The 56,871-nt window shown below is 64.4% G+C and carries 51 protein-coding genes (2 of these 51 only partly in view); 31 read left to right on the forward strand and 20 right to left on the reverse strand.

Going from position 1 to position 56,871, the window contains the following annotated elements; translation table 11 throughout:
• Positions 1-774: the 5' portion of an ABC transporter permease gene (locus NLM15_RS35665; RefSeq protein WP_254122594.1), read on the reverse strand. Its footprint begins 177 nt before the window's first position; the window shows 774 of its 951 coding nt (coding positions 1-774); it begins with the start codon at positions 772-774; its stop codon lies off the left edge, out of view.
• Positions 775-801: 27 nt separating this feature from the next.
• Complete coding sequence (locus NLM15_RS35670; protein ID WP_254122595.1) at positions 802-2,493, reverse strand: peptide ABC transporter substrate-binding protein; 1,692 nt, start codon at positions 2,491-2,493, stop codon at positions 802-804.
• 218 nt (positions 2,494-2,711) lie between these two features.
• On the opposite strand from NLM15_RS35670, the gene NLM15_RS35675 reads away from it, so the two are divergent.
• Both NLM15_RS35675 and NLM15_RS35680 read left to right on the forward strand, forming a co-directional pair.
• A complete protein-coding gene (locus NLM15_RS35675; protein WP_254122596.1) occupies positions 2,712-3,344 on the forward strand; it encodes a cupin domain-containing protein in 633 nt (210 codons plus the stop codon).
• A gap of 131 nt (positions 3,345-3,475) precedes the next feature.
• The gene (locus NLM15_RS35680; protein WP_254122597.1) at positions 3,476-5,329 is read left to right on the forward strand and encodes an ATP-binding protein; all 1,854 of its coding nucleotides are present in this window, start codon (positions 3,476-3,478) and stop codon (positions 5,327-5,329) included.
• Between the two features lie 11 nt (positions 5,330-5,340).
• Here the strand turns inward: NLM15_RS35680 and NLM15_RS35685 are convergent, their stop codons facing one another.
• Complete coding sequence (locus tag NLM15_RS35685; protein WP_254122598.1) at positions 5,341-6,363, reverse strand: AraC family transcriptional regulator; 1,023 nt, start codon at positions 6,361-6,363, stop codon at positions 5,341-5,343.
• A gap of 188 nt (positions 6,364-6,551) precedes the next feature.
• On the opposite strand from NLM15_RS35685, the gene NLM15_RS35690 reads away from it, so the two are divergent.
• Positions 6,552-7,016 (forward strand): cupin domain-containing protein, encoded by a 465-nt coding sequence (locus tag NLM15_RS35690; RefSeq protein ID WP_254122599.1) that lies wholly within the window; start codon positions 6,552-6,554, stop codon positions 7,014-7,016.
• A gap of 96 nt (positions 7,017-7,112) precedes the next feature.
• Complete coding sequence (locus NLM15_RS35695; protein ID WP_254122600.1) at positions 7,113-8,606, forward strand: NAD(P)/FAD-dependent oxidoreductase; 1,494 nt, start codon at positions 7,113-7,115, stop codon at positions 8,604-8,606.
• 13 nt (positions 8,607-8,619) lie between these two features.
• Here NLM15_RS35695 and NLM15_RS35700 read toward each other — a convergent pair whose 3' ends face one another.
• Positions 8,620-8,868: a GCG_CRPN prefix-to-repeats domain-containing protein gene (locus NLM15_RS35700; protein ID WP_254122601.1), complete on the reverse strand. Its 249-nt coding sequence runs from the start codon at positions 8,866-8,868 to the stop codon at positions 8,620-8,622.
• 99 nt (positions 8,869-8,967) lie between these two features.
• Positions 8,968-9,666, reverse strand: coding sequence for a GntR family transcriptional regulator (locus NLM15_RS35705; RefSeq protein WP_254122602.1), 699 nt, complete (start codon positions 9,664-9,666; stop codon positions 8,968-8,970).
• 175 nt (positions 9,667-9,841) lie between these two features.
• Between NLM15_RS35705 and NLM15_RS35710 the strand changes: the two genes are divergently transcribed.
• The 5 genes from NLM15_RS35710 to NLM15_RS35730 all read left to right on the forward strand — a co-directional run bounded on the left by NLM15_RS35710 (position 9,842) and on the right by NLM15_RS35730 (position 15,816).
• Positions 9,842-10,744 carry a VOC family protein gene (locus NLM15_RS35710; RefSeq protein ID WP_254122603.1) on the forward strand — a complete coding sequence of 301 codons (903 nt, stop codon included), beginning with the start codon at positions 9,842-9,844 and terminating at the stop codon, positions 10,742-10,744.
• The gene (locus NLM15_RS35715) at positions 10,741-12,345 is read left to right on the forward strand and encodes a bifunctional 3-(3-hydroxy-phenyl)propionate/3-hydroxycinnamic acid hydroxylase (RefSeq protein WP_254122604.1); all 1,605 of its coding nucleotides are present in this window, start codon (positions 10,741-10,743) and stop codon (positions 12,343-12,345) included. The genes NLM15_RS35710 and NLM15_RS35715 overlap by 4 nt, the downstream gene beginning before the upstream one ends.
• Positions 12,342-13,190, forward strand: coding sequence for a fumarylacetoacetate hydrolase family protein (locus tag NLM15_RS35720; protein WP_254122605.1), 849 nt, complete (start codon positions 12,342-12,344; stop codon positions 13,188-13,190). Before NLM15_RS35715 ends, NLM15_RS35720 begins: the two co-directional genes overlap by 4 nt.
• A 113-nt stretch (positions 13,191-13,303) precedes the next feature.
• Positions 13,304-14,629, forward strand: a complete 1,326-nt coding sequence (locus NLM15_RS35725; RefSeq protein WP_254122606.1) for an MFS transporter — start codon at positions 13,304-13,306, stop codon at positions 14,627-14,629.
• A gap of 113 nt (positions 14,630-14,742) precedes the next feature.
• The gene (locus NLM15_RS35730) at positions 14,743-15,816 is read left to right on the forward strand and encodes a hypothetical protein (RefSeq protein ID WP_254122607.1); all 1,074 of its coding nucleotides are present in this window, start codon (positions 14,743-14,745) and stop codon (positions 15,814-15,816) included.
• 38 nt (positions 15,817-15,854) lie between these two features.
• Here NLM15_RS35730 and NLM15_RS35735 read toward each other — a convergent pair whose 3' ends face one another.
• The 3 genes from NLM15_RS35735 to NLM15_RS35745 form a co-directional block, all read right to left on the reverse strand.
• On the reverse strand, positions 15,855-17,198 hold the full coding sequence (locus NLM15_RS35735; RefSeq protein ID WP_254122608.1) for a cytochrome-c peroxidase: 1,344 nt from the start codon (positions 17,196-17,198) through the stop codon (positions 15,855-15,857).
• Positions 17,199-17,215: 17 nt separating this feature from the next.
• Positions 17,216-18,934 carry a phospholipase C gene (locus NLM15_RS35740; protein ID WP_254122609.1) on the reverse strand — a complete coding sequence of 573 codons (1,719 nt, stop codon included), beginning with the start codon at positions 18,932-18,934 and terminating at the stop codon, positions 17,216-17,218.
• 188 nt (positions 18,935-19,122) lie between these two features.
• Positions 19,123-19,914, reverse strand: a complete 792-nt coding sequence (locus NLM15_RS35745) for an ABC transporter substrate-binding protein (RefSeq protein ID WP_254122610.1) — start codon at positions 19,912-19,914, stop codon at positions 19,123-19,125.
• 233 nt (positions 19,915-20,147) lie between these two features.
• Between NLM15_RS35745 and NLM15_RS35750 the strand changes: the two genes are divergently transcribed.
• On the forward strand, positions 20,148-21,341 hold the full coding sequence (locus NLM15_RS35750; protein WP_254122611.1) for an efflux RND transporter periplasmic adaptor subunit: 1,194 nt from the start codon (positions 20,148-20,150) through the stop codon (positions 21,339-21,341).
• Between the two features lie 13 nt (positions 21,342-21,354).
• Positions 21,355-24,507 (forward strand): efflux RND transporter permease subunit, encoded by a 3,153-nt coding sequence (locus NLM15_RS35755; protein ID WP_254122612.1) that lies wholly within the window; start codon positions 21,355-21,357, stop codon positions 24,505-24,507.
• On the opposite strand, the gene NLM15_RS35760 is transcribed toward NLM15_RS35755, so the two are convergent.
• On the reverse strand, positions 24,504-26,771 hold the full coding sequence (locus NLM15_RS35760; RefSeq protein ID WP_254122613.1) for a cation:proton antiporter: 2,268 nt from the start codon (positions 26,769-26,771) through the stop codon (positions 24,504-24,506). The genes NLM15_RS35755 and NLM15_RS35760 overlap by 4 nt on opposite strands.
• 367 nt (positions 26,772-27,138) lie before the next feature.
• Positions 27,139-28,311, reverse strand: a complete 1,173-nt coding sequence (locus tag NLM15_RS35765; RefSeq protein ID WP_254122614.1) for an MFS transporter — start codon at positions 28,309-28,311, stop codon at positions 27,139-27,141.
• A 60-nt stretch (positions 28,312-28,371) separates the two neighbouring features.
• Here NLM15_RS35765 and NLM15_RS35770 point away from each other — a divergent pair, with 60 nt between their 5' ends.
• The 4 genes from NLM15_RS35770 (at position 28,372) to NLM15_RS43830 (ending at position 33,766) form a co-directional block, all read left to right on the forward strand.
• Entirely contained in the window at positions 28,372-29,172 is an 801-nt protein-coding gene (locus tag NLM15_RS35770) for a helix-turn-helix transcriptional regulator (protein ID WP_254122615.1), read from the forward strand.
• A gap of 315 nt (positions 29,173-29,487) precedes the next feature.
• Positions 29,488-30,840 (forward strand): malonyl-CoA decarboxylase, encoded by a 1,353-nt coding sequence (locus tag NLM15_RS35775; protein ID WP_254122616.1) that lies wholly within the window; start codon positions 29,488-29,490, stop codon positions 30,838-30,840.
• 278 nt (positions 30,841-31,118) lie between these two features.
• A complete protein-coding gene (locus tag NLM15_RS35780; protein ID WP_254122617.1) occupies positions 31,119-32,567 on the forward strand; it encodes an MmgE/PrpD family protein in 1,449 nt (482 codons plus the stop codon).
• Positions 32,568-32,575: 8 nt separating this feature from the next.
• A complete protein-coding gene (locus NLM15_RS43830; RefSeq protein WP_254122618.1) occupies positions 32,576-33,766 on the forward strand; it encodes a DUF418 domain-containing protein in 1,191 nt (396 codons plus the stop codon).
• Between the two features lie 134 nt (positions 33,767-33,900).
• Here the strand turns inward: NLM15_RS43830 and tarD are convergent, their stop codons facing one another.
• The 5 genes from tarD to NLM15_RS35810 form a co-directional block, all read right to left on the reverse strand.
• Positions 33,901-35,070, reverse strand: coding sequence for a D(-)-tartrate dehydratase (gene tarD, locus NLM15_RS35790; RefSeq protein WP_254122619.1), 1,170 nt, complete (start codon positions 35,068-35,070; stop codon positions 33,901-33,903).
• A gap of 115 nt (positions 35,071-35,185) precedes the next feature.
• On the reverse strand, positions 35,186-35,443 hold the full coding sequence (locus tag NLM15_RS35795; protein ID WP_100231941.1) for a DUF3297 family protein: 258 nt from the start codon (positions 35,441-35,443) through the stop codon (positions 35,186-35,188).
• Entirely contained in the window at positions 35,440-35,916 is a 477-nt protein-coding gene (locus NLM15_RS35800) for a glutathione peroxidase (protein ID WP_254122620.1), read from the reverse strand. Before NLM15_RS35800 ends, NLM15_RS35795 begins: the two co-directional genes overlap by 4 nt.
• Before the next feature lie 2 nt (positions 35,917-35,918).
• The gene (locus NLM15_RS35805; protein WP_254122621.1) at positions 35,919-37,319 is read right to left on the reverse strand and encodes an amidase family protein; all 1,401 of its coding nucleotides are present in this window, start codon (positions 37,317-37,319) and stop codon (positions 35,919-35,921) included.
• 80 nt (positions 37,320-37,399) lie between these two features.
• Positions 37,400-37,657, reverse strand: a complete 258-nt coding sequence (locus NLM15_RS35810; RefSeq protein WP_254122622.1) for a DUF6894 family protein — start codon at positions 37,655-37,657, stop codon at positions 37,400-37,402.
• Between the two features lie 243 nt (positions 37,658-37,900).
• On the opposite strand from NLM15_RS35810, the gene pqqA reads away from it, so the two are divergent.
• The 10 genes from pqqA (at position 37,901) to NLM15_RS35860 (ending at position 48,052) form a co-directional block, all read left to right on the forward strand.
• Positions 37,901-37,981 carry a pyrroloquinoline quinone precursor peptide PqqA gene (gene pqqA / locus NLM15_RS35815; protein WP_007595659.1) on the forward strand — a complete coding sequence of 27 codons (81 nt, stop codon included), beginning with the start codon at positions 37,901-37,903 and terminating at the stop codon, positions 37,979-37,981.
• Between the two features lie 130 nt (positions 37,982-38,111).
• On the forward strand, positions 38,112-39,041 hold the full coding sequence (gene pqqB / locus NLM15_RS35820) for a pyrroloquinoline quinone biosynthesis protein PqqB (protein WP_254122623.1): 930 nt from the start codon (positions 38,112-38,114) through the stop codon (positions 39,039-39,041).
• Positions 39,038-39,817, forward strand: coding sequence for a pyrroloquinoline-quinone synthase PqqC (pqqC, locus tag NLM15_RS35825; RefSeq protein ID WP_254122624.1), 780 nt, complete (start codon positions 39,038-39,040; stop codon positions 39,815-39,817). The genes pqqB and pqqC overlap by 4 nt, the downstream gene beginning before the upstream one ends.
• 11 nt (positions 39,818-39,828) lie before the next feature.
• Positions 39,829-40,140 (forward strand): pyrroloquinoline quinone biosynthesis peptide chaperone PqqD, encoded by a 312-nt coding sequence (gene pqqD / locus NLM15_RS35830; protein ID WP_143841421.1) that lies wholly within the window; start codon positions 39,829-39,831, stop codon positions 40,138-40,140.
• Positions 40,137-41,336 carry a pyrroloquinoline quinone biosynthesis protein PqqE gene (gene pqqE, locus NLM15_RS35835; protein ID WP_254122625.1) on the forward strand — a complete coding sequence of 400 codons (1,200 nt, stop codon included), beginning with the start codon at positions 40,137-40,139 and terminating at the stop codon, positions 41,334-41,336. Before pqqD ends, pqqE begins: the two co-directional genes overlap by 4 nt.
• Entirely contained in the window at positions 41,326-42,312 is a 987-nt protein-coding gene (pip, locus tag NLM15_RS35840; protein ID WP_254122626.1) for a prolyl aminopeptidase, read from the forward strand. Before pqqE ends, pip begins: the two co-directional genes overlap by 11 nt.
• Before the next feature lie 157 nt (positions 42,313-42,469).
• Entirely contained in the window at positions 42,470-43,147 is a 678-nt protein-coding gene (locus NLM15_RS35845; protein ID WP_254122627.1) for a DUF4286 family protein, read from the forward strand.
• Positions 43,148-43,383: 236 nt separating this feature from the next.
• Positions 43,384-45,183: an FAD-dependent oxidoreductase gene (locus NLM15_RS35850; RefSeq protein WP_254122628.1), complete on the forward strand. Its 1,800-nt coding sequence runs from the start codon at positions 43,384-43,386 to the stop codon at positions 45,181-45,183.
• Complete coding sequence (locus NLM15_RS35855; RefSeq protein ID WP_254122629.1) at positions 45,153-47,000, forward strand: 2-oxoacid:acceptor oxidoreductase subunit alpha; 1,848 nt, start codon at positions 45,153-45,155, stop codon at positions 46,998-47,000. Before NLM15_RS35850 ends, NLM15_RS35855 begins: the two co-directional genes overlap by 31 nt.
• Positions 46,997-48,052 carry a 2-oxoacid:ferredoxin oxidoreductase subunit beta gene (locus NLM15_RS35860; protein WP_254122630.1) on the forward strand — a complete coding sequence of 352 codons (1,056 nt, stop codon included), beginning with the start codon at positions 46,997-46,999 and terminating at the stop codon, positions 48,050-48,052. The genes NLM15_RS35855 and NLM15_RS35860 overlap by 4 nt, the downstream gene beginning before the upstream one ends.
• Before the next feature lie 129 nt (positions 48,053-48,181).
• Here NLM15_RS35860 and NLM15_RS35865 read toward each other — a convergent pair whose 3' ends face one another.
• Positions 48,182-48,766, reverse strand: coding sequence for an STM3941 family protein (locus tag NLM15_RS35865; protein ID WP_254122631.1), 585 nt, complete (start codon positions 48,764-48,766; stop codon positions 48,182-48,184).
• A gap of 200 nt (positions 48,767-48,966) precedes the next feature.
• Between NLM15_RS35865 and NLM15_RS35870 the strand changes: the two genes are divergently transcribed.
• The 6 genes from NLM15_RS35870 (at position 48,967) to NLM15_RS35895 (ending at position 51,683) form a co-directional block, all read left to right on the forward strand.
• The gene (locus tag NLM15_RS35870) at positions 48,967-49,584 is read left to right on the forward strand and encodes a hypothetical protein (protein ID WP_254122632.1); all 618 of its coding nucleotides are present in this window, start codon (positions 48,967-48,969) and stop codon (positions 49,582-49,584) included.
• An 87-nt stretch (positions 49,585-49,671) separates the two neighbouring features.
• A complete protein-coding gene (locus NLM15_RS35875; protein ID WP_254122633.1) occupies positions 49,672-50,136 on the forward strand; it encodes a DsrE family protein in 465 nt (154 codons plus the stop codon).
• Between the two features lie 86 nt (positions 50,137-50,222).
• Positions 50,223-50,546, forward strand: coding sequence for a helix-turn-helix transcriptional regulator (locus tag NLM15_RS35880; RefSeq protein WP_254122634.1), 324 nt, complete (start codon positions 50,223-50,225; stop codon positions 50,544-50,546).
• Positions 50,543-50,974 (forward strand): SRPBCC domain-containing protein, encoded by a 432-nt coding sequence (locus tag NLM15_RS35885; protein WP_254122635.1) that lies wholly within the window; start codon positions 50,543-50,545, stop codon positions 50,972-50,974. The genes NLM15_RS35880 and NLM15_RS35885 overlap by 4 nt, the downstream gene beginning before the upstream one ends.
• A gap of 44 nt (positions 50,975-51,018) precedes the next feature.
• Positions 51,019-51,237 (forward strand): hypothetical protein, encoded by a 219-nt coding sequence (locus tag NLM15_RS35890; RefSeq protein WP_071910157.1) that lies wholly within the window; start codon positions 51,019-51,021, stop codon positions 51,235-51,237.
• A 2-nt stretch (positions 51,238-51,239) separates the two neighbouring features.
• Positions 51,240-51,683 (forward strand): DUF1801 domain-containing protein, encoded by a 444-nt coding sequence (locus tag NLM15_RS35895; RefSeq protein WP_254122636.1) that lies wholly within the window; start codon positions 51,240-51,242, stop codon positions 51,681-51,683.
• Between the two features lie 9 nt (positions 51,684-51,692).
• On the opposite strand, the gene NLM15_RS35900 is transcribed toward NLM15_RS35895, so the two are convergent.
• The 4 genes from NLM15_RS35900 to NLM15_RS35915 form a co-directional block, all read right to left on the reverse strand.
• Positions 51,693-53,228, reverse strand: a complete 1,536-nt coding sequence (locus NLM15_RS35900; protein ID WP_254122637.1) for a SpoVR family protein — start codon at positions 53,226-53,228, stop codon at positions 51,693-51,695.
• On the reverse strand, positions 53,225-54,502 hold the full coding sequence (locus tag NLM15_RS35905) for a YeaH/YhbH family protein (RefSeq protein ID WP_254124590.1): 1,278 nt from the start codon (positions 54,500-54,502) through the stop codon (positions 53,225-53,227). Before NLM15_RS35905 ends, NLM15_RS35900 begins: the two co-directional genes overlap by 4 nt.
• A 19-nt stretch (positions 54,503-54,521) precedes the next feature.
• Entirely contained in the window at positions 54,522-56,465 is a 1,944-nt protein-coding gene (locus NLM15_RS35910) for a PrkA family serine protein kinase (protein ID WP_254122638.1), read from the reverse strand.
• Between the two features lie 299 nt (positions 56,466-56,764).
• On the reverse strand, positions 56,765-56,871 hold the end of the coding sequence (locus NLM15_RS35915; RefSeq protein WP_254122639.1) for an STM3941 family protein. 556 nt of this gene lie beyond the right edge of the window; the window shows 107 of its 663 coding nt (coding positions 557-663); its start codon lies beyond the right edge, outside the window; its stop codon occupies positions 56,765-56,767.

A 56,871-nucleotide genomic window follows, 5' to 3' on the forward strand; every position in this document is an offset into this window, starting at 1 on the left:
GACCAGCGCACCGCCGAGCAGCGTCGGAAACTGAAGGCCCGCGACCGTGATCATCGGCAGCAGCGCGTTGCGAAGAGCGTGCACCGTGAGGATGCGCCACTCCGGCATGCCCTTGGCCCGCGCGGTACGGATGTAGTCCTGGTTGATCACTTCGAGCATGGAGGAGCGCATGAAGCGGCCCCACATCGCGGTCTCGACCAGCGCCAGCACCAGCGCCGGCGCGATCAGATGATGCAAGAGGTCGAGGAAGGAGCCGTCGCCGACGGTCTGGCGGTTGCCGGCCGGCAGCCAGCCGAGTTTTACGGAGAACACGTAGATCGTGACGAGACCGAACCAGAAGGTCGGGATCGACAGCGCGATCATGGCGCCGACGGTGGCGAGCGTGTCGAACAGCGAATAGCGGCGCAGCGCGCCGAGCACGCCGATCCAGCAGCCGAGCAGGACCGCGATGATGGTCGCCGTCGCCATCAGCTCCAGCGTTGCGCCGAGATGCGAGGAGATCACCGACAGCACCGCCTCGCCGTCGCGATAGGACTTGCCCCAGTCACCTTTCAACATGCGACCGAACCAGTCGAGATACTGGATCGGCAACGGACGATCGAGGCCGAGCTGTTTGGTGACGCGGTCGAGATCCTCCTGCGTCATCTGCGCGGACGCCGCGAATTGCGAGAGCGGACCGCCGGGTGCCAGATGCAGGATGGCAAACCCGATCGCGGAAACGATCACCAGCAGCATGATCGCCTGAGCCAGGCGGTTGACGACGTAACGGGCCATCTCAGGCGATCCAGCGAGCCTGAGGCATCAGGCCCAATACCATTCGCGAATGTTCCAGCAGTTGATGGAGGTGTTGATGTTGGGGCGGAAGCCCTGCAGCCCTTCCTTCACGCCCTCGGCGATGAACCCCTGGAACAGCGGCAGGATGGCGAGATCGTTGCGGATCAGCTTTTGCAGATCGCCATAGGTGGTCTTGCGCTGGGCGAGATCGAATTGCTTCGCACCTTCGGCAAGCAGGCGATCGGCCTCGGGGCTCTTGTACTGATAGGTGTTGTAGCCGCGGCCGCCCTTGGCGGGAATCGCGCCGGAGCCGAAGCGCGGGGTGACGTCGGGATCGCTGCCGAGCATGAAGTTCACGGACACCAGCACCGAGTTGAATTTCGATTGCTGCCAGAAGTCGCCCCAGATCACCGCGGCCGGCATGTTGTTCACGCGCATGGCGGCACCGATCGCGCGCCAGTCCTGGATCAGGAGCTGCTGGGTCTGTTCGCGCACGGCGTTGCCCGACGTGGTCGAGTTGGTGAATTCGAGCTTCACGCCGCCCTTCTCGCGGATGCCGCCGGAGCCGCGAACCCAGCCTGCGGCATCAAGCAGCGCGTTGGCCTTGGCCGGATCGTATTTATGCTGCGGCAGGCCCTGCTGGAACGACCATGCCTGCTGCGGCACGAAGCTCTCGGTCTGCGTGGGCAGGCCGTAGTTCAGCGCATCGATGATCGCCTGCTTGTTGATGGCGAGATAAAGCGCCTCGCGCACCGCGCGGTCCGCGAAGGGACCGAATTCGAGATTGGGCGCAACGTGCTCCACCGAGGACGTCGCCGAGACGAAGATCTTGCGGCCCTTCAGCGTCTTCGCCTCCTGCACGAAGTTCGGCAAGATGCCCTGCAGGCCGGTGTAGTCGACCTGCCCCGTGCGGAACTGGGTGTAGAGCACGGTGAGATCGGGAATGTATTTGAAGACCACGCGTTCGACGTAAGGTCCTTTGCCGTGGTAGCCGGTGTGGGCATTTAATTGAATGTGGTCGCCGGGCACGCGCTCGCCCCAGCGGAACGGCCCGGTGCCGACCGGCGCATTGTGGAACGGCGAGGCGTTCGGATCCGTCAGCTTCTCCAGGATGTGCTTGGGCACGATGAAGGTGAGCGACAGGATCGACATGTAAGGCGAATAGGGAGCCTCCATCCGCCAGTGGATCTCGTCGGGCGCGACGACCTTGATGTCCTTGACCAGGTTGTGACCGACGCGGTTGCGGACGCGGAAATCGGGGTTGTTGATCAGCTCCAGCGAGAACTTCACGTCCTCGGCCGTGAACGGCGTGCCGTCGTGCCACTTCACGTCGCTGCGCAGCTTGATCTTCCAGGTCAGGCCGTCGGCCGACAGACCGCCATTCTCGACGGTCGGCACTTCGCGCGCGAGGTCGGGGACGAATTTGCCGTCGGGCTCGATGAACCAGAGCGGCGAGAACACCTGCCACCAGATGCCCTGATCGACCTCGATGCCCGGCATCAGGGGATGGAAGACGGTCGGCTCCTGCGACAGCGCGGCGATCACCTGCCCGCGCGGCTTGTCCGGCGGATTGCCCGGGCGCTCGGTCTGCGCGAAGGCGTTGCCTGAAAGTGTCCATCCCGCCGCTGCGCCCGCGCCGAGCTGGAAGAACTGTCGGCGATTTGGAATGCCGAGATGACGCAGTCCGCCAACGCCGAACTTGCCGGTGCTGTCTGCCATAACCAGTCTCCGTTCCCGCACGCGGCACCGTCTCCCGCGCCCCCGAGACCCCGGCAAAGGGACAGGAGTGGGCTTTAGTGCTTCTAAATTTTTCAGCCAAAATTTCATCATGACTAAATACAGCTGTCAATCACATTGCTAGGATGCGCGACCTTTTCACTCCGACTGAAGCCTCGAACCACGTGGTCCGGGGCTGAGATGATGCATGGGAGAGCGACATGGATGGTCGCGGCGAGACGAACGGTCCGAAGGACGCCCCGGCGATCGAGGCCGACGATGCGGTCGACCAGCGGCTCGGCGAAACCGTGCGGCTGCTGCGTCAGCGCGCCGGGCTGTCGATCCAGGACGTCGCCAACAAGACCGGCCTCTCCAACGGCATGATCAGCCAGCTTGAGCGCGCGCGCGCCATGCCGTCGATCCGCACGCTACGCCTGCTCAGCATCGCGCTCGACGTTCCCATCTCCTACTTCTTCGAGACCAGCGATCCCGCCGATGTGCAGCGCTATATCGTGCGCAAAAACAACCGGCGCCTGCTGCGGCTCACCGCCAGCGGCGTCGTCAAGGAAGCGCTGACGCCGGCCGACCAGGGCCAGCTTGAACTCTATGAGCTCACGCTCAATCCCGGCGCCTCGTCCGGCACCGATTTTTTGCAGCACACCGGCGAGAAGGCCGGCTACATCCTGTCCGGCAGCCTGCGGCTGTGGCTCGACAACCAGGCTCACCTGCTGGAAGCCGGCGACAGTTTTCGTTTTCCGAGCGTCGTGCCGCACATGTTCGACAACCCGACCCAGCAGGCCGCGCGCGTGATCTGGGTCACGACGTTGCGGCAGACCGAATCGCCGGCAGGTTGAACGCCCGCCGCACGGATGCCACCGGAAATTGCCTCTCGACGGCGGCGCACGGAGTCTGTAGCTCACGTGGAGCCGGACTCATTGACAGGGCGGGCGCGAGGGGCCGCGACTGACGTCGTCGGTGTGAGACCATGAAACTCAGGCCGCTTCTGACATTCGCGATGACCGCGCAGGTCGTCGTGACCGCCGCGGCCCTCCTCGCCTCCTATGCCGTGACCGGAACCGGGTTCGGCCTTGCCCAGATCGTCGCCCTCGCCGCTAGCGCCGCCGTTGCGGTGCTGCTTGCGCGGCACTGCACACGCGCAATCGAGGCGTCACAGGACAAGCGCATCGCTGCGCAACTCGCAGAGCAGGCGCAGGCGAGCGCACAAGTCACGCAAGCGGTCATCAAGACCGCGCTCGACGCCTTCGTTCAGACGGACGAAAGAGGTGTCGTCCTGGAGTGGAGTGTTCAGGCCGAGGCCCTGACCGGATGGACGCGCAAGGAGGCGCTCGGCACCGACGTCGTCGACCTTCTCATCGCCGAGCCGCTCCGCGACGGCTTCAGGCAACGCATGATGCGGCTCTTGCCGGAACTGTCGAATACGCCGATCGGCATCCGGTTCGAAGCGACCCTGCTGCACCGGAACGGCGAGGAGATCCTGATCGAGGCATCGAGCTCCACGCTGCGGCTCGGCGGACGCACCGTCATCAATAATTTCGTCAAGGACGTCACCCAGAAGCGCGCCGCCGAGGAGCAGTTGATCCAGGCTCAGAAGATGGAAGCGGTCGGCCAACTCACCGGCGGCATCGCGCACGAATTCAACAACATGCTCACCGTGATCACGGGCACGATCGAGATCCTCGCCGACGCCGTCAAGGACAACCCGCCGCTTGCGACCATCACCAAGCTGATCAGCGAAGCGGCCGATCGCGGCGCCGCGCTGACATCGAGCCTGTTGTCCTTTGCCCGCAAGCAGGCGCTCCAGCCGGCCGAGATCGACGTCAACGAACTGCTCGAAGAGCTGACAAAGCTGCTGCTGGCGACCTTCGACAAGAAGATCGAGATCGTGACCAGGCTCGACCGCAACGTCTGGCTGGCTTTCGCCGACCGCGGCCAGCTGAGCTCGGCGCTGCTCAACCTCGCGATCAACGCCCGCGACGCGATGCTGGATGGCGGCAAGCTGACGCTGACGACACGCAACGTGGTGTTCGGCGTGCGCGAGGCCGTCGCCGTCGGCGCCGGCTATGCCGGCCACTATGTCGAGATCGAGATCGCCGACAGCGGCACCGGCATTCCGCAGGCGTTTCTGGAGCGGATCTTCGATCCCTTCTTCTCGACCAAGGAGGTCGGCAAGGGCACCGGGCTCGGACTCAGCATGGTGTTCGGTTTCGTCAAGCAGTCCGGCGGCGGCATCAAGGTCGATTCCGCCGAAGGCGGCGGCACGACTTTCACGATCTATTTGCCGAAGGCCGAGACCAGCACGCTTCGCCCGGCCGGCTACGACGAACGCAAGATCGTGGGCGGAACGGAGACCATCCTTTGCGTGGAGGACGACCGCGACGTCCGTCAGTTCGTCACCGTCCAGCTCGAAAGTCTCGGCTACAAGGTCATCCCGGCCGCCAACGCGGCCGACGCGCTCGCCATCGCGGCCCGGGGCACGCCGTTCGATCTGCTGTTCACCGACATCGTGATGGCCGGCGCCTTGAATGGACGGGAGCTCGCCGACGAGATGGTGGCCGCCCGGCCTTCGCTGCGGGTGCTGTTCACGTCGGGCTATGCCCACGACGCGCCGCATGGGCCGGGACACGCCACCATGGGCGCGCCGCTTCTGACAAAACCCTACCGCAAGGCCGAGCTCGCGCGCATGCTGCGCCGCTCCCTCGACACGGCCGTCGACGACGCCGGCGATCCGATCCCGACGCCCTACTCGGTGCAGGCCGAAGTCGAGGGCTTCTTGCGCAAGCAGGCATCCGACGACGCCACAACGCGATCGCGGAAATAGATGCCTTCCGCCTAGCTCATCCGTCGCCGCAGCGTTGCCGACGGCGTCTCGCCGAACTTCTGGCGGTAGGCGCCGGCCATGCGGCCGAGATGGGTGAAGCCGAGATCGAACGCGATCCCGGTGATGGAGGCATCGGGCGCGGCCTGCGCAAGGCGGGCATGCAGACCGGCGAGGCGGATGTCGAGCAGCATCTCCGAGATCGACAGGCCGAAGTGACGGCGGAAGCCGAGCTGGAGCGCGCGGACGCCGATGCCGGAGGCGCAGGCGAGCTGCGCGAGGTCGAGCGGCTCGCCGGCATTGTCCGCAAGATGGTCCCGCGCGGCGCGGAGCGCACGCGGCAGCCGCTCGGCTTGCCCTGAGAACGTCCTGATGGCATCCGACAGGCCATGCCGCTGGCCATTGAGGAGATGATCGAGCAGCACCTCGCGCCAATCGGCCATCGCAACCGGTGAAAGCCTGCCGGACCGGCCGAGACGTTCGGCGAGCCGCATCAGCTCGGCAAGGCTGGTCCGCAACGCCTGCCCTGCCGGTGCATCCAGGTCGATCGCGGCATCAAACTCGACCGGGCCGGCCGCCCTGCCCGACAGTGCCGCAGCGCGTTGCTCGACCATGCGACGGTCGAGCAGCAGGATCGCTTGTGCGCAGTCGCTCCACGTCATCCGGGTCGGGATGGTCGGCGACAGCAGCGACGCCGTCCGGCCCGGCGCGGCATCGACATCGCTGACACCGGCACGAATGCGGGCGGTACCGGTGAGCGGGACCTGCACCAGGAAGAAGCGCTCGAGGCAGCCGGGATCGATGCTCACCGACCCGCCATAGGCGACATAGCTGATGGAGAAGCCGTCGAAAGCCGCGCAATTGTGTCGGGCGGAGAAGCCGGGCGCACGCGGCCGAACCGGCTTGAGATCATGCGGACAGAAGATGCGTCCGATCTGCTCGGCCGCTTCGTCGACATCGTCCGTGGTGACGCGGGCGAAGTCCGCAAGCCTTTCGGCTTCGGACCGCGTGCTCATTTCCAGCTCGGCTGCGGACATCGTCGACCACGCTTCGCGTCACGGAGTTGCTTTAAGCCTATAATAGTTCGCCGGACGCGAAAAGAGCCGCGCCGCAAAAACGTCGTGTTGCACGGCAACAGCCGCATCCGGATTCGTTTAGCGGATAGACAAGCCGCCCATAGCAGGCCGAAGCTCCATCCCTGCCGGTATCCATGAGGAGGCGAGCCATGACAGCACTCGAAAAGACTGCACTCGAAAAGGGCATTACCGCAAACGGCACGGGCTACGGCGGCAAGAGCTGGAACATCCTTGGCCAGGTCTATTTCCCGAAAGCCGTCACCGACTCCACCTTCGCGTTCGAGACCAACAGCGAGCCCGGCCAGTTCGTGCCGGTGCACATCCATCCGACCCAGGACGAATTCATCCTGGTCCAGGAAGGCACGCTCGACCTCAAGCTCGACGGCCAATGGGTCAAGGCTCATGCCGGTGATCTCGTGCGCATGCCGCGCGGCATCCCGCATGGCTATTTCAACAAATCCGACAAGCCCTGCCGCGCACTGTTCTGGGTCTCGCCGATGCAGAAGCTGGAGGCATTGTTCAACCAGCTCCACAATCTGACCGACCCTGCGGAGGTCGTGCGCATCTCGGCGCAGCACGAGGTCGACTTCCTGCCGCCCGAGGCCAACGAATAGGCGTAGCTTCACGTCCATTTTCATCTGCTTGCAGGTCCGCCGGCCGTGCATCGCGGCCGAACGTGGCCGCTTGCGCCCAAACATTGCGAGCACTCCATGGTCAGCCCCAAGCATGTCTGCGTGATCGGCGCCGGCGTCTCCGGCCTCGCCGCCGCAAAGGCGTTCACCAGCCGCGGCCACCGCGTCACCATCGTCGAGCGCAGTGCCGATCTCGGCGGCGTCTGGGAGCCGGCGCGCTCCTATCCCGAGGTGCAGACGCAAAGCCCGAAGGAGCTCTACCGCTACACCGACCGCGCCATGCCGGAGGCCTATCCGGAATGGCCGACCGGGCCGCAGGTCCATGCCTATCTCGCCGACTACGCGAAGAGTTTTGGCCTCGACCGCATGCTGCGCCTCGACACCGCCGTCGCGGGCATGGAACGGCGCGCCGACGGCAAACCAGGCTGGACGCTCGCCTTGTCGAACAAGGCCGGCGCGACCACGAACGAGGATTTCGATTTCGTCGCGGTCTGCACCGGGCAGTTCAACGAGCCGCGCGAGCTGCATTGCCCGGGCGAAGACGGCTACCTGGCGCAGGGCGGGCAAATCCTGCATTCGTCGAAATATTGCGATCCGGCGCTGGCGAAAGGGCGCCGCGTCGTCGTGCTCGGCGGATCGAAGTCCGCGACCGACATCGCGGTGAACGCGGTGAAATCAGGCGCGCGCGAGGTCACCATCGTGATGCGGGAGCCGGTCTGGCGCATTCCCTACTTCATCGGCGGGCTCGTGAACTTCAAGCGCATCCTCTACATCCGCGCGCAGGAGGAGATGTTTCCGGGCTGGGGCACGAGCTCCATGGCGCGGCTCGCGCTACGTCTCACCGCGCCTCTCATCTGGGCGAACTGGCGCGGACTGGAGAGCCTGTTGAAGGCGCAGCTCAAGCTCAACCGGTGCAAGATGGTGCCGAAGGAGCGGATCGAGGACGGCGTCAACTGCTCGGTGCCGATCGCGACGCCGGGCTTCTATCCGATGGTCGCCGACGGCCGCATCAAGGCGGTGTTCGGCAGCTTCGATCACTATGAAGGCGACAGCATCGTGATGAGCGGCGGCGAGCGCGTTGGTGCCGACGTCGCGGTGCTCGCGATCGGCTACAAGCTCGGCGTGCCGTTCCTGCCGGAGGCCTATCAGGCCAAGCTGGTCGATACGGACGGGCAGTACCGGCTCTATCGCCTGATCGCCAATCCCGACCTCCCTGAGATGGGCTTCGTCGGCTTCAACTCGTCGTTCTGCACCGTGCTCTGTGCCGATCTCGCCGCCAACTGGCTGGTGCGCTATGCCGACGGCCAGCTCGCGAACCAGCCGACGGCGCAAGCGATGCGCGACAACATCGAGATGATGCTGCACTTCAAGCGCGTCGAACGGCCGGCCGCGGGCGTCTATGGCGGCCTCTGCGTCGCGCCCTATCACTACCGCCATTTCGACGAGCTGATGGCCGACATCGGCGCGAAGAACCAGAAGCGCGGCGGGCTTGCCGGACACTTCCAGCCGCCGGATGCGGATGCCTATGCGAAATTCCTCGCCTCGGCACCGGAGTATCGGGCCACGGCGTGAGCGCGAGGCGCGGTCAGTCGGGCTTCGTCCGTCCTGCGGCATCTCCGCCCCGGGACCCAACAAGGCCCGGGCCGGCCCCCATCGGCGGCGCAACGATGATCGCACCGCCGGGCTCGGCCACGACCGCGCCTCCCCTGAGGTAGCAACGGCCGTCCGCGCCACGATAGGCGTCGCGGCCGCAGCCTTGCGCGGCCTCGGCACTGAGGCTTGTGACACACAACAGGGCCGCGAATACCAGTATCGACAGGATATTCCTGGTCATCGGTCATTCCCGCGCTTGAGCCGACCACAATATGGTCGGCGCCATTCGGCCCCTCCAATGCGCCAATTTCTTGGCCATGCCTTTAGGCGGCGACGCGTATCAATCCAGCACCGTCTCCAGATCAGAATAGATGACGTCAGCCGTGCGCTGATAATGTTGCTGAAGCAGCGTCACGGCTTCGTCCGTTTTCCGGTCGAGCACGGCCTGGAGAATCTGGGCGTGCTCGGTCCCGATCTTGCGGACCGGATAGGCCTTGGCGATCGACATCATGCGGTAGCGGTAGAGCCGATCGGCGAGTTGCTCGCAGAAGCCGAGCAGCGGGCGCGAGCCGCACAGGCCGATCAGCGTCGCGTGGAAGGCGCGATGCGCCCTCTCCCAATCGGGATTGTCCGCGAATTTTTCCGGATCGAGTGAACGCGGCGTGCGGTCGAGGCGGTGATGCGTCACCAGAAGCTGCTCTTCCCAGCTTTGCGTCGCGTTCTGCATGGATTCGCGCAAGGCCAGCCCTTCGACCCAGCAACGCGTCTTGGTCAATTCCTGAAGCTCGTCCTTGCTGACCGGCTTCACGTAGAAGCCGCGCTGCTCCATGCCGACCACGAACTCCTCCGTGGTCAGACGGTTGAGCGCCTCGCGCAGCGGGGTCTGCCCGACATTGTAATGCTCCATCAGGAAGCGCGACTGAAGCTTGCGGCCGGGCGCCAGCCGCGTGGTCAGGATGTCGGTCTTGAGGCGGGCGTAGATGCTCGTCGCCAGCGTCGCCGGCGCGTCGGACTTCGGGCTCGACAGGTCAGAGTTCATGGCCGTCCCACTGATTCACCGATGTTTTTTGTACATCAGGCCGCGAACGCCTTTAATTTATAAATTCTATCTTTACGGAGAGCTTTATATATATTAATCGTTCGCCAACAACAACCGGCTCTGTGGCGATCCGCGGCTATTCGGGCGTGCCACCTGCCTTCGGCGAGGAAGCCCGATGTCCGATTTTCCGGTGATCGCGTTGCGCAGCGTCGAGATCACGACGCCGCACCTCGGCGCCTCGGCCGATTTCTACGCGAAGGTCTGGGGCCTCGATGTCGCTGCGCAAGCCGGCGGCACGATCTATCTCGCCGCGACGGGAGCGGATTTCCACGTCATCGAGCTCACGCATGCCGAGCGGGCTGCGCTCCGCAAGGTCACCTTCCGCGTCCGCTCGCGCGACGATCTCGACCGCCTGTTTGCGCTCGCACGCGAGGCCGCCTGCGAGATCATCACGCCGCCCGGCCCGTCGCGCGCGCCGTCAGGCGGCGAACACTTCGTCGTCCGTGAGCCGCAGGGCTGCTGCATGGAGTTTGTCCATGGCGATCGCACCAAAGCGGCGCGCATCGTGGCTGACCGTCCCGAGCGGCTCGCCCACGTCAACATCAACAGCGCCGACATCGAAAAGCTCTCGACGTTCTACCAGCAGGTGCTCGGCTTTCGCCTCACCGACCGGTCGAAGCTGATGGCGTTCCTGTGCTGCAACAGCGATCACCACGCCGTCGTACTCGCGGAAGCGCCGGTCAACGGACTCAATCACATCGCCTTCCTGATGCCGGACCTGGAATCTGTCATGCGCGGCTCCGGCCGCATGGTCGATCACGGCTTTCCGATCGGCTGGGGCGTGGGCCGGCACGGGCCCGGCGACAACGTGTTCGCCTATTTCGTCGATCCGACCGGAATCGTCATCGAATATACGGCCGAGGTCCTCCAGGTCGACGACAGCTACCGCGCGAAAGGACCGGCGGAATGGGTCTGGCCGCCGGGACGCACCGACCAGTGGGGCATCGCGCCGCCCAAGAGCGAGGCCTGCAAGACGGCGCAACTCTCCGTGCTGTTCGACCGAGATCGCCGCGCATGACGACGTCCCCGGCCACCACGGACTACGACGTGCTCGTCGTCGGCTTCGGACCGACCGGCGCAGTCGCCACCGGCCTGCTCGGCCGTCTCGGCCATCGCACGCTCGTCATCGATCGCCTCACCGTCATCTACGACAAGCCACGCGCGATCGCGCTCGACCACGAGATCTTCCGTCACTTCGACAATATGGGGGTCGCGGAGGCGATCGCGCCCTATGTCGAGCCGTTCACCGCCTCCGAGCATTTTGGCGTCGACGGCCAGCTGATCCGCCGCATCGACATGGTCGCGAAGCCGTACCCGCTCGGCTACACGCCGAGCATGGTGTTCAGCCAGCCGCCGGTCGAGGCGGAGCTGCGCCGTCACGCCACGGGATTTTCCTGCGTGCGGGCCGAGCTCGGCATCGAGCTGGTCAATTTCGCGCAGCGCTCCGACTGCGTCGAGGCAACGCTGAAGGACGCTGGCGGACGATTGCGGACGGTGACGGCGCGCTACGTCCTCGGCTGCGATGGCGCCGCGAGCGCCGTGCGCCAGATTGCCGGGATTGCGCTGGAGGACCTGATCTTCGACGAGCCCTGGCTCGTAGTCGACGTGCGGGTCGATCATGCCGCGCTCGCAAAGCTGCCGCAAAATTCCGCGCAGTTCTGCAATCCCGCGCGCCCCGTCAGCTTCCTGATCGGCCCGGAGAACCATCGGCGCTGGGAGATCATGCTGCTGCCGGGCGAGGACCCGCGGCAGATGGAGCGGCCGGAGAATGTCTGGTCGCTGCTGTCGCCCTGGCTCACGCCGGAGGACGGCGAACTGTGGCGAGCGGCGTCCTATCGCTTCCACGCGCTTGTCGCCGCGACCTGGCGCAAGGGGCGCATCATCATTGCCGGCGATGCCGCGCATCAGCAGCCACCCTTCATCGGCCAGGGCATGTGCCAGGGCTTGCGCGATGCGACGAACCTCGCCTGGAAGCTCGATCGCGTTCTCAAGGGCACTTCGCCCGACACGCTGCTCGACAGCTACACGGCGGAACGCAAGCAGCACGTCATCGAGCTGACCGGCAAGATCAAGACAATCGGCCAGTCGATCTGCGAGCGCGATCCGGCGGCAGCGCGGCAGCGCGACGCGCGGATTCTGGCGGAAGGCGGCGGCAAGCCGCTCGCGCTGACGCGGCAGGAGATCATCCCGCCGTTGCGCGCCGGCTTTCTGTCGGAGCAGGACGGCCCGGCGCGCGGCACGCTGTTTCCGCAGCCACGGATCGCGAGCGGGCGCCAAGCGCGCCTGCTCGACCAGGTGACCGGAGCCGGCCTGCGCGTCTTCATCGACGGCCGCAGCGATACATCCGCACTCGCCACGCTCTGCGCCGCGTATCCGGAGTTGTCCGCAGCGACGATCGCGCCGGCGGGTGCCGGCCAGCCCGGCACGCTGGAAGAAATCGACGGCGTTCTGGCCGGCTGGTTCGACCGCCACGGCGTCGTCGCCGCGATCGTGCGGCCCGATCACTACGTGTTTGGAACGGCGCGCAACGCGGCCGAGCTCGGCAGTCTCCTGCGCGAGACCAGTTCGCGCCTGCACGGCCATCACAATCCGGATTTGAAAATGGAGAAGACAGCATGAGACTCGCGACCGTTAAGATCGACGGACGGACCACCTGGGGCATCGTCGATGGCGACAGTTTCCTCGATGTCGGCGCCGTGCTCGCCTCCCGCTACGCCGATCTCAGGGCCGCCATCGCCGGCGCGCTCGCAGGCGTCGCGGATGCGAAGTCAAAGGCGGCCGCCACGCCCCTCGCCGGGCTCACCTGGCTGCCGGTCGTTCCGAACCCGGACAAGATCCTGTGCGTCGGCCTGAACTACGAGACGCACCGGAAGGAGACCGGCCGCCCCGAGGTCGAACACCCCACCATCTTCTCGCGCTATTCCAACAGTCAGACCGGACATCTGAAGCCCATCATCCGTCCGCGCGTCTCGACCGACCTCGACTTCGAGGGCGAACTCGCGGTCATCATCGGCAAGGGCGGCCGCTACATCTCGCGCAGCGAGGCCATGGGCTTTGTCGCCGGCTATTCCTGCTACAACGACGGCAGCATCCGCGATTTCCAGCGCCACACCCACCAGTTCACGCCCGGCAAGAATTTCCCTGATACCGGCGCATTCGGCCCGTGGATGATGACGCCGGACGAGCTCGGCGAGCTCGGCGAGCTCAAGCTCACCACCCGCCTCAACGGGCAGATCGTGCAGGAAGCGCAGATCAAGCACATGATCTTCGATATTCCGCGCCAGATCGAATATTGCTCGACCTTCACCCGGCTCGAGCCCGGCGACGTCATCGTCAGCGGCACGCCCGGCGGCGTCGGCGCCAAGCGCACACCGCCGCTGTGGATGAAGCCCGGCGACATCGTCGAAGTCGAGGTCGAGAAGCTCGCCATCCTGCGCAATCCCGTCGTCGACGAGGCGCCGTGAGCGATCCGCTCGACTCGTCCTTGGACTCCGGCGGCGGCGAGGCGTGCCTCGTCGAGCCGCCGGGCCGTCGCGCCTGATCGGAACGACAAAAAGCAAAAGCAGAGGGGAAACGCATGAGCAACACCGCAGAGGTCATCACCGGAACGACTGGCCACGCCGACGCGGCGCCGATCACGCCCGCTTTCCGCAAGCTCGTGGTCGCATCCTCGCTCGGATCGGTGATCGAACACTATGATTTCTTCATCTACGCCTTCACCGCTCCGGTCGTGTTCGATCGCTTCTTTTTTCCCAAGATGGATTCGACCGCGAGCATGCTGGCGGTCTATGCGACGTTCGCCGTCGGCTTCGTCGCCCGCCCGCTCGGCGGCATGGTGTTCGGCCATTACGGCGACCAGCTCGGCCGCAAGGCGATGCTGACGATCACCTTCGTGCTGATGGGCGTCGCAAGTTTCCTGATCGGCTGCCTGCCAAGCTATGATTCGATCGGGCTTCTGGCGCCGATCGCACTGGTCGCCTTGCGCTTCGTGCAGGGCTTTGCCTTCGGCGGCGAGTACATGAACGCGGTGTCGCTGACGCTGGAGAATGCACCTTCCGCAAGGCGCGGCTTCTTCGCCTCTTTCGTCAACGCGTCGGGTCCGATCGGCGTGATCCTGGCATCCGGCTTCATCGCGCTGCTCGGCTTCGTCTCGACCCCGCAGGATTTTGCGCAATGGGTCTGGCGCGTGCCCTTCGTGCTCAGCCTGGTGCTGGTGGTGCTCGGTACCTACATCCGTCTTCAGGTCGATGAGTCGACCTTGTTCAAGGCGGTACAGGCCTCAGCCGCGCGGCCGAAGGCGCCGCTGCTCGAAGTGGCGCGGTCGTGGAAGACATCGGTGCTGTTCGGCTGTCTCGCCAACATGGCACACAGCACGTTCCAGTACATGAGCACGGTCTTCGTGCTCGGCTATGCCGTCAAGATGCTGGGCATGGCACAATCCAGCGTCACCTTCGGCACCATGATCGCCAATGTCCTGGAGATGTGCATGGTGCCGCTGATCGCGAGCTATTCAGACCGCTTCGGTCGCCGTCCGTTCATCGCACTCGGCATCCTGCTGGCGGCGGCCTGGTACCCGATCTACTTCCAGCTCGTCGCGACCAAGGATCCGACGCTGCTGATCATGGGCCTCGTCGTCTCGATCGGAATCATCCACGCGCTGATGTTCGCGCCGGAAGCAGCCTTCACGGCAGAGCTGTTTCCGACCGAAGTCCGCGTCAGTGGCTCCTCCCTCGGCAAGCAGCTCGGCATTATCCTGGGCGGCGGCATCGCGCCCCTGGTCGGCACTGCCCTGATGGGATCGAGCGGCAGCTTCACCCCCGTGATCCTCTATTTCGAGGCGATCGCGGCCTGCGCCTTCATCGGCATCCTGCTCGCCCCGGAAAGTGCGAAACGTACATTGTAGGCGCGACACAAGGCTGACCGGAATTTGCATCTCGCCAGCCCCGGCGTCTGGCGCTTACGATCCCCTGGCGACGAATCGACAAGCCTTGTCGACAGGCCTTGGGGAACCCGGCAATGGGACCGAGATGTCTTGCCATCGCAGCCTTCGCGGCTGTTGCCTTCTTCGTTACGGCACCCGCCGTCGGACAGCAGGGTGCGCTCACGACGACGCAGTCGGAGGCGCTCGGCACCTATAACCGCGCGCTCGGCGAATTCAAATCCATCCTCGCCGAGCGCCGCAAGCAGATCGACGCAAGCCAGCCGCTGCCGAACCTGCCGGGCCAGGCGCTTTATCTCGCGCGCGTCGCCGTCATCAGTTCTTACAAGGATCTCACCGACGCCATGCCGTCACGGATCGGCAGGCCCAACAAGTTCGAGATACCACCGGCCTATTTCGACGCGGACATCGAGCCGCTGATCGACGAATATTCAAAACTGTTCGACATCATAGAGGCGCCGCCCGCGGGTGCGCAGGACTCGGCAACGCCGTTCAAGGACGTCGTCGATCTCGCCGTCGCGATTGCGCGCGCCAAGGGGCTTGCACCGGCTCACGCCGAAGCTGCCGGCCGGATCAGCCTCGGACTGTTCTTCGCCGAGACCAACGGCAAGCAGAATGTCCGCAACGGGCGTTCGAACACCTATATGGGCAGCTTCCAGACCGGCCCGTCCGAGGACCGCAACGGCCGCAGGAAATGGGAGGCGATCAAGCCCGAAATCGCGGCAGCCGATCCGGAGCTGAACGCGCGCGACGACAAGGAAGAGGCGCGCGCCCGCGGCACCGATCACCGCTTCAACCACTGGACCAACGTGCGCGACGGCCTGATGAACGCGCACGCGGATGTCTTCCGGGAGATCCCGGGAATCGTGAAGACGTTGCCCGACCCGATCGACCAGATGAAGCTGTTCGAGCTGATCCAGATCGTTCCCACCCCGACGCGGTCCGCGCTCAAATCGGGCGATCTCCTGAACTACAGGGTGTCCAGCCCCACGATCATGAAGCACCTGCGCAACAACAGCATTTTTGCTTTCGGGCAGGCCGATCGGGCGAGAACATCGGCCAGCTTCCGAGAGATCCTCGCCGCGATGTGGCTGTTCAACCGGAAGTTCGAGAAGGCGATGGCGAAGTACGCGGAGATCAAGCCGCGCTGAGGGGCAGGACGACGCTCCAGCGCCGCTGGACGGGCTTTCTAGTTCTCCGGCTTGTAGCCATCCGTCAGGGTTTTCAGGAACGCGATGATGTCGGCCTCGTCCTGCTCGGTCATCGCCGGCTTGTCGCCGGGGTGACGATCGAACGGCGGATCGGTGACATCGACATTGGCATGATATTTCTGCGGCAGGTCATCGTATTTCCGCACCGTGCCGTCGGCGTCATGCGGAAACACTTTCTCCGGATTCGTATCGCGAAAATTGTAGAAATCGAGCACCTGCTCGAGGCTGCGGAAGACACCGTTGTGGAAGAAGGCGTGACGCGTCGCCGTGTTGCGCAGCGTGGGCGTCAGGAACATGCCGCAATATTGCGTCTGCTCGGGAATGTCGGTGCGGTGCGGACCGCAGACGCCGAGATCGAAATGATTGGGATCGCGGTTGCCGGCGAGCGCTGCATTGCGCGGCGCGCCGAGGGCCTCGTACTGGTGATCGGTGAACAGCGGCGGCAGGCCGTCGCGGGTCGGCGCCGAGGTGTGGCAGCCGGCGCAATTGGCCTTGTCAGGATCGTTGAATGCTTGCAGGCCGCGCAGCTCGCTTTCGGACAGCCGCGCCTTGCCTTCGAGCCAGTAATCGTACTTGCTGGTGTAGGGATGGAAGCTCGGCTCCTCGCCCTGATAGCGCGCGACGGCAAACATCGCCTCCGCGATCAGGAGCCGCTGATTTCTGATCACACCTGCGCCGAACAGCTCGACAAAGCGGTTGGCGTAAGGCGCGTGGCGCAGCTTGTCCGCGACGATCTCGGCGCTGCCGCCGTCCATCTCGTTGGGATCGAGCAGCGGAAACAGCGCCTGGTCCTGAAGCGTGTCGGCGCGGCCGTCCCAGAACAAGCCGCCTTGCGGCACGATGTTCGCCGACGCGCCGGTGCCGCCTGCGGTCTTCGTCGTGCGCGCGGCTTGCTGGCCGATTGCGGCCATCTGCGCGAGATCGACGATGTTGTCGTCGTCGCCCTTGTCAGGGCCGATGCTGAAGTTCGGATGGCGATCGAGATAGGTCAGCGACGGCACCGCGCGCGCGCCTTGCCGCGACAGGGTGGCGCCGCCGAGCATCACCGGCCCGTCATTGGGCGGACCGTAGGCACGATCCGGGCTGTGACAGGAGGCGCATGAGAGCGCGCCGGACGACGACAGCGAGGCGTCGTAGAAGATTTCCTTGCCGAGTTGCGCCATCGAAGACAACGGCGCGACGGGCGGACGCATGAGGCGAACCGGATTCGGGTTCATGCCCGGCTGGTTTGTCTCCGCGCGTCCTTGCGTCCCGGCGGTAAGGACGGCGCCGGCCAGACAGAGCAGGCCGGCGCCGAAGAGCCACATGGTGCGGCTATTCATCAAAGCGTCCCGTTGGACTAGTGGTGGTGATGCTCGTCCGGCGGGCTGGTGATCACCGTGCCGGAGGTCGGATCGAGGAACAGCGCGTCCGTGCGGTAGTCGTGGCTGTGATCATGATCGAAATCGAACAGGTCGATGATCGAGCCGGCGCTGGCGTCGAACGAGCCGCCGCCGAGGCGCTGGCCGCGCAGCCAGTTGTCCTCGATGAACCGCACCACGGAGGCCTGCGAGATGTAGGTGCTGCTCACGTGGTTGGTTTTGGCGTAGGGCGAGACCACGATGAAGGGAATGCGCGTGCCCGGACCGCAGCGGCCGTTCACCGGCTTGCCAACCAGGCCCTTTGGCGCAGGCTGCTTGTTGGGACCGAGGCCGCAAAGGCCCGGACCGTTGACCTGATCCGCGGTTGCGTCGTACGAGGCGCTCTTCGGCGCGACGTACTGGTGATCGTACCAGCCGTCGGAGTCGTCATAGGTGATGATGACGGCGGTCTCACGCCATTCCGGCTGCTTCTGGAGGAAGTTGATCAACTCGACATTGCCGGCCTGCTCATCGAGCGGATCGGAGTTGCCGGCGTGACCGTCCTGGTAGGCCGACATCTTGATGTAGGAGACGGCGGGGAAATTGCCGGCCTTCACCGCGGCGTAGAAATCCTCGACATCGTAGCCGTGGTTGGCCGGATCGACCTTGCCGTTGAGATCATAGGTATGACCGATCGCACGCACCGAGCTCGGACGCGCGTGGGTTGGGTTGGCGGTCGACTTGTAATACTGGAACCAGGCGTGGTGCGGAATGTAGTCCACGACGGTGCCGTTGACGTTGCTCGAGAAGGTGCTGCGGCCGCAACCGGTGGTGCCGTTGGCATTCTTGAGCGTCAGGTCGAAGCCGCCCATGAAGCTGCCCCAGCTGATGTGCTCGGCGTTGAGCAGGTCGCCGATGTTCTTGCCGTCCATCAGGATGGTGCTGGTCGTGCTCGAGCAGGGATCGTTGCTCGGATCGGTGTCGCCGATCAGCGTCAGGCCACCCTGGCCGTCGGCGATCGACGATGACGTGCCGACGATGTTCTGCACGCCGTTGGTCTGGCCGGAGATCACCTCGAGCATACCCGGCGTCGACGGACCGAAGGTGTCGGTCCAGGCATTGTCGCTCATGGCGAAGTGCTGGGCGTAATTCCAGAACGCCGTGACGGTGTTGCCGTCGAAATAGCCCATGACCTGGCCGTTGGTGCCGAACGCGCCGGCGCCGCCGGCGGTGCCGCGGCCGGTGAATTTCGGGAACAGATCTTCCTTGCCGTTGTCCACGGCCTGCTGCTCGGGCGTGTAGGAGTGATTCTGCGAGCGCGTGTTGGCCTGGGTGCGGTCGAGACGGAACGGGGCCGTCGCGCCGGTGCCGTTGGCCGGGCTGTTGTTCGGATTGTTGACGAGCAGGTTCGCCGTAACGAGGTTGTTCACCTTCGGCGTATGCGGCTTCGGCACGAACGGGATCGAGCCCGACGGATTGGCCGCGTTCGGATAGGTCGCGAAGTAATGATCGAACGAGCGGTTCTCGTTGAAGATGATCACGAGATGCTTGATCGGCGTCTCGGTGTGGATGTCATGCGGATGACGGTGATGACCGCGGTCCTGATCCCGCCCGTGGTCGCCGTCCCGGCCGAAATCGTCCGCGTGGACGGGAATGCTGCACGCAAGTGCCGTCGCGGCCGCGAAAAACGCGACCGTCGTCAGAAATCTGGATTTCATTGTTCTGTTGCCCCGAAGGAATTGACGCCGACCTTCGGGAGATTAGCGGCGCGCGATGACAGAGCTGTGTCAGTTTGACGCACAGGACAATTTGCGCAGTTGATCAGACAAGATTTCTCACCTTGGCCGAATCGATCGCGAGCCGCACGCCATACGAGGCTGCGGCGCAAGTTCAAGACTCCGCGCCGTTACTCCGTCCGGATCGGCGTGTCCTTCAGGCCATTGTTGTCATAGGCCTTGCGCAGCGTGCCGTTGGTCGTCGCGTCCGTCATGAATTTGGTGACGAAGGCCAATGCCTGGCTGTGGCCGAGCGGCACGGCGACGGCCGTCACCGTCTTCTTGAACGTCTCGTCCAGCACCCGTGTGCCGGGAATCTTCTGCGCCATCTTGTTGAGCTGGTCGCGCGACAGCGCGAAGGCGTCGATCTCGCCGGCTTTCAGCAAACCGAAGATCTCGTCATAGGTCTGGTAGCCCGTGACTTTCGCATTCTTCAGATGCGCGATGGCGCCACGCATGGTGGTCGTGGCGTTGACGGCCGCGACCTTGATGCCCGCCTGGTCGAGCGTGGCGAAATTGGTGACGTTCGAACCCGGCTTGACGATGTAGGTGGCGTCGGCGACCTCGTAGATCGGGCCGAACATCATCTTGGTCTCGCGCTCGGGGTCCTTGGGGAGCCAGGTGACGTCCCATGTCCCCTTGCCGGCCGCATCGGTGATCTGCCCGGAATTCTGGTGCACGACATATTCGACGGGCACGCCGAGCTGCGCGGCCATCTCCTTGCCGAGATCGACCGGCACGCCAGCATATCCCGCCTCGGCCTTGGTTGACCAGAACGCACCGCCCGCGGGGCTGATCGCGATCGCGACCCGCAGCTTGCCGGTCGGCGCGATGTCGTCCTTCAAACCATCGGCTAGCGCTGGCATGGCGACCAAAGCCGCAAGAACGAGACCGGCAAGAGCCGATTGGACGAGCGTTGGCATGTCATGTTCTCCTCACCTTTTCTTCTTCGATGCCTCGCGCTGCGTCACTCGGCCTTTGACACAATTCTGGCCGATCGTGCGCTCGGTGAAAAGCGGTTTGTCATGACAAATCCGTCAAAGGCCACAGCTGCGTTTGCAGTGCAAGGCCGGCGACCGCCATGGCTATGGTGTTCCACGGCCGGGCATTTGTTGATAGCCTGCCGCACCGACAGACAATAATCGGGGGCCACCGAATGACCTGCGCGAATCCCGCTGACCTCGCACAACGGAACGGAGCGTGGAGACATATCGGGCGGGTACTGACCGCAGCCGTGGTCGTGGTGGCGCTCGCCGGCTGCGAGGACAAGAACACGTTCGTGGCGCCGCCGCCGCCGAAGGTGGACGTCGCGACGCCCGTGGAGCGCGCGGTGACCCGCTATGTCGAGGCCACCGGCAACACCGCGCCGATCAAGAGCGTCGATCTCGTCGCGCGCGTGCAGGGCTTTCTGCAATCGATCGACTACCAGGACGGCAGCTTCGTCAAGCAGGGTACCCAGCTGTTCTTGATCGAGCCTGAGACCTACAAGCTCAAGCTCGAGCAGGCGAAGGCCGCCGAGGTCGGCGCGCAGGCGACGCTGAAGCAGGCCGAAGCCGATTTCAGGCGACAGACCGATCTGGTGCAGCGCCAGGTGGTCTCGCAGTCCACGCTCGACACATCGACATCGACCCGCGACAACGCTCAAGCCAGTCTCCAGCAGGCCCAGGTCAATACGAGGCTCGCCGAAGTCAATTACGGCTACACCAACGTGACCGCGCCGTTCGACGGCATCGTCAGCGCGCACCTGGTCTCGGTCGGCGAGCTCGTCGGCTTCTCCTCCCCGACCCAGCTCGCGACCATCGTGGCGCTGGACCCGATCTGGGTGAACTTCACGGTCAACGAGCAGGACGTCCTGCGCATCCGCGCAGAAGCGGCCCGCCGCGGGCTGACCGTCGCCGACCTCAAGCAATTACCGATCCATGTGGGCCTCCAGACCGAGACCGGCTATCCGCATGAAGGCCACCTCGACTACGTCTCGCCGACCCTCAATTCATCGACCGGAACGCTCGCGGTGCGCGGCGTCGTGCCCAACGACAAACGGGTGCTGCTGCCGGGCTATTTCGTTCGCGTCCGCGTGCCCTTCGACCAGGAGAAGAACGCCCTCCTCGTCCCCGACACCGCGCTCGGAAGCGACCAGGGCGGCCGCTATCTTCTCGTCGTGAACAGCGACAACGTCGTCGAGCAGCGCAAGGTGCAGATCGGCCCTGTCGATAACGGCCTGCGCGTGATCGAAAGCGGCTTGAAGCCGGACGACCGCGTCGTGATCGCGGGGCTGCTGCGCGTGATCCCGGGCCAGAAGATCGACCCGCAACTGACGAAGATCGGTCAGCCGCAGGCGTCGGCCAAGTGAAGGGCTGCCAGCCATGATCTCAAAATTCTTCATCGAGCGGCCGGTCCTCTCGAACGTCATCGCGCTCCTGATGATCCTGATCGGCGGCGTCGCGCTGTTCAACCTCGCGATCGCGCAATATCCCGACGTGGTGCCGCCGACGGTGCAGGTCACCACGCGCTATCCCGGCGCCAGCGCCAAGACCGTGATCGACACCGTGGCGCTGCCGATCGAGCAGCAGGTCAACGGCGTCGAGGACATGCTCTACATGCAGTCCTACAGCGGCTCCGACGGCACCTATACGCTGACCGTGACCTTCAAGATCGGCACCGACCTCAACTTCGCGCAGGTGCTGGTGCAGAACCGCGTCTCCAGCGCACTGTCGCAGTTGCCGAGCGCGGTGCAGAACCAGGGCGTCACCGTGCAGAAGCGGTCGACCTCGATCCTGCTGTTCGTCACGCTGACCTCGCCGGACAAGACGTTCGACAGCCTCTATTTGAGCAACTACGCCACCATCAATATCCGCGACGAGCTCTCGCGCCTGCCCGGCGTCGGCAACGTCACGGTGTTCGGCGCCGGCCAGTATTCGATGCGGGTGTGGCTCGATCCGAACAAGCTGCTAGTGCGTAACCTCGTGCCGCAGGACGTCATCAACGCGATCCAGCAGCAGAGCCAGCAGGTCTCCGCCGGCCAGGTCGGCGCGCCGCCGACGCCGCCGGGCCAGGCGTTCCAGTACACGCTCAACGTCAACGGCCGGCTCGACGACGCCACCCAGTTCGAGAACATCATCGTCAAAACGGGCACCAGCGGCGACGTCACGCGGGTGCGCGACGTCGGCTGGGTCGAACTGGGCGCACAGACCTACAGCCAGATCTTCTCGCTGAACAAGCAGCCGGCCACCGGCATCGGCGTATTCCAGTCGCCCGGCGCCAACGCGCTCCAGGTTGAGCAGGCCGTCGAGAAGAAGATGACGGAGCTCGCCAAGCGCTTCCCGCAAGGCATCAAATACGACACGCCGTTCGACACCACCAAGTTCGTGGAGGCCTCGGTGCACGAGGTCTACATGACGCTGATCGAAGCCGGCCTGCTGGTGCTGGTCGTGATCCTGGTGTTCCTGCAGGACTGGCGCGCGATGCTGGTGCCGGCGACCACGGTGCCTGTGACCATCATCGGCGCGTTCGCGGCAATGGCGGCGCTCGGCTTCACCATCAACATGTCGACGCTGTTCGCGATCGTGCTCGCGATCGGTATCGTCGTCGACGACGCCATCGTCGTGGTCGAGGGCGCAGCGCACAATATCGAGCAGGGCATGAACGGCCACGACGCCGCGATCAGGGCGATGGACCAGCTGTTCGCGCCGATCGTCGGCATCACCCTGGTGCTGATCTCGGTGTTCCTGCCGGCCTCGTTCCTTGCCGGCCTCACGGGGCGCATCTATTCGCAGTTCGCGCTGGTGATCGCGGCGACCGCGCTTCTATCCGCCATCAACGCGGCCACGCTGAAGCCGACGCAATGTGCGCTCTGGCTGCGGCCGACGGTACCGCCGGAGCAGCGCAATTTCTTCTACCGCGGCTTCAACGCCGTCTATAACCGGGTCGAGCGGGGCTATACGCGGCTCATTGGCGTGCTGTGCAGGAACAGCACGATCTCGGTCGCATGCGCACTGGTGCTGATCGGGATCGGCGGCTATGGCCTGTCGCGGGTGCCGACGGGCTTCCTGCCGATCGAGGACCAGGGCTATCTGATCGCCGCGGTGCAGCTGCCCGATGGTGCATCGCTGGAGCGGACCCAGAAGGTGCTCGACAGGGCCGCCGATATCATCAAGGACACGCCGGGCGTCGAACAGGTCATCACCATCGCCGGCATCTCCGCGCTCGACAACAGCGCCAGCCTTGCCAATGCCGGCGTCGCCTACATCATCCTGAAGGACTGGGGAGCCCGCGGCAAAGGCGAGGATTTGCGCTCGCTGGTGTACGGGCTGAACGACAAGGTCGCGACCATCATGGAGGCGCGCACGCTGGTGCTGCCGCCGCCGCCGATCCAGGGCATCGGCAACGCCGCCGGGTTCTCGATGCAGGTCGAGCTGCGCGACGGCAACAGCGATTTCGCCAAGCTCCAGGCCATCACCGGCGCGATGGTCTCCAACGCCCAGAGCCAGAGCGCGCTGCAGCGCGTGCAGTCCTCGTTCCGCTCGTCGGTGCCGCAATTCGACGTCGAGATCGACCGCATCAAGACCCAGACGCTGCACGTCACCACCGATCAGGTGTTCGCGGCGCTCTCGACCTATCTCGGCTCGTCCTATGTCAACCAGTTCAACAAGTTCGGCCGCGTGTTCCAGGTCTATACCCAGGCCGATCCCGCGTTCCGCGTCACCGAGCGCGACATCGCCAACATGCAGGTCCGCAACTCCAACGGCGACATGATCCCGATCGGCACCGTCGCGACGATCACGCCGGCCACGGGCCCGTCGCTGATCAGCCTCTACAATCTCTATCCATCCTCGACCATCATCGGCCTGCCGGCGCAGGGCTATTCCTCGGGTCAGTCGCTGAAGCTGATGGAGGAGATCGCGGACAAGACGCTGCCGCCGGGCACGGGCTATGAGTGGACCGCGATGTCCTATCAGGAGAAAGCGGTCTCGAACCAGATCTACTGGGTGTTCGGCCTCGCCATGCTGCTGGTCTATCTCGTGCTCGCCGGCCAGTACGAGAGCTGGTACGCGCCGATCTCGGTGATCCTCGCGGTGCCGCTGTCGCTGATCGGGCCCATGCTGGTCCTCAACGGCCTCAAGATCGACAACAACCTCTATTGCCAGATCGGCCTGATCCTCCTCATCGCGCTGTCGGCCAAGAACGCCATCCTGATCGTCGAGGTCGGGCTCGAGCTGCACAACCGCGACGGCAAGCCGGTGCTGGAATCGGCGATCGAAGCGGCGCGCGCCCGCTTCCGGCCGATCCTGATGACGTCGTTCGCCTTCATCCTCGGCGTGGTGCCGCTGGTGGTCGCGACCGGCGCCGGCGCCAGCGCGCGCAAGTCGATCGGCATCACGGTGTTCTCGGGCATGCTGGCCTCGACCTGCCTCGCGGTGCTGTTCGTGCCGGCCTTCTTCGTGGTGGTGCAGCGGTTCGAGAACTGGCGTGCGTCGAAGAAGGCGAAGGCGCAGCCGGTGGTGGAAGCGAAGTCCTAGGCCTTCTCCGCCGGCGCCTGCCGCGCCTCGCCGCTCGACACCAGCAGCACCGAGACCTTCGACTGCCGCAGCACGGCGTCGGCAACGCCACCGAAGGACAGATGGTCGCCCTGGATGCGGTCGACGCCCATGACCACGAGATCGATATCGGTGGCGCCGATCTCGCGCAGGATCGCCGCCTCCGGCGCCCGGTTCACGCGCAGTGTCGTGGTGATGTCGACGTCGTAGCGGGCGGCAAGATCGCTGGTGTCCTTGAGGACGCCATCCTCCCGGCTTAGCCCGCGGGACGGGCTGCGCTGCGCGCCCTTGTCGCGCGTCGTCGCGACATAGATCACCCGGAGCGAGCCTGATCCGGCCTGCGCCAGCGCGACCGCGACCTCGGCGCCGCGCTTGGAGACGCCGCTGCCGGAGACCGGAACGAGGATGTTGAGCGCGTCGGGCATCGGCTGCTTCAGATGCTTGCCCTTGGCTGCGACGATCGCAAGCGGTCCTTCGAACGTCGCGGCGATGTCCTCGATCTTGCGATCGAAGCGATCCTTGGCGGCGGTAACCTTGTCGACGCCGACGACGAGCAGATCAAAACCCTTCCGCGCTTCCTCGGCGATCGTCTCGCCGAGCTCCGCGCGCCCCGCCCGGGTGACGACATCGATGCTGCCGGCATTGCCTTCGCCGTGGGCGGATACGGTTTCGGCGGCCTTCTTCACCACGGCTTCATGGCTCTCCTCCTCGTCGCGGCCCTTCTCCTGCTCTTCCGCGCGCCTGCCGATGTGCAGCACGGTGATCGGCAGGCCGCGCATGCCGGCGATCTGGCCGGCGACATGCGCGGCGAAGGTGGCGTTGACGCTTTCGTCCACCGCCAGCAAGGGACGCTCGAGATTGGCGATGAAACCGCGCCTCTCGAATTCTTCGCGCTCAAGGCGCTCCTTCTCCTCCTTGTTCATCGGCAGCCTTGCCAGCGCCGCGCGCAGCATCGGCGGCATCGCCATCGTCGTCACGATCGCCATCGTCACGATCATCGTGAACAGGTTCTGGCTGAGCACGCCGATGGACAGGCCGATGGTCGCGATGATCACCTCGGTGGAGCCGCGCGCGTTCATTCCGCTCGCGAGCGCCAGCGATTCCCGCGTGTTCAGGCCGCCCACGGTGCCGCCGACAAAGGCGCCGCCGAACTTGCCGACGCTGGCGATCACGACCACCAGGCCCGTGAGCATCAGGAGATGGGGATCGCGAAGCACCGAGAGATCGGCGCTGAGACCTGCCAGGCCGAAGAACACCGGCATGAAGAAGCTCGAGATCAGACCGCGCAGGCGCTCGTCGATCTGCTTCGTCAGGATCGGGGATTCGCCGACCAGGATGCCGGCGACGAAGGCGCCGAGCACGGTGTGCACGCCGATCAGATGCGTGATCAGCGCCATGACGGACATCAGCAGCAGGATCACCGTGATGACGGGCGCAGTGCTGACGAGATTGTCGTTGGCCCAGCGGATGAGCTGAAACACCAGCCTGCGGCCGATGGTGAAGCTGACGGCAAGGAACGCGAGCGTGCCGAGCACCGCCTTCGCCACCGAGGCAATATCCAGCGTCCCATGCGAGGCCAGGCTGAAGATGACCGCGATGATGATCCAGCCGATGGTGTCGTCGATGACGGCGGTGGCGACGATGATCTGGCCGACATTGCGGCGCATGAAATTCATCTCGCGCACGACCACGGCGACGATCTTCACCGAGGAGATCGACAGCGCCGTGCCCATGAACAGCGACGCCACGAGGCGTTCTTGCGGATTGGGCAGCAGCGCATCAGGCAGGAACTCGCCGAGCGCAAAACCGCAGGCAAAGGGCACGAGGATGCCGGCGATCGAGATCGCGATCGCGGCCTTGCCAACCTTCTTGACCAGCTTGAGATCGGTCTCCATGCCGGTCAGCAGCAACAGCAGCAGGATGCCGAACTGGGCGATGCCGTCGATCATCGCCTTCTGCTCGGGAGTCTTCGGGAAGATGGCGTGCTGCGCCTCCGGCCAGATCCAGCCGAACAGTGACGGCCCCAGGATGATGCCGGCGAGCAGCTCGCCGATCACCGAGGGTTGGCCGATCCGCTGCATGATCTCGCCGAGGCCGCGGCCGACGGCGATCAGCAGCACGATCTGCGCGACCAGCAGGAATTCAGAGGGACCGGCCGATTTGCCGCCCTCGGCGCCGGCCGCAATGGTGGTGAGGACAAGCGCCGCGGGGACAAGGCCGACCGGTCGGAGCAGGCTCCACTGCATGCAGGTGTCATTCCCCCTTCACTTGCCCCGGTGTCGGGGCCACGGGGATAGAACCCGCAGGAGGTGGAGCGGGTTCCCGCGGCTTGCGGCGGGGGACGAAAACAAAAAGGTCGAAAACAACCCCATGCACAGTAGCGATGGCGTTGAAAAAGCTTGAGAAAATTTCGGCCTTACCGAATCTATTTACTCCGTCGGGCAAAACACCGGCATAATGGCATCATGGGTGGCATGCGCGGCCTGCCTCCTCATCCCCCGTCATTGCGAGCTTCTCGGTCAATGCGAGCGAAGCGAAGCAATCCAGAGTCCCTCTGCGGAGGTGGTCTGGATTGCTTCGTCGCTACGCTCCTCGCAATGACGGGGAGAGAGCCTAGGCCGCCTGCGGCGACCTGATCTCGCGCGGCAGGATGATCGCGGCGGCGATCGCCAGCAGGCAGAGCGCGGCGAAGGCATGCAGCATCGTGACGAAGCCGCCCTGCTCGTAGAGCCACGCGACCAGGCCGACGGAGGCGCCGGCCGCGGTGAAGCCGATGAAATAGCGCACGGCATAGGCGCGCGAGCGCCATTCCTCGCTGGTGTATTTGCCGACCATGGCGTCGTTGACCGTGACCTGCCCGAACGCGCCCATGACGATGCCGATGGAGACCAGGATCAGCGGCAGATTGGACAGGCTCGCGGCCAGATACAGGAACGGCGCCAGCATGAAGGACAGCGGCAGCGCCACCGTCTTCAGCGAATAGCGGTCGAGCAGCCGGCCGATCGTGTACTGCGTCATCGCGCCGAACACGTAGACGCAGGCCGCGATGACGCCGAGCAGCGCCGGGCTCTTGGTGAGATCGGCGAGCCGTTCCGCGAACAGCTTTGGCAGCGCCACGGTGACGGCATTGAACGTGGTCGAGATCGCGATCACGACGATCAGCAGCGACAGGATGACCCGCCACATGTCCTGCTTGGCCACACGCGCCTGGGCGGCCGCCTGCTTCGAGCCCTTGCGGTCCTCGTGCACGACCATCATCGCGAAGGCGATGCCGATCAGGATCGTCACGATGCCGGGAATGATGAAGGCAAAACGCCATCCAAAATACTGGCCGATCACGCCGGTGACCAGCGCGGACGAGGCGACACCGAGATTGCCCCAGACGCCGTTGATGCCCATCTCGCGGCCGAGCCTGTCGGCATAGGACACGATCATCGCAGTGCCGACGGGATGGTAGATCGAGGCAAAGATGCCGATGGCCAGCAGCGCGGCGCCGAGCTGCGCCGGGGTCTGCACGAAGCCGACCGAGATCATGGAGAGGCCAATGCCGACGAAGAAGATCAGCATCATGTGGCGGCGGCTCCAGCGGTCCCCGAGCCAGCCGGTGAGCAGCGAGCCCGCGCCGAACGCGACGAAGCCCGGCGTCGCGTAAGGCAGGAGCTCAGAATAGGCCATGCCGAGCGCGGGCCCCATGATGATCACCGCGGCGGCGAAGATCAGCATCGAATAATGGTCGATGAAATGGCCTGCGTTGACGAAACTGATCACCCGGCTGGGACTGTTCATTCCGAATCCTCTCCTGCTCCGAAATGGGTTATATGTCTTGGCCATGACGGGATGCTGCCAATGACTGTCTTGGAAACGCCAATCCTGCGGGAGGTCCGGAGCAATCATCGCTCGCCCGCGGGCGTGCACCTGGTCGCCCGCGACTATCCCAAGGGCATGCGGATCGATCCGCACATGCACCGCGAGGCACAGCTGATCTATGCGGCCAAGGGCACCATGCAGGTGACGACGCCCGGGGGACGCTGGCTGGTGCCGCCGGACCGTGCGGTCTGGGTGCCCGCCGGACTCGAGCACGCCCTCGACCTGCTCGCCGACATCGAGATGCGCACGCTGTATTTCGACCTGTCCTGGCTCAAGCGCCAAAAGCGCTATGAGGGCCTGACCAGGGAATTCGTGGTGCGGGTATCGCCACTGCTCAATCAGGCGATCCTCGCGCTGTTCGACGCACGCAACACCGAGGAGCGCACCGAGCTGCTGGTCCGTCTGGTGATGCTGGAATTGAACCAGGCCGAGGATTCCGCGACCTTCGTGCCGCTGCCGCACGAGCCGCGCTGCCGCCGCGCCGCGATGATCGTGCTCGACGACCCCACCGGCCTGCACGACATCGACACGCTGGCGCGCGAGGTCGGAACCTCCGCGCGCACGCTGTCGCGGCTGTTCTCCACGGAGACGCAGCTGAGCTTCAAGAGCTGGTGCCAGCGCGCGCGCATCGCGGCAGCGATCCGGCGGTTGTCGACGGACACCAATGTGTCGATGAAGCAGCTCGCGACCCAGCTCGGCTATGCCAGCGTGTCGGCGTTCTCGGCCGCGTTCCGGCAGGTGACGGGGCGGACGCCGACGGAGTTTGCTGGGAAGGGCTGAGGTCGCCGCCAAGCCGCAAGAAATCGTAGGGTGGGCAAAGCGACTTGTCCGCCGTAGCTCGAAGAGCGAAGGCGGAAGCGTGCCCACCTCTTTCGCTGTCGTCGAGAGAGATGGTGGGCACGGCGCAAGTGCGCCTTTGCCCACCCTACGGCAGCGGTGCCCTCGGTGACATTGTCCGCATTCAACGGCATGACGGCATTCTTGCAATGCACGGCCCAACTAAAGATGCCGCATTCCCCTGCTTGATTGTGATCGGCTTTCACCTAAATCCCGTGTAAGCTTCCGCAGCGCACAAACCGGAATCGAAAAGCTCCGATGGCCAACGCCTATTTCTCCGACCTGCTCGCCACCATCTCCGAACGCGGCCGCACGCTGCTTCGACGCGGGAATTCGGCCGACACCAAGCAGGATGCCGACGGGCTGATCGAGCTCTGCGGCGCCTTGTTGTCGGGCCGGGGCGAAGCTTCGGGCACCGCCATGGCGCGTGAGGTGCTCGACATCTACCAGGAGTTGGATGCGACGGGACGCCGCGCTTTCTTCGAAGCACTGGTGCGCGATTTCGGTCCCGACCGGGAACGCCTGTCCAGGGCGATCGAGAAATGGCGCGCCAAGCCCAGCGACGAGGACGCGAGCTCCCTGCACTTCGCCTCCGAGCCGCGGCGGCAGGAGCTGATCCGCCGCCTCAACCGCGCGCCGGGCGGCACCGGCGATCTCGTCAGCATGCGCGCCGATCTGCTCGGCATGATGAACGGTCACACCGATCTCGCCGCGCTCGATCGCGACGTCTCGCATCTTCTCTCTTCGTGGTTCAACAGGGGGTTTCTCGTGCTGCGCCGGATTGACTGGTCGACCCCGGCCAACATCCTCGAAAAGATCATCCGTTACGAAGCCGTGCACGAGATCAGCGACTGGGACGATCTGCGCCGCCGCATCGATCCGGTCGACCGGCGCTGCTACGCCTTCTTCCACCCCGCCATGGTGGACGAGCCGCTGATCTTCGTCGAGGTGGCACTGACCGAGACGATCCCCGGCGCGATCGCCCCGCTGCTCGCGGTGGACCGCCAGCATCTGCCGATCGAACGCGCGCGCACCGCGGTGTTCTACTCGATCTCCAACACCCAGCGCGGGCTTGGCGGCATCTCCTTCGGCAGCTTCCTGATCAAGCAGGTGGTCGAGGAGCTGCGCCGCGAGACGCCGAAGCTCGACACCTTCGTGACGCTGTCGCCGGTGCCCGGCTTCATGCAGTGGGTCAAGCAGGACAAGGACCTGCCGCTGTCCGACGAGGACCGCGAGATCCTCAAGCGCCTCGAGGATCCCAAGTGGTTCGAGAACCCCGAGACGACCACGCTGCTGCGCAGCGTGATCGACCCGCTCGCGGCGTACTATTTCCTCAAGGCGCGCACGCCGAAGGGCAAGCTGATCGATTCCGTCGCCCGCTTCCATCTCGGCAACGGCGCCCGGCTCGAGCGCATCAACTGGTTAGGGGATCTCTCGCCGAAGGGCGTGCGCGAGTCCGCCGGCGTCATGGTCAACTACCTCTACCGCTTCGACGACATCGAGAAGAACCACGAAGCCTACGCCAATGATGGCGAGGTGGTGGCCTCGAGCGCAGTGAAGAAGCTGCTCAAGGGCGAAGGGCGAAGGCTGCTGGACATGCGGTTGTCGTAGCGACAACCTCGGCTGTCGTCCCGGACAAGCGCAGCGAAGCGGAGCGCAGATCCGGGACCCATAACCACAGGAAGACGTGGTTACGGGGACTCGGAGTTGCCTCGTCGCATCACGACTCCTTCCTGGGGTTATGGGTCCCCGCCTTCGCGGGGACGACACCGTTGTTGGCGCGGCCATCGCGTCGCACCACAAACAAGCTGCTGAAAGACGGCCACTGGACACCCGCCCATCCCAGGCGCTATCGGTTTCATCAGTTCCTGCACCAAAGACGGGACACCATGAAACGACGCCACTTTCTCGGCCTGACCGCCGCGGCGGCAACCAGCCTCGCCCTCACGCCTGCACGCAGTTTCGCGGAGGGCCCTCCTTCAGGGCCCGAGATGACGGCGCTGTGCGATTACATGAGTGCCGCCAAGGCCCGCGCACTTCCGCCCGAGATCGCCGAACACGCAAAGCACCACATCCTCGACACGCTGGCCTCGATGATATCGGGGTCTGAGCTGCCGCCCGGCCAGGCCGCGCAGCGCTACATCCGCGCCAATGCCACGCAGGGAACGGGCACCGTCGCCGGTACGACGCTCACGGCATCGCCGGTCGAGGCCGCACTTGCGAACGGCGTGATGGCACATGCCGACGAAACCGATGATTCCCACAGCCCGTCACGGTCGCATCCGGGATCCTCGACCGTTCCTGCCGCACTTGCGCTTGGCGAGCACCTCGGCATCGACGGCGCCCATCTCCTGCGCGCGGTGACGCTCGGCTACGATGTCGGCACGCGCGTGGTGATGGCGATGGGCGGCGCCGATTTCAGCTATGAGAGCGTGCTGAGCACGCACAGCATCGCCGGCACGTTCTGCTCTTCCGCGGCAGCCGCCTGCGTCGCCGGCTTCGATCCGCGCCGGATGCGCTGGGTGCTCGACTATGCCGCGCAGCAATCCTCCGGCTTCATCGTGTGGCGGCGCGACGTCGACCACATCGAGAAGGGATTTGTGTTCGCCGGCATGCCGGCCCGCAACGGCGTCACCTCGGCGCTGCTGGTGCGCTCGGACTGGAACGGCGTCGACGACGTCTTCTCGGGGCCGGACAATTACTTCCTGGCGTATTCGCCCAAGGCGGCGACCGCAAAACTCGTGGACAAGCTCGGCGAGCGCTACGAAATCGCGGGCACCGACATCAAGAAATGGACGGTGGGATCGCCGATCCAGGGACCGCTCGACGCGATCTATACGATCCGCAGCAAGCGGGCCTTCGAGGCGGAGCAAGTCAAGCAGGTGACGGTGCGTCTTGCGCCATCGGTCGCCGAGGTCGTGGACAACCGCGACATCCCCGACATCTGCCTCCAGCACATGGTCGCCGTGATGCTGCTCGACAAGACCGCGTCTTTTCACGCCGCGCATGACAAGCCACGCATGCGGGACGCGGCGGTTTTGACGGAGCGCGCCAAGGTGAATTTGGTGCGCGACGAGGAGCTCGCCAAACTGCTGCCGGTGCGCGTCGCCATCGTCGAGATCGAGCTTACCGACGGCAGCCGCCTCTCCGAGCGCATCACCGCCGTGCGCGGCACCCCGCGCAACCCGATGACGCGCGAAGAGGTCATCGACAAGGCGCGCGACCTGATCGCGCCGGTGGTCGGGCGGGAGAAGTCGGAGCAGTTGATTAAGTCGGTCTATGAGATCGAGGCGGTGACGGATATTCGTGCGCTGCGGCCGTTGCTGCAGCGGGCGTGAATTCTACCGTGACGTCCAATAACGCCGCAGTCCCCAAGCCGACGCCCTCCGCGGAGCGGATCGATGCCATCGACATTCTGCGCGGCATCGCCCTGCTCGGCGTCATGGCCATCAATCTCGTCATGGAATTTCGCGTTTCGATCTTCGAACAGTTTCTTGGTCCCAAGACGCTCGCATCGCCGGTCGATCGCATCATCGAAACGATCCTGACACAGGCCGTCGAACTCAAAGCGTTTGCGCTGTTTTCGCTGCTGTTCGGCGCAGGTCTTGCCATTCAATTCGACCGGCTCGCGACCAGCGAGCGCCGCGCCGCGCTGCTCGTGCGCCGGCTCGCCGTGCTGCTGGTGTTCGGTGTCATTCACCTGTGCCTGATCTGGAACGGCGATATCCTCACCGAATATGCGCTGGCGGGGTTCATCGTGCTGCCGCTCCTGTTTGGCCCGCGCTGGCTGCTCGCTCTCGCCGCGCTGGTGTTTCTGGCGCTGTATCTGGCGATGCAGGCCTTTCCGCCGGCTGGATTGTTTCCGAGCAGGGCCGCGATCTGGCAGGACGTCATAGATGCCAATCGCATCTATGCGACTGGCGGCCTCCTCGACGTGCTGGCGTTTCGCCTACGCGAAATTCCCCTCATCGCTTCCCTGCACGCATTCGTCTTCCTGCGCACGATCGGGCTGTTTCTTGTCGGCGCGCTGGCCTGGCGTAGCGGCATTGTGCAAAATACCAGCGGACTGCTCGTCATCGCGCTCCCCGCGCTCACTCTCGGCGCCGCCTTGCTTCATGGCGGCATCGAGCCGCTCGGCACCATCCTGCTGGCGATGGGCTATGGTGCCGCCATCCTCGGGATCGCCCGTTTCGAGCGCGGCAAGAGGCTGCTTGGCTGGGCCGCGCCGCTCGGCCGGATGGCCTTCACCAACTACGTCGCGCAATCCCTCGTCTTCGGCTGGATCTTTTACGGCTACGGCCTTGGCCTGTTTGGGCGGCTTGGCATCACCCCGGCCCTCGCCATCGGCATCGCCGTCTACGCCGGACAGGTGCTGTTCAGCGCATGGTGGCTGCGCCACTTCCGATACGGTCCGCTCGAATGGCTGTGGCGCACGCTGATGTATGGCGTGCGGCAGCCGATGGTGCTGTCACGGGGGGCCGCGATGCGCACTCAACTGTCGTCCCGGACAAGCGAAGCGCAGATCCGGGACCCATAACCACAGGGGTGGGTTTGGCGAAGACTCGGAGTTGCCAGCTCGCGCCATAACTCCTCCCTAGGGTTATGGGTCCCCGCGTTCGCGGGGACGACAACGGAGCAAGTGGCGCGGCCGTCGCACTCCCAGCGCCGCCCCTACTCCGCCAGCGCCTTCATCTCCTTGTAGAGGTCCGATTTGCCCTCGAAGCCGATGCCTGACAGCTCGGGCATGGTGATGTGGCCGTTCTCCACGCGGACGCCGTCGGGGAAGCCGCCGTAAGGCTGGAACAGGTCGGGGTAGCTCTCATTGCCGCCGAGACCCAAGCCCGCTGCGATGTTGAGCGACATCTGGTGGCCGCCGTGGGGGATGCAGCGGCTGGGCGACCAGCCGTAGGTCTTCAGCACCTCCAGCGTGCGCTGGTATTCGCACAGGCCATAGGACAGCGCGCAGTCGAATTGCAGCCAGTCGCGATCGGGGCGCATGCCGCCGTAGCGGATCAGATTGCGCGCGTCCTGGTGGCTGAAGAGATTCTCGCCTGTCGCCATCGGGCCGGGATAGAATTCGGCAAGCGCGGCCTGCAGCGCGTAGTCGAGGGGATCGCCGACCTCCTCGTACCAGAACAGCGGATAGTCGCGCAGCATCTTGGCGTAGGCGATGCCGGTCTCCAGGTTGAAGCGGCCGTTGGCATCGACGGCGAGCTGCGCGTCCTTGCCGATCTCCTTGAGCACCGCCTCGATGCGCGTGCGATCCTCCTCGATTGGCGCACCGCCGATCTTCATCTTCACGACGTTGTAGCCGCGGTCGAGATAGCCGCGCATCTCGCCGCGCAGCATCGAAAGATCCTTGCCGGGATAGTAATAGCCGCCGGCGGCGTAGACGAAGACGCGCGGATTGGCTGTGAGACCATGCCGCTCGGCGAGCAGGCGAAACAGCGGCTTGCCCGCGATCTTCGCCACCGCATCCCATACCGCCATGTCGATGGTGCCGACCGCGACCGAGCGCTCGCCATGGCCGCCCGGCTTCTCATTGGTCATCATCGCGGCCCAGACCTTGTCGGGGTCGAGATTGTCACCGGCCGCGTCGAGCAGCGACTTCGGATCGGCTTCGAGGATGCGCGAGGCAAAACGCTCGCGGATCAGGCCGCCCTGCCCGTAGCGGCCGTTGGAATTGAAGCCGTAGCCGACGACGCGCTTGCCGCCGCGCACGACGTCAGTGACGACGGCGACCAGGCTCGTCGTCATCTTGGTGAAGTCGATATAGGCGTTGCGGATCGGCGATGAGATCGGCTTGGTGATCTCGCGGACGTCGACGATGCGGACGGACATGGGGGGTGGCCTTACTTTTTTAATGCGTCATTCCGGGGCGATGCGCAGCATCGAACCCGGAATCTCGAGATTCCGGGTTCTCGCTATCGCGCGCCCCGGAATGACGGCTTCGCCGTCACTTCTTATCCCGGAAATACGGCTCGACCGGGCCATGCACCTTGATGGTCAGCGGGTTGCCGTAGCGGTCCTTGGCGTTGCCGGCGGTGACGCGGACCCAGCCTTCGCTGATGCAGTACTCCTCGACATTGGTCTTCTCGACGCCCTTGAAGCGGATGCCGACGTCGCGCGCCAGGATGTCCGCGTTGTAATAGGGGCTGTTCGGATCGACCGACAGGCGGTCGGGAAATTCGTCGCTCATGATTGTCTCGCTCATAACAGGGTCTCGATTTGTTGCCGCAATCCTTCGGGCCGGGCGGTCGGCGCATAGCGCGCGATCACCTTGCCGGCACGGTCCACCAGGAACTTTGTGAAATTCCACTTGATGGAGGCGCCCAGCAGGCCGGATTGCTGGCGTTTCAGGTACTCGTACAGAGGATGTGCGTTGCTTCCGTTGACGTCGATCTTCTCGAACAGGGGAAAGGTGACGTCGTAATTGGTCGAGCAGAACGCCTGGATCTCGCTCGCCTGCCCCGGCTCCTGCGCGCCGAACTGGTTGCAGGGAAAGCCCAGCACCGAGAAGCCGCGCGGGGAGAGATCGCGATAGAGATCCTCGAGGCCGCGATATTGCGGCGTGAAGCCGCATTTGCTCGCGGTGTTGACGATCAACAGCACCTGCCCTTCGAAACGGCGCATCGGCACTTCGTCGCCGAGAAGCGAGTTGGCCTTGAAGTCGTAGATCGCAGACATCGCTAACCCACGGGATCGATCGGCGACGGCGGCACGCCGCCAGCCTCGATCGCTTCGCCCGCGAGCAGACACAGGTCCTCGCGGTAGCGGCCGGACACGATGTGCACGCCAACGGGGGCCTTGCCGACAAGGCCGGTGGAGACCACGAGGCCCGGAAGCCCCATGAAGGGCGTCGCGATCTGCGGCATCTGCGCCTCCCAGACGCGTTCGAAGGATGCCGCGTCCTTGCGATCGAGATGATCCGGGAACGGCAGCTCGCCGGAGACCGGCGTCAGCACCACGGCATATTTTTCAAAGAACACCATCCAGTCGCGCGTCAGCGTGGCGCGGCGGGTCAGCGCCTGCGCGTAATTCGCCTGGTCCATCGGCGTGACCTTGGCGCGGTTGCCGCGCAGGCACGCCAGCGCGCCGGGATCGCCCTCTCGCTCGGCCATTTCCAGCTGCGCCTCATAGGCATCGCCGAGCCAGAGTTTTCGTTGCCACTCGACCGCCTCGCGCATCGGGGGCGTGTTCTCGATCGTCTCGACAGTCCAGCCGGCGCGCTCGAGCCGCTTGCCGGCGTCGATCACCGCGGCCTTCACTTCCGGCGTGGTCGCAAGGCCGTCCGGGTTGAGGCAGAGCGCGGCGCGCTTCGGCCGCGCCGGGCCTTCCAGCGGCGCCGGCACGAACCAGGGGTCGCGGATGTCGCGGGCCGCCATCGCTTCGAGCGAGATCCTGAGATCGTTGACGGTGCGCGCGAGAGGACCCGACACCGCCATGATCTGCGGCCCGATCGGGCGCTCGGGCAGCGCCGGGTTGAAGGCGGGGATGCGGCCCAAAGTCGGGCGCAGGCCGTGCACGCCGCAGGCATAGGCGGGATAGCGGATCGAGCCCGCGATGTCGGTGCCGTGGGCGATATGGCCGATGCCGGCCGCGACCGCCGAGCCGGCGCCGCCGGACGAGCCGCCGGGGGTCAGCGAGGCGTCGCGGGGGTTCTTGGTATCGCCATGGACCAGGTTGGTGGTGAACCAGCGATAGGAGAAGGCCGGGCAATTGGTGCGCCCAAGGAGAATGGCGCCGGCCTTGCGGAAATTGGCGACCACCGGATTGTCCTCGCGCGCGATCAGGTCGCGCTGGAGCTTCAGGCCGTTGGTGGTAGCAAAGCCCTCCTGGTCGACATTGGCCTTGATGGTGACGGGGACGCCGGCGAGCACGCCGGGGTCCTCCCCCCGGCCAATGGCGGCATCGACGGCGTCGGCCTGCTTGAGCACGTCCTCCGGCCGGTGGTCGATCACCGCGTTGAGCGCGGGATTGACCGCATCCAGCCGGGCGAGACCGGCCTTGGCGGCCTCCCGGGCGGAAACCTTCCTGGATTTGACGAGGGTGGCGAGGTCGGCGGCCGACAGGCGCCAGAGATCTTGCATGGCTTGCTCCGTATGACCGGCGTCTTTTAGCGCCGGGAACGCGGCAAAGCCATGCGGATTTCGCAGGGAGGAAGAGCGGGTTAGTGCCGCGTCGCCGACTGGTCCGGCATGTCCAGCAGCGCCTCGCTGAAGGGAAACTCCAGCACGATCTCGCCCTCGACGTCGGTCACCTCGATGACGGCCTCGAGCAGCGCCGGCTGGGCGCCCTCCGATTTCACCACTTCGAGGATCATCTGGCGGGCGACCTCCCAGGCGCGATCGGGGTTGCGCAGGTCCTCTCCGTCAGGATCCACGATCAGTTCGTCGCCGATGCGGGTGTTGAAGAAGTATCTGGGCATCACGAAGGTCCACTTGGGTCGCCTGTACCGGATTGACGGCTGCACTGCACTCACAACTGCTTTATCAGGACAGGGTTCGCGACCGAATGCGCCGAGCGCAAGGCAGCATCACAGTAACCGATGTTCCACCTCATTTTCGCGGCGCAACATGGCTTTCTCGGGAAGATTTCACTAGCGAACTTTTCCGCCCGCAGTAATTTAACCGTGGGCGATATGTCCGAAGTCGCAATATGGAGAGCCGAAATGGCCTGGAAAGCCCCCAAGATCGTCGAAGTGCCCTGTGGCATGGAAATCAACATGTATGTGAGCGCCACCCGCAAGTAAGCGGTTGGTGAGTTTGCGTTCTGCGCAGGTGGATCTTTCGGTCACGATCGGTTTCCGGAAGATACGAAACTTGTCGGCAGCTGTGTCGGCCTGAGATCCACCTCGCGACGTTCCCTCCAGGAGACGTCTAATGCTTCGCGTCGTCGTCCTGGGCGCCGGGGCCGGCGGCGGAGTCCCGCAATGGAACTGCGGGTGTGAGGGCTGCCGGGCGGCCCGTGAAAACGGCCAGGAGCTTCAGAGAAACCAGGCCTCGGTCGCTTTCAGCGGCGACGGTGAGCATTGGTTCCTGATCAACGCCTCCCCCGATCTTCGTCAGCAATTGAATGCCACGCCGCAGCTGCATCCCAAGGCCGGCGCGTTGCGCCATACGCCTGTCGCAGGCGTGATCCTGACCAACAGCGAAGTGGATGCGGTGGCAGGACTGCTCTCGATGCGCGAGGGCTCGCCCTTCACGGTCTATGCGCATGAGAAGGTGCTGGCGATCCTGAAGAGCAACAGCATCTTCAACGTGCTGAACGAGAAGAACGTGCGGCGCCAGCCGATCGGGATCAGCGAGCCGTTCGAGCCGCGCCTCGTCGATGGCACGCGCTCGGGACTCGAGGTGCTGCCCTTCGCGGTGCCCGGCAAGTCGGCCTGGTATCTGGAAGGCAAGGCGCATCCGGGCGGCGAGGCCGGCGACGGCGATACGCTCGGTCTGAAGATCACCGACAAGTCCACCGGCAAGTGCTTCTACTTCATCGCCGCCTGCGCCGAGGTCACCGACGCGCTGAAGGCCGAGATCGACGGCGCCGCGCTGGTGTTCTTCGACGGCACGGTCTGGCAGGACGACGAGATGATCAGGGCCGGGCTCGGCCACAAGACCGGCAAGAGCATGGGCCATGTCGCGATGTCCGGCGACGACGGCGCGATCGCGCGGCTCGCCGACCTCGATATCGACAGGAAGATATTTCTGCATATCAATAACTCGAATCCGGCACTGCTGCCCGGCTCAATCGAGCGCAAGACTGCCGAACAGGCGGGCTGGCAGATACCCGCCGACGGAACGGAGATCGTGCTGTGAATGCCGCGTCACTGACTGGAATGACTGCGCTCTCGATCGGCAAGGACATCAGGCTCACCAGCGCCGATGAGCTGGAGGCGACGCTGCGCCATATCGGGGCGACGCGCTATCACAGCCTGCATCCGTTCCATAAGCTGCTGCACGGCGGCAAGCTCAACAAGGGTCAGGTGCAGGCCTGGGCGCTGAACCGCTACTATTACCAGAGCACGATCCCGATCAAGGACGCCGTGGTGATCTCGCGCTTCCGCGACCGCGCCACGCGGCTGGAATGGCGCCACCGCATCGAGGACCATGACGGCGACGTCGGCAGCGAGGGCGGCATCGAGCGCTGGCTGAAGCTGACCGAGGGTCTCGGCCTCGACACGGCCTATGTGGAATCGACCGAAGGCATCCTGCCGGCGACGCGCTTCGCGGTGGAGGCTTACGTCCACTACTGCCGCGAGAAGAGCCCGCTGGAGGCGATCGCTTCCTCGCTCACCGAGCTGTTCGCGCCGAACCTGCACGAAGAGCGCATCTCCGGCATGCTGGAGCATTACGACTTCGTCAATCCTGATATCATGAGCTACTTCAAGCGCCGCCTTGCGCAGGCGCCGCGCGATGCCGGATTCGCGCTCGACTATGTCAAGGCGCATGCAACGACGCCGGAGCAACGCGCCCAGGTGTGCAACGCGCTGATCTTCAAGACCAACGTGCTGTGGGTGCAGCTCGATGCGCTGCAACACGCTTATGTCGAGGGCAACATTCCGCCGGGCGCATTCGTGCCCAAATCGAGCTGAGGATCGTAGCGATGGCCGGGCCGCGTCATATCAGCGTCAGCGAGGCAAGCCGCCCCGTGCTGCCGCGGCATGCCAAGCTGAAATACGACGAGACGCGAAAGGTCTGGGTGATCCTGGCGCCGGAACGGGTGCTGGCGCCGGACGAGATCGCGGTCGAGGTCCTGCAGCTCTGCAATGGTGAGCGCAGCGTCGGCGACGTGTCCGATCAGCTGGCCGCGAAATACGCCGCGCCGCGCGAGGCGATCCTCGCCGACGTCATAGTCATGCTGCAGGATCTCGCCGACAAGGGCTTCCTCACGGAGGCCCGGGAGAAGACGTCATGAGCGATGTGCTCGGCAACCCGGTCATCCCGCCCGACGCCAGCGACAGCCTCGCGGTGCTGGAGAAGCAGCGCTCGACGGCGGAAACGTTTGGTATTCCGCTCGCGGTGCTGCTCGAGATCACCCATCGCTGCCCGCTGCAATGCCCCTATTGCTCCAACCCGGTCGAGCTCGACCGCTCGGGCAAGGAGCTGACCACCGAGGAGTGGAAGAAGGTGTTGAGCGAGCTCGCCGAGATCGGCGTGCTCCAGGTCCATTTCTCCGGCGGCGAGCCGACGGCGCGCAAGGACCTCGTCGAGCTGGTCAAGCATGCCAGCGACGTCGGCCTCTACACCAATCTGATCACCTCTGCCGTGCTGCTGACGCGCGAGCGGCTGAGCGAGCTTGCCGATGCCGGGCTCTGCCACGTGCAGATCAGTTTCCAGGGCGTCGAAGAGGGCCTCGCCGATCGCGTCGCCGGCTACAAGAACGGTCACCGCAAGAAGCTCGAGGTCGCAAAGTGGACGCGCGAGCTCGACCTGCCGCTGACCGTGAACGCGGTGATGCATCGCCAGAATCTGCACCAGCTCCCCGACATCATCCAGATGTCGATCGATCTCGACGCCGACCGGCTCGAGGTCGCCAATGTGCAATATTACGGCTGGGCGCTGAAGAACCGCGCCGCGCTGATGCCGACGGTCGCGCAGTTAGATGAGTGCACGCGCATTGTCGAGGAGGCGCGCGAGCGCCTCAAGGGCACGCTCGCCATCGACTACGTGGTTCCCGATTACTACGCGCTGCGGCCGAAGAAGTGCATGGGCGGCTGGGGCCGGCAGTTCTTCAACATCTCGCCCGCCGGCAAGGTGCTGCCGTGCCACGCCGCCGAGAGCATCACCGGGCTCGACTTCGAATCCGTGCGCTCCAACCATTCGATCGCCTGGATCTGGCAGAACTCGGACGCCTTCAACCGCTATCGCGGCACCGGCTGGATGAAGGAGCCGTGCAAGACCTGCGAATTCCGCGAGATCGATTTCGGCGGCTGCCGCTGCCAGGCCTTTGCGCTGACGGGTGACGCCGCCAACACCGATCCGGCCTGCGCGCTGTCGCCGCTGCACGAAACCATCTTCAAGCAGGCCGAACGCGAGGCCGAGGGCGAGACGAACCGCTTCCTCTATCGCAACTTCGCCGGCGGCACTCTGGAATCCGAGAATGGTGCCTGACGCCGACGCAGGCACATCCGTAAAACGTGCCGATCCTTTCGCCCCGCTGACCTCCGACATGCTCGATGTCGGCGACGGCCATGAGCTCTATGTCGAGAGCGTCGGCCGCGCCGACGGCATCCCCGCGATCTATCTGCATGGCGGACCCGGCAGCGGTTGCCAACCCGACCATCGCAAGCTGTTCGATCCCGAGCGCTTCTGCGCCGTGCTGTTCGACCAACGCGGCTGCGGCCGCAGCCGTCCGAAGGGATCGCGCGAGCACAACACGACGGCGCATCTGATCGCGGACATGGAGAAGATCCGCGAGAATTTTGGCTTCGAGCGCTGGATGGTGGTGGGCGGCTCCTGGGGCGCGACGCTGGCGCTGGCGTATGCGCAAGCGCATCCCGAGCGCGTCTCCGGCATCGCGCTGCGCGCGACCTTCCTGGGAACGCGGGCCGAAGTGGAGACAGCCTTCACGTCGCGCCTGTCACAGTTCTATCCCGCGCTCTACGAGGATTTTCTGAGCGTGCTGCCCCTGGAGGAGCGCGCGCATCCAATCGACGCCTATTGGCGCCGCATCCTCGACGCCGATCCGGCCGTGCACGGGCCCGCTGCGCGCGCCTGGCACGACACCGAGCGCGCCTTGTCGGAGCACAAGGCCGCAAAGACGCGGCTGGATCTTGCGTCACTGAACGTCTGGCGCACGCTGCCTGCGACGCCGTTCATGGAAGCGCATTATTTCGTCAACAATTCCTTCATGAGCGAAGACCAGTTGTTGCGAAACGCGGGCCGGCTCGAAGGCATTCCCGGCATCATCGTGCAGGGCCGCTACGATCTGTTGTGCCCTCCTGAGACATCCGGGCGGCTTGCGAAAGTTTGGCCCGGTTCCGAGATTCGGATCGTGGAAGAAGCCGGACATTCGCTCTATGATACCGGCGTGCGGGACGCGGTCATGAAGTCGATCGCGGACCTCGCGTCGAAAGTCGCGCGCTAGCATCTGCCTCCTCATCCTGAGGAGCACTCCAAAAGGAGTGCGTCTCGAAGGATGAAGGGCCGAGATGCTGCAGCGGGGCCTTCATGGTTCACCCGGCGATACGTAGCATCGTCCGGATGCTCACCATGCGGGTCAGCATGGGAAGGACAACAAGAAAATGCCGCTCGCCGGGCAAGGCATGCTGCTGACGTCGATGAATATCGACGCTCCAGATGAAGCCGATTTCAACCGCTGGTACGATCGCGAACATCTGGAAGAGCGCGTCGCGATCGAGGGATTCCTGGAGGCGCGGCGCTATGTCGCGCATGCCGCCACTCCCAAATATCTCTCGCTGTACTCGACCGAAACGCTCGATGTGCTCGACAGTCCAGCCTACCGGACGCGGCTCGCCAACCAGACCGAATGGTCGCGGCGGAGCATGGCGCATTTCAAGGACATGCTGCGCGTGGTCGCGCGCATCACCATCAGCAAGGGCACCGGCCGCGGCGCGGCGCTCGGCCTCGTGCGGCTGCGGCCGACGCCGGACAACGCGAGCGCATGGCGTGATGCACTGCAAGAAAAGCTGGCACCGCAGGACCGCGAAGGCATCATCTCGATGCATCTGCTCGAAAGCGAGGCGGAATTGTCGGGCGCAACGGCGGATATTCCGGCGGTGCGCAACGAAGGCGCACACGACTGGTTCGTGCTGATCGACGGCACCCGTGTCGGCGCGGTCTCCGCTGTCATCGCCGAACGCTTCACCGGTCCCGCTGCATCGCCCTTCCCGCTTCCTGTCTCCGTCGGCACTTATTCGCTGATGTGGGACCTCGCGAAGAGCGACATCGCGCCCAGCTAAAGCAGCTATCCGCAGCGCAACATATTGCATCGCACGCAGCTTGCGCGCGGCCCTAATGCTGTACGCGCGCAGCTCCCATGAAAGCGGGGAAGCGCGAAAATTTGTCGTTGTACTTCGGAACGGTTCTAATAAGCTAACCCAATGACGTCATTCATAAACCAGATCGACACGCGTTAGCGTTCGGCAAGCTCAAGAAAAGGCCGCGGGGTCTTTGGGCCTGCGCGGACAGGGTAGGAATGAAACCGACCGATATCGCGGCCCCCGACTACTTTCACAAAGTGGTCGATTGCCAGTGGGCCTGTCCTGCACACACCCCGGTTCCCGAATACATCCGACTGATCGCACAAGGCCGCTACAGCGACGCCTACATGATCAACTGGAAATCGAACGTGTTTCCCGGAATTCTGGGACGCACCTGCGATCGCCCATGCGAGCCGGCGTGCCGCCGCGGACGCGTCGAGGAAACGCCGGTTGCGATCTGCCGCCTGAAGCGCGTTGCCGCTGACTTCAAGGACGACATCAAGCAGCGCCTGCCGCGCCCCGCGCCGAAGAACGGCAAGCGCGTTGCGTTCGTCGGCGGTGGTCCCGCGTCGCTGACGGTGGCGCGCGATCTCGCGCCGCTCGGCTATCACTGCACCGTGTTCGACGGAGATCCCGAAGCCGGCGGCATGATGCGCTCGCAGATCCCGAAATTTCGCCTGCCCAATTCGGTCATCGACGAGGAGACCGGCTACATCCTGGGTCTCGGCGTCGACTTCAAAGGCGGCCACCGCATCGACAGCATGAAGGCGCTGCTCGCGGAAAAATACGACGCGATCTTCGTCGGCTCGGGCGCGCCGCGCGGCCGCGAACTCGACATTCCCGGTCGCAAGGAAGCAGCCGCCAACATCCATATCGGCATCGAGTGGCTGGCCAACGTGTCGTTCGGCCATGTCGACAAGATCGGCAAGCGCGTGATCGTGCTGGGCGGCGGCAACACCGCGATGGACTGCTGCCGCACCGCGCGCCGCCTCGGCGGCGAGAGCGTCAAGGTGGTCGTTCGCTCCGGCTTCGAGGAGATGAAGGCCTCGCCCTGGGAGAAGGAAGACGCGCTCCATGAGGACATTCCGATCCTCAATTACATGGTCCCGGTCGCTTTCAAGCACGTCGCCGGCAAGCTGATCGGCGTCAGCTTCCAGAAGGTGAAGGCCGAATACGACGCCAAGGGCCGCCGCAACCTGGTGCCCTCGGGCGAACCGGACGAGACGATCGCCTGCGACGACGTGCTGGTCGCGGTCGGCCAGGAGAACGCCTTCCCGTGGATCGAGCAGGATTGCGGCATCGAGTTCGACAAATGGCACATGCCCAAGGTCGATCCCGCGACCTTCGTCTCGACCAATCCGAAGGTGTTCTTCGGCGGCGACGCCGCGTTCGGACCGAAGAACATCATCTGGGCGGTTGCGCACGGCCACGACGCCGCGCTGTCGATCCACAAGATGCTCTCAGGCGAGGACATCACCGAGCGGCCGTTGCCGGAGGTGCATGTCTCCTCGCAGAAGATGGGCATCCACGAATGGAGCTATGACAACGACATCTCCAACGACAAGCGCTTCAAGGTGCCGCATCGCGACAAGGTGATTGCGCTGAAGGACATCCGCGCCGAGGTCGAGCTTGGCTACGACGTCAAGCTGGCGCTGGGCGAAGCCGAGCGCTGCCTGAACTGCGACGTCCAGACCGTGTTCTCGACCTCGCTCTGCATCGAGTGCGATGCCTGCGCCGACATCTGCCCGATGGACTGCATCACCTTCACTGACAACGGTGAGGAAGACGATCTGCGCCATCGCCTGAAGGCGCCCTCGCCGCATCCGGACCAGGATCTTTACGTCTCGTCTGATCTCAAGACCGGGCGCGTGATGGTCAAGGACGAGGACGTCTGCCTGCATTGCGGGCTATGCGCCGAGCGTTGTCCCACCGGTGCCTGGGACATGCAGAAATATTTGATCGAGATGACTCACGCAGGTTCGACATGTCCGACAAAAAGCCGCTCAGCAGCGTAAACGACTTCGTCGTCCGCTTCGCCAACGTCAACGGCTCGGGTTCGGCCAGCGCCAACGAGATGTTCGCGCGCGCGATCCTGCGTCATGGCGTTCCGGTCTCTCCGCGCAACATCTTCCCCTCCAACATCCAGGGCCTGCCGACCTGGTACGAGGTGCGGGTGACCGAAGACGGCCATCTCGGCGCCCGCGGCGGCGTCGACATGATGGTGGCGATGAACCCGCAGACCTGGGACAAGGACGTCGCCGGCATCGAGCCCGGCGGCTATCTGTTCTACGATTCCACCAAGCCGATGCCGTCGACCAAATTCCGCGACGACATCACCGTGATCGGCGTGCCGCTCACCGCGATCACCAACTCGACCTACACCGACCCGCGCCAGCGCCAGCTGTTCAAGAACATCATCTATCTCGGCGCGCTCAGTGCACTGCTCGACATGGACCCGAAGCTGATCGAGCAGCTGATCGGCGAGCAGTACAAGGGCAAGGAGAAGCTCTTGTCCTCCAACGTCCATGCGCTGCACCTTGGCCGCGACTGGGCGCTCCAGAATTTGAAATGCCCGATCGGGCTGCGGGTGAAGAAATCCGACAAGGTCGGCGACCGCATCTTCATCGAGGGCAACAGCGCCGCCGCGCTCGGCGCCGTCTATGGCGGCGCCACCGTATGCGCGTGGTATCCGATCACGCCGTCCTCGTCGGTGGCAGAGGCTTTCACCGCCCACTGCAAGAAGTTCCGGCACGACCCTGAGACCGGCAAGGCGAAATACGCGATCGTGCAGGGCGAGGACGAGCTGGCTTCGATCGGCATCGTGATTGGCGCGTCCTGGAACGGCGCCCGCGCCTTCACCGCGACCTCCGGCCCCGGCATCTCCCTGATGACCGAGTTCATCGGCCTTTCCTATTTTGCCGAGATCCCGGCCGTGATCATGAACATCCAGCGCGCCGGCCCCTCGACGGGCATGCCGACCCGCACCCAGCAGTGCGACATCATCGCTTGCGCCTACGCTTCGCATGGCGACACCAAGCATGTGCTGCTGTTTCCGGAAGATCCGGCCGAGGCCTTCGAGTTCGCGGCAGCCGCATTCGACCTTGCCGAGCGGCTCCAGACCACGATCTTCCTGATGCTCGATCTCGACATCGGCATGAATCACCGTCTCTGCCGCCCGCTGAAGTGGGACGACGCGAAACAGTATGACCGCGGCAAGGTGATGACCGAGGAGATGCTGGAGGAAGGTCGCGACTTCGGCCGCTATCTCGACGTCGACGGCGACGGCATTCCCTACCGCACCTATCCCGGCACGCATCCGACCAGAGGCTCGTACTTCACCCGCGGCACCTCGCGTGACCGCTATGCGCGTTACTCCGAGGAAGGCTCGGTCTATGCCGACAACATGCAACGCCTCGTGCGCAAGTTCGAGACGGCGCAGGACCTGGTGCCACGTCCGCTGCAAGCCAATGCAGAACGGCCGACCAAATACGGCGTGATCTATTTCGGTTCGACCTCGCCCGCGATGGACGAGGCCATCGGCCTGCTCGAAGCACGCGGGCACCAACTCGACCGGATGCGCATCCGTGCCTTCCCGTTCCACTCGAGCGTGGCGAGCTTCCTCGCCGAGCACGATTTCGTCTACGTGGTCGAACAGAACCGCGACGCCCAGCTCCGTCAGCTCATCGTCAACGAGAACGGCATTGACCCGGTGCGCCTGGTGCCGATCGTGCACTATGACGGCACCCCGATCACCGCCCGTTTCATCGCAAAAGCCATTGGCGACCACCAGGATCACCTCAAGGTGACCCCGCTCCGCAAGGCCGTGTCATGACCTACATTGCAAAGCCGAAATTCCATCATCCGGGCCTCAAGAAGAACGAGCTCGGCTACACGCATCGGGACTACGAGGGCAAGATCTCGACGCTGTGCGCCGGCTGCGGCCACGATTCGATCACCGCCTCGATCATCGAGGCCTGCTACGAGCTCTCGATCGAGCCGCACCGGGTGGCGAAGATCTCCGGCATCGGCTGCTCGTCGAAGACGCCCGACTATTTCCTCGGCAATTCGCACGGCTTCAACTCCGTGCACGGCCGCATGCCCAGCGTGCTGACCGGTGCCAACCTCGCCAACCGCGATTTGATCTATCTCGGCGTCTCCGGCGACGGCGATTCCGCCTCGATCGGCTTCGGCCAGTTCGCGCACTCGATCCGGCGCGGCGTCAACATGACCTATATCGTCGAGAACAACGGCGTCTACGGCCTGACCAAGGGCCAGTTCTCGGCCACCGCCGACCGCGGCTCGAAGTCCAAGAAGGGCGTCACCAACACCGACAACGCGATCGATCTCGTCGCGATCGCGCTGCAACTCGGCGCCACCTTCGTCGCGCGCTCGTTCTCCGGCGACAAGGCCCAGCTCGTGCCGCTGATCGCCGCCGCGATCCGCCACAAGGGCGCGTCCTTCATCGACGTCATCAGCCCCTGCATCGCCTTCAACAACCACGCCGGCTCGACCAAGAGCTTCGACTATGTGCGCGAGCACAACGACGCGGTGAACCGGCTCGACGTGCTGGTCGGCCGCGATCCGATTGCGGTCGATTACGCGCCGGGAACGGTGCAAATGGTCGAGCAGCATGACGGCAGCAAGATCGCGCTGCGCAAGATCGACGCGGACTACGACCCGCACGACCGGCTCGGCGCCCAGACCTTCCTTGCAAGGCACGCCGCCAAGGGACAGATCGTCACCGGTCTGCTCTACGTCGATCCCGACGCGGAGGACCTGCACGAGCATCTCAACACGGTCGAGACGCCGCTCAACACGCTGGAGGCGGACACGCTGTGTCCGGGCTCGGCGGTGCTGGACAAGATCAACGCCAGCCTGCGGTGAGGAATCCGTAGGGTGGACAAAGGCGCGCTTGCGCCGTGCCCACGAGCTGTCCCCGTAAGCGACTTTGGTGGGCACGCTTCCGCTTTGCCCACCCTACGGCACTGCCCGTGCCGCAAGGAACGCGTCGCCTCAACCGACCCGCTCGGGCTGAGCCTCGGGCGCCGGCGCGGCCTCGTCCGCCTGGACCGGGCGTCCGGCACCCCAATATTGCTTGCAAGTCGCGAGCAATGTTTCGGTGTCCATGGTCAGGCCGCCCGCATTGACGATCACGCTGTCAGTGCCAAGCGCCTTGTTCAGCAGCGCCAGGGCCTGCGTGGCAAATCCTCCGGAGAATCGCTGGGCGATGAGGGGATCGACCTTGAGCACGACGAATTTCTGCGTGCGCTGCTCCCAGAGGAACACCTTCCGCACGGCACTCCAGGCGATGGTCTCGCCGGCGAGCCTGGTGTCACGAATGCCGACACGGCTGATGAAGACCAGGGGCTGCCTGGCCGTGATCAGCCTCCAGAGCATCCTGCAGCTGGCAAGGCCGAAAAACACCGCACCGACATAGCAGATGGCGACCTGGGGCGTGGTGATGTTCTGGCCTTGCTGCCAACTATGCGCAAGCCCGGCGCAGAGCAGCGTCAGCAGCAGGCTGCCGCCGAAGAGCATCAGCAGCCGAGCTCGGGAATAGCCGATCGCTAGATTGGGCAGGTTCTGACTTTCGGACATTTTTCACCGCCTCCAGCCATTTGCGACAACCTGGGGTCACTCCGCGCCCCCTCCTGTGCAAGGGTTAAGCCTGGAACCTTGCGCGAGGCTGCCGGAGGAAGTGCAGATGAACGCACGGTGTGCGGCTTGCGACTAACCGGCGAAAGGCCCCCCACCCGCCCGGTGCGGGCCCGTCAACGGCCAAGATGCCCGGTGTGATCATGAAGCTTGCCGTCATCCTTCCGCTTGCCCTCGTGGCTTTCATCGGCGTCGCCCGGGCCGAGGAAGCCGACGATATCCGCGAGGCGAGCAAGGCCGAGGCCGAGACCTTCAACGCGCGGATGTATGCCGGACCGCCCGGCAGCAAAGCCTATGCCTGCTTCGTCCGCCGCTACGATGCCGCGCATCTGGCGCGGCATCCGAAGCAGAAGGTCGCTTCGATGAAGCTGCTGGTCTCGGGGGAGACCTACGAAGCGGACATGCAGCTGCACAACTCCTTCCGGATTGGCTTCCAATACCGCCACCGCACCGGCGATTTCGACTCCAGCGGCTCGTGTCACCACACCGTGCTGACCAAGGACGGCAGCGAGGTGCGCCTCGGCTGCGGCGTCGATTGCGAGGGCGGCGGCCTCGGTATTGCGCTGTCCAAGGACGACAAATCTGCCATCGTGCGGCTGGAAAGCATCAGGGTCTGGCTGCACAAGGCGACTGAAGCCGACGACCAGGCCCTGGTCGCCGGCAGCGATGACGGGATCTTCCGCCTCGAGCGGACTGATAACAGCGAGTGTGCTGCGCTTGCATACGACCGCAAGGAACTCGCCGTGCTCCGCCACAAGTGATTTGTGTCCGGCAAAGTCGTTATTCGCGCATGATCTCTTCGGAAAACCGCGTCACACTTTTCCGGATCATGCTTCAAGGAGATCGTCATGAACCGCCGGAACATCTTGTGGAGCACCGTCTCGGCGCTGGGCGCGGCGTTTGCCGCCTCGCGCGCCAAAGCTGCCACTGAAAAGGCTGCGACTGAAACCACCAGGTCGGACAAGCTGAAGGTCGTCTATCACCTCGCCGACGCCGAGAAGGTCAATTTCGTGCTCGGCAACATCCAGAACCATCTCGACGGCGTCGGCGGTCCCGATCATGTGACGATCGCGCTGGTGATCCACGGGCTGGCACTGAAGGCATTTCACCGGGCGCAGGCCAATCCCGATGTCAGCAGGCGTGTCGGCGATTTCTCGAAGAACGGCGTCGAGCTCGCGGCGTGCGGCAACACGATGAAGGCGCAGAGCGTCACGCTGGCGGATTTGCTGCCGGGGTTTGTCAGCGCGGAGAAGGGCGGCGTGGTCCGTTTGGCCGAGCTGCAGTCGCAGGGATATCTCTATCTGCGGCCTTAGGCGCTGAAGTTTCCGTTCCCCCGCTTGACTTACCCATAACTCTACGGTTATGAGTTAATCCATAACTTGTGAGTTATGGATTTCGCATGTCCGCCGCGCACGATCTTCTGTTCAGGACGCTCGCCGACCCCACCCGGAGGGCGATCTTCGAGCGGCTGTGCCGGGAGGGCGAGCAGACGGTCGGGGCACTGACGGCGCGGTCCGGCGTTTCCCAGCCGGCCGTCTCGAAACATCTCGGCGCGCTCAAGCTCGCCGGGCTGGTGCGCGACCGCCATGAAGGACGCCAGACCCATTACAGCGCGCAGCCCGGCGCGCTCAATCCGCTGATCGACTGGACCGGCCAGATGGCCGGCTTCTGGCAGAACCGGCTCGATGCCCTCGACGATCTCCTGAAGAGGATGGACCAATGACTGAAGCAGCAACCGAAACACGTTCCGTCGTCGTCGAGCGCGAATTCGCCTTTCCCGCCGAGCGGATCTGGCGCGCGCTGACGCAGCCGCATCTGATCGAGGAATGGCTGATGAAGAACGACTTCAAGCCATCGGTCGGTCATCGCTTCAATCTTCGCGGCGAATGGGGCGGCGTGCTGGACTGCGAGGTGCTCACCATCGAGCCGCAGCGCGCGCTCGCCTATACCTGGAATTTCTCGCATGAGGACGCGGCGTTCGATCTGAAAAGCGTGGTGACCTTCACGCTGACCCCGACGAGCGCAGGCACGCATTTGCGCGTCGAGCAGGCCGGTTTCAGCCCGACGCAGAAGCAGGCCTATGGCGGCGCGCATGCCGGGTGGAAGCAGTTTTTCGCCAAGCTGGACGAAGTGCTGGCGCGGGCTGAATAGCTCGCTCGCCGAGATTCATTCGATCATCTCAAGAGGAGGTTTCATTGACCGGGAACATGTGGGTTCGGCAGATCCATCGCTGGCTGTCCATCGCTTTCACGCTCGCCGTCATCGCGAACATTGTTGCCCTGACGCTGCAAATCCAGGCCACGTGGATCGGGCTGCTGGCATTCGTCCCGCTGATTCCGCTGCTCGCGACCGGGCTCTACATGTTCGCGCTGCCCTATGTCAGCCGCCGCAGCGGCGCGCGGCAAGAGGCGTGATCATGAAGAAGGCTGTGACCGCGAAGACAAGCAGCACGACGAAGATGGACGGCGCTTCGCCGTCCAGGCTGATCGACGGCAGGATCAAGGAGCTCGGCGACTGGCGCGGCGAGATGCTGGGGCGAATCCGCGGCCTGATCAGGCAGGCCGATCCCGATGTCGTCGAGGAGTGGAAATGGCGCGGTGTTCCGGTGTGGGAGCATGACGGCATCATCTGCACCGGCGAGACCTACAAGGCCGTCGTGAAGCTGACGTTTGCCAAGGGGGCGGCGCTGGACGATCCGGCCGGCCTGTTCAACTCCAGCCTCGACGGAAATGTTCGGCGCGCGATCGACATTCGCGAAGGCGAAAATATCAACGAGAAGGCGTTGAAGGCGCTCGTTCGCGCGGCAATAGACCTTAACGCGTCCAAGGCCAGGAAGAAGCCCGCAAAGCGTTCGGCATAGACGGCGGCCTCAGGCCACCGCCGGGATCGGGCGCGGGCTCACGACATATTCGCGCAAGACCTTGTCGTTGGCATCGACCTCGATCAGCGCGACGTCGTAGGTCCAGAGATCGGCGAGGTGCTGGAGCACGCGCTTGGCGTCGGTCTCGTTGAGCTGCGAGCCCTTGATGACGCGGTGATGCAGGACCAGCCGGCGGTCGCCGGAGAGATCGACATCGACCACTTCGATATTGGCGTCGATGTAGCCGACGTCGTGCTGCCGGGCCAGCTCGCGGCGGACGCGGCGGAAGCCGCGCTCGTCGTGGATGGCATCGACCCGGATGCCGGCGCGCTCTTCGGGATCGTCGTGCAGATGGAACATGCGGAGTTGCCGCATCAGTTTCGGGCTCAGGAACTGGGCGATGAAGCTTTCGTCGCGGTAATTGGCCCAGACGTCGCGCAGCACGCCCATGACGTCGTTCTTGCCGGCGATATCAGGGAACCACTCGCGGTCCTCGTCCGACGGATTGGTGACGATACGCTCGATGTCCTGCATCATGGCAAAGCCAAGCGCATAGGGGTTGAAGCCGGAGAAGCGCTGATCGTCGAATTCAGGCTGGAACACCACGTTGGTGTGCGATCCCAGGAATTCGAGGAAGTTGCCGTCGCTGATGCGGCCCTGCTGATGCAGCTGGGTCATGATGCGATAGTGGACGTAGGTTGCCGTCCCCTCGTTCATCACCTTGGTCTGGCTCTGCGGATAGAAATATTGCGCGATGTGGCGGACGATACGCAGGAGCTCGCGCTGCCAGGGCGCCAGCCGCGGCGCACTCTTCTCCAGGAAGTAGAGCAGGTTTTCCTGCGGCAGGCCGAGCAGCTTGCGGCGCCGTTCGACGCTGAGCACAGCGCGGGTCTTGCTCTTCCCGGCCGGCACGGTGCGCCAGAGGTCGTTGAAGACCTCCTCTTCGTGCTGGCGGCGGCGCCCTGCCCGCTTCTCCTCGGCGCGCAGGTCCAGCGTCTTCTTGCCGGGATAGCGGTCGATGCCGTGCGACATCAGCGCATGCGCGGCGTCGAGCGTGCGCTCGACCTCGGTGCGGCCGTAGCGATCCTCGCACTGCATGACGTAGTTCTTGGCGAAATCCAGGTAGTCGAGAATGCCTTCCGCATCGGTCCACTGCTTGAACAGGTAATTGTTCTTGAAGAAGTGGTTATGACCGAACGCGGCGTGCGCGATCACCAGCGTCTGCATCGTCGCCGTGTTCTCCTCCATGAGGTAGGAGATGCATGGCGAGGAGTTGATCACGATCTCATAGGCGAGGCCCATCAGGCCCTTGCGGTACGACGCCTCGTGATACGCAAAATGCTTGCCGAACGACCAGTGCTTGTAGAACAGCGGCATGCCGACGGACGAATAGGCATCCAGCATCTGCTCGGCGGTGATCACCTCGATCTGGTTCGGATAGACGTCGAGCCCGAGATCCTTCAACGCCACCTCCTCGCAGGCGTCGGTGATGCGCTGCAAGGTGTGGAAATCCCAATCGGCGCCTTCGAACAAGCGTTCCGTCATGGAGCGGCTTTCTCCTGAGCAGTTTCGCGGCGCTGGAACAGATCGTGGAACACCGGGAAGATCTCGCTGCGCTCGCTGACCTTGCGCATCGAGAGCGGTGCGCCGCTGTTGCGCAGGCGATCGTAGAGGGTCCAGAGCGAGGAGTCGGAGAGATCGAAGGCGCTGCCGCCGGACTCCCCGACCTCGAGATAGGCGAAGAACTGGCAGACCGGCAGGATCTTGTCGGTCAGCAGCATGCCCGTGAGCTCGCCGTCGGAATAGGAATTGTCGCCGTCGGAGGCTTGCGCGGCGTAGATATTCCAGTCCGACGGGTTGAAGCGCTCCCGCACGATCTCGTGCATCGCGTGGAGCGCGCTGGAGACCAGCGTGCCGCCCGAGGCCGGACCGTAGAAGAAGGTCTGCTCGTCCACCTCCTCGGCGCGGTCGGTGTGGCGGATGAAGACGATCTCGACATGCTTGTAGCGGCGCTTCAGGAACACGTAGAGCAGCATGTAGAAGCGCTTGGCGAGGTCCTTCATGTGCTCGGACATCGAGCCGGACACGTCCATCAGGCAGAACATCACCGCCTGCGCGACGGGCTTGGGCACGGTCTCGAAGCGGCGATAGCGGATGTCCAGGGGATCGATGAAGGGAATCCGCTTGGTCTTCGCCATCAGCTTTTCGAGCTGGGCGAGCAGCACCACACGCTCGTCCTCGTCGGTGCAGGCGGCGATCGCGGCTTCCAGCTCTTCGATCTCCTCCTTGCGCGGACGCTTGAGCGCGATGCGGCGCGCAAGCGCGAGCTTCACTGTCCGGCTCACGGAAATGTTGGCGGGCGAGCCGGAGGTGGTGTAGCCGGCTCGCTGGATGCCCTCGCTCTCGGTCTGCGCGATCTTTCGCTTGGCAAGATCGGGCAGTTCGAGGTCGTCGAGGAAGAGATCGACGAACTCGTCGCGGGAGAGGACGAAGCGGAAAGCGTCCTCGCTGTCCCCTTCGCCAGGACCGGAATCCTTGGCGCTGCCCTGGCCGGAGCGCTGGAGATAGTCGCCCTCGATGAACTTCTTGTTCCCGGGCAATACCATGTCGCGCGTTCCGCCTTCACGGCGGAAACGCGGCTCGTGCATGCCGTCGAGCGGTATGGTGACCTCACCACCCTCCAGGACGTCCTTGATGTCGCGTTCCTGCGAGGTCTTCTTGACGGCGCCCTGCACCAGGGATTTGGCCCGACGCAAGAACCGCTGCCGGTTCTCGAGACTCTTGCCGCCTGGATTCAGGCGCCTGTCAATAATGTGAATCGGCACTTTTTCATCCGCCTCAACCGGCCTGCTTCACACGCATGTACCATTCGACGAGCCGGCGAACCTGACGCTCGGTGTAGCCGCGCTCCACCATGCGTGCGACGAACTCGCCGTGTTTCTTCTCCGTCTCGCCGTCCTTCTTCGACCCGAAGGAGATGACCGGAAGCAGGTCCTCGACCTGGGAGAATATCCGCTTTTCGATCACGTCGCGAATCTTCTCGTAGGACGTCCAGGTCGGATTTTTGCCACCGTTCTGGGCCCGCGAACGTAACGAGAATTTGACGACCTCGTTGCGGAAGTCCTTGGGGTTGGCGATCCCCGCCGGCTTCTCGATTTTCGTCAATTCCTGGTTCAAAAGCTCGCGATCGAGCAGCTGGCCAGTGTCGGGATCCTTGAAGTCCTGGTCCTCGATCCAGGCATCGGCGTAGTCGACGTAGCGGTCGAACAGGTTCTGCCCGTAATCCGAGTAGGATTCGAGATAAGCCTTCTGGATCTCGTTTCCGATGAACTCGGCGTAGCGCGGCGCCAGATCCGCCTTGATGAATTCGAGATAGCGCTTCTCGACTTCCTCCGTGAGCTGCTCGCGGCGGATCGACTGTTCCAGCGCGTACATCAGGTGCACGGCGTCGGCGGCAACTTCCTGCGGATCATGGTTGAAGGTCGCAGCCAGGATCTTGAAGGCAAAGCGCGTGGAGACACCGTCCATGCCTTCGTCGACGCCGGCGGCATCGCGGTATTCCTGAACGCTGCGGGCCTTCGGATCGGATTCCTTCAGGCTTTCGCCATCATAAACCCGCATCTTGGCAAACACCGTGGAATTCTCGTGCTTGCGCAGGCGCGACATCACCGAGAACCGCGCCAGCGTCTCCAGCGTCGAGGGCGCGCAAGGCGCGGACGCGAGTTCCGAGCCCTGGATCAGCTTCTCGTAGATCTTCTGCTCCTCCGTGATCCGCAGGCAATAAGGCACCTTGATCACGCAGATGCGGTCGATGAAGGCCTCGTTGTTCTTGTTGGCCTTGAAGCTCGACCACTCGGCTTCGTTCGAGTGCGCGAGGATCACGCCGGTGAAGGGGATCGCGCCGATGTTCTCGGTGCCGATGTAGTTGCCTTCCTGCGTCGCGGTCAGCAACGGATGCAGCATCTTGATCGGCGCCTTGAACATCTCGACGAATTCGAGGATGCCCTGGTTGGCGCGGTTGAGGCCGCCCGAATAGCTGTAGGCGTCGGGGTCGTTCTGCGCGTAGGTCTCGAGCTTGCGGATGTCGACCTTGCCGACCAGCGAGGAGATGTCCTGGTTGTTCTCGTCGCCCGGCTCGGTCTTGGAGACTGCGATCTGGCGCAGCCGCGACGGCTGGATCTTGGCGACGCGGAATTGCGAGATGTCGCCGCCAAAGGCTTCGAGCCGCTTGTAGCACCACGGGCTCATCAAGCCCGTGAGGCGCCGGCGCGGAATGCCGTACTTCTCCTCGAGCATCGGCCCGAGGTGATCTGGATCGAACAGGCTGAGCGGGCTTTCGAACACGGGCGAGAGTTCATCGCCGGCCTTGAGCACGTAGATCGGCTGCACTTCCATCAGCGACTTGAGCCGCTCGGCGAGCGAGGATTTGCCGCCGCCGACCGGGCCGAGCAGATAGAGGATCTGCTTGCGCTCTTCGAGACCTTGCGCGGCGTGACGGAAGAAACCAACGATGCGTTCGATGGTTTCTTCCATGCCGTAGAAGCCGGCGAAGGCCGGATAGGTGCGGATGGTGCGGTTCAAAAAAATACGGCCAAGGCGTGGGTCCTTGGCCGTGTCAATCGTCTGGGGGTCACCGATGGCTGCTAGCAATCGCTCGGCCGCGTTCGCGTATTTCATGGGATCGCTTCGACACGATTCCAGGTACTCCGCCATCGACATGTCGTGTTGGCTTCTCGCCTCGAACGACTTAGCGAAAGCGTTGAATAGAGAATCGTTATACATGATCCCTCTCCGCGTGAGTTCCGCTACAAGCTGAAACGAAAGCAGTTACCGGACCGTTCCTCAGGCCATTTCGAATCAGCGTGAGCACATGACGATCATTGGACACCCGGGCGCCGATACCACGCAACGCACAACGTAGGCACTCGTTGAGTTACGAACAGGCACATGCCTGTAATTTGTGCGAATCTGTAGCTATCTTCGCTCATTTCCAGAAAATGTCACTTGGTCGCAACATCCGGGCATTACCGGGGATGAGCCCATCCGGCACTGCAACATGGAGCGATCTGCGAGCGGCAATCTTATGACGCTTGTACGGCGAAGCCTTGCGTGCCGCGTTCATCTTCCTGCTGCAATGCGGTGCGCGCGGCGCTCGCAGCATGGCAATCGCGGCAAGCGCGCAGCAGTG

This window comes from Bradyrhizobium sp. CCGB20 (genome assembly GCF_024199855.1).
Lineage (GTDB): Bacteria > Pseudomonadota > Alphaproteobacteria > Rhizobiales > Xanthobacteraceae > Bradyrhizobium.

Excerpts from the sequence above, each read along its gene's own strand:
- NLM15_RS35670 (WP_254122595.1), bottom strand. The coding sequence starts at position 2,493 with ATGGCAGACAGCACCGGCAAGTTCGGCGTTGGCGGACTGCGTCATCTC.
- NLM15_RS35795 (WP_100231941.1), bottom strand. The coding sequence starts at position 35,443 with ATGAGCGAGACAATCATGAGCGACGAATTTCCCGACCGCCTGTCGGTC.
- NLM15_RS35720 (WP_254122605.1), top strand. The coding sequence starts at position 12,342 with ATGAGACTCGCGACCGTTAAGATCGACGGACGGACCACCTGGGGCATC.
- pqqA (WP_007595659.1), top strand. The coding sequence starts at position 37,901 with ATGGCCTGGAAAGCCCCCAAGATCGTCGAAGTGCCCTGTGGCATGGAA.
- NLM15_RS35860 (WP_254122630.1), top strand. The coding sequence starts at position 46,997 with ATGACCTACATTGCAAAGCCGAAATTCCATCATCCGGGCCTCAAGAAG.
- NLM15_RS35865 (WP_254122631.1), bottom strand. The coding sequence starts at position 48,766 with ATGTCCGAAAGTCAGAACCTGCCCAATCTAGCGATCGGCTATTCCCGA.
- pqqD (WP_143841421.1), top strand. The coding sequence starts at position 39,829 with ATGGCCGGGCCGCGTCATATCAGCGTCAGCGAGGCAAGCCGCCCCGTG.
- pqqE (WP_254122625.1), top strand. The coding sequence starts at position 40,137 with ATGAGCGATGTGCTCGGCAACCCGGTCATCCCGCCCGACGCCAGCGAC.
- NLM15_RS35900 (WP_254122637.1), bottom strand. The coding sequence starts at position 53,228 with ATGACGGAACGCTTGTTCGAAGGCGCCGATTGGGATTTCCACACCTTG.
- NLM15_RS35740 (WP_254122609.1), bottom strand. The coding sequence starts at position 18,934 with ATGAAATCCAGATTTCTGACGACGGTCGCGTTTTTCGCGGCCGCGACG.
- NLM15_RS35855 (WP_254122629.1), top strand. The coding sequence starts at position 45,153 with ATGTCCGACAAAAAGCCGCTCAGCAGCGTAAACGACTTCGTCGTCCGC.
- NLM15_RS35695 (WP_254122600.1), top strand. The coding sequence starts at position 7,113 with ATGGTCAGCCCCAAGCATGTCTGCGTGATCGGCGCCGGCGTCTCCGGC.
- NLM15_RS35880 (WP_254122634.1), top strand. The coding sequence starts at position 50,223 with ATGTCCGCCGCGCACGATCTTCTGTTCAGGACGCTCGCCGACCCCACC.
- NLM15_RS35895 (WP_254122636.1), top strand. The coding sequence starts at position 51,240 with ATGAAGAAGGCTGTGACCGCGAAGACAAGCAGCACGACGAAGATGGAC.
- NLM15_RS35885 (WP_254122635.1), top strand. The coding sequence starts at position 50,543 with ATGACTGAAGCAGCAACCGAAACACGTTCCGTCGTCGTCGAGCGCGAA.
- NLM15_RS35760 (WP_254122613.1), bottom strand. The coding sequence starts at position 26,771 with ATGCAGTGGAGCCTGCTCCGACCGGTCGGCCTTGTCCCCGCGGCGCTT.
- NLM15_RS35680 (WP_254122597.1), top strand. The coding sequence starts at position 3,476 with ATGAAACTCAGGCCGCTTCTGACATTCGCGATGACCGCGCAGGTCGTC.
- pqqB (WP_254122623.1), top strand. The coding sequence starts at position 38,112 with ATGCTTCGCGTCGTCGTCCTGGGCGCCGGGGCCGGCGGCGGAGTCCCG.
- NLM15_RS35735 (WP_254122608.1), bottom strand. The coding sequence starts at position 17,198 with ATGAATAGCCGCACCATGTGGCTCTTCGGCGCCGGCCTGCTCTGTCTG.
- NLM15_RS35780 (WP_254122617.1), top strand. The coding sequence starts at position 31,119 with ATGAAACGACGCCACTTTCTCGGCCTGACCGCCGCGGCGGCAACCAGC.
- NLM15_RS35730 (WP_254122607.1), top strand. The coding sequence starts at position 14,743 with ATGGGACCGAGATGTCTTGCCATCGCAGCCTTCGCGGCTGTTGCCTTC.
- NLM15_RS35700 (WP_254122601.1), bottom strand. The coding sequence starts at position 8,868 with ATGACCAGGAATATCCTGTCGATACTGGTATTCGCGGCCCTGTTGTGT.
- NLM15_RS35800 (WP_254122620.1), bottom strand. The coding sequence starts at position 35,916 with ATGTCTGCGATCTACGACTTCAAGGCCAACTCGCTTCTCGGCGACGAA.
- NLM15_RS35710 (WP_254122603.1), top strand. The coding sequence starts at position 9,842 with ATGTCCGATTTTCCGGTGATCGCGTTGCGCAGCGTCGAGATCACGACG.
- NLM15_RS35850 (WP_254122628.1), top strand. The coding sequence starts at position 43,384 with ATGAAACCGACCGATATCGCGGCCCCCGACTACTTTCACAAAGTGGTC.
- NLM15_RS35765 (WP_254122614.1), bottom strand. The coding sequence starts at position 28,311 with ATGAACAGTCCCAGCCGGGTGATCAGTTTCGTCAACGCAGGCCATTTC.
- NLM15_RS35910 (WP_254122638.1), bottom strand. The coding sequence starts at position 56,465 with ATGTATAACGATTCTCTATTCAACGCTTTCGCTAAGTCGTTCGAGGCG.
- NLM15_RS35750 (WP_254122611.1), top strand. The coding sequence starts at position 20,148 with ATGACCTGCGCGAATCCCGCTGACCTCGCACAACGGAACGGAGCGTGG.
- NLM15_RS35775 (WP_254122616.1), top strand. The coding sequence starts at position 29,488 with ATGGCCAACGCCTATTTCTCCGACCTGCTCGCCACCATCTCCGAACGC.
- NLM15_RS35675 (WP_254122596.1), top strand. The coding sequence starts at position 2,712 with ATGGATGGTCGCGGCGAGACGAACGGTCCGAAGGACGCCCCGGCGATC.
- NLM15_RS35690 (WP_254122599.1), top strand. The coding sequence starts at position 6,552 with ATGACAGCACTCGAAAAGACTGCACTCGAAAAGGGCATTACCGCAAAC.
- NLM15_RS35845 (WP_254122627.1), top strand. The coding sequence starts at position 42,470 with ATGCCGCTCGCCGGGCAAGGCATGCTGCTGACGTCGATGAATATCGAC.
- NLM15_RS35725 (WP_254122606.1), top strand. The coding sequence starts at position 13,304 with ATGAGCAACACCGCAGAGGTCATCACCGGAACGACTGGCCACGCCGAC.
- NLM15_RS35755 (WP_254122612.1), top strand. The coding sequence starts at position 21,355 with ATGATCTCAAAATTCTTCATCGAGCGGCCGGTCCTCTCGAACGTCATC.
- NLM15_RS35875 (WP_254122633.1), top strand. The coding sequence starts at position 49,672 with ATGAACCGCCGGAACATCTTGTGGAGCACCGTCTCGGCGCTGGGCGCG.
- tarD (WP_254122619.1), bottom strand. The coding sequence starts at position 35,070 with ATGTCCGTCCGCATCGTCGACGTCCGCGAGATCACCAAGCCGATCTCA.
- NLM15_RS35715 (WP_254122604.1), top strand. The coding sequence starts at position 10,741 with ATGACGACGTCCCCGGCCACCACGGACTACGACGTGCTCGTCGTCGGC.
- NLM15_RS35685 (WP_254122598.1), bottom strand. The coding sequence starts at position 6,363 with ATGTCCGCAGCCGAGCTGGAAATGAGCACGCGGTCCGAAGCCGAAAGG.
- pip (WP_254122626.1), top strand. The coding sequence starts at position 41,326 with ATGGTGCCTGACGCCGACGCAGGCACATCCGTAAAACGTGCCGATCCT.
- NLM15_RS35705 (WP_254122602.1), bottom strand. The coding sequence starts at position 9,666 with ATGAACTCTGACCTGTCGAGCCCGAAGTCCGACGCGCCGGCGACGCTG.
- NLM15_RS35870 (WP_254122632.1), top strand. The coding sequence starts at position 48,967 with ATGAAGCTTGCCGTCATCCTTCCGCTTGCCCTCGTGGCTTTCATCGGC.
- NLM15_RS35805 (WP_254122621.1), bottom strand. The coding sequence starts at position 37,319 with ATGCAAGATCTCTGGCGCCTGTCGGCCGCCGACCTCGCCACCCTCGTC.
- NLM15_RS35810 (WP_254122622.1), bottom strand. The coding sequence starts at position 37,657 with ATGCCCAGATACTTCTTCAACACCCGCATCGGCGACGAACTGATCGTG.
- NLM15_RS35745 (WP_254122610.1), bottom strand. The coding sequence starts at position 19,914 with ATGCCAACGCTCGTCCAATCGGCTCTTGCCGGTCTCGTTCTTGCGGCT.
- NLM15_RS35770 (WP_254122615.1), top strand. The coding sequence starts at position 28,372 with ATGACTGTCTTGGAAACGCCAATCCTGCGGGAGGTCCGGAGCAATCAT.